At 65.8% G+C, this 57,671-nt stretch carries 45 protein-coding genes and 1 tRNA gene; 20 read left to right on the plus strand and 26 right to left on the minus strand.

The window, feature by feature from the left end; genetic code table 11:
- Nucleotides 1-88: 88 nt before the first annotated feature.
- Both ACERNI_RS15575 and ACERNI_RS15580 read left to right on the plus strand, forming a co-directional pair.
- Entirely contained in the window at nucleotides 89-904 is an 816-nt protein-coding gene (locus tag ACERNI_RS15575; protein ID WP_448834172.1) for an outer membrane protein, read from the plus strand.
- A 338-nt stretch (nucleotides 905-1,242) separates the two neighbouring features.
- A complete protein-coding gene (locus ACERNI_RS15580) occupies nucleotides 1,243-2,061 on the plus strand; it encodes an outer membrane protein (RefSeq protein WP_448834173.1) in 819 nt (272 codons plus the stop codon).
- Between the two features lie 75 nt (nucleotides 2,062-2,136).
- On the opposite strand, the gene uvrB is transcribed toward ACERNI_RS15580, so the two are convergent.
- Both uvrB and ACERNI_RS15590 read right to left on the minus strand, forming a co-directional pair.
- On the minus strand, nucleotides 2,137-4,959 hold the full coding sequence (uvrB, locus tag ACERNI_RS15585; protein ID WP_448834174.1) for an excinuclease ABC subunit UvrB: 2,823 nt from the start codon (nucleotides 4,957-4,959) through the stop codon (nucleotides 2,137-2,139).
- Between the two features lie 200 nt (nucleotides 4,960-5,159).
- Nucleotides 5,160-5,777, minus strand: a complete 618-nt coding sequence (locus tag ACERNI_RS15590; RefSeq protein ID WP_448834175.1) for a hypothetical protein — start codon at nucleotides 5,775-5,777, stop codon at nucleotides 5,160-5,162.
- A 245-nt stretch (nucleotides 5,778-6,022) separates the two neighbouring features.
- On the opposite strand from ACERNI_RS15590, the gene ACERNI_RS15595 reads away from it, so the two are divergent.
- The gene (locus ACERNI_RS15595) at nucleotides 6,023-6,736 is read left to right on the plus strand and encodes a class I SAM-dependent methyltransferase (RefSeq protein ID WP_448834176.1); all 714 of its coding nucleotides are present in this window, start codon (nucleotides 6,023-6,025) and stop codon (nucleotides 6,734-6,736) included.
- 135 nt (nucleotides 6,737-6,871) lie between these two features.
- Here ACERNI_RS15595 and ACERNI_RS15600 read toward each other — a convergent pair whose 3' ends face one another.
- Both ACERNI_RS15600 and ACERNI_RS15605 read right to left on the minus strand, forming a co-directional pair.
- Entirely contained in the window at nucleotides 6,872-7,123 is a 252-nt protein-coding gene (locus ACERNI_RS15600; protein ID WP_448834177.1) for a hypothetical protein, read from the minus strand.
- A 202-nt stretch (nucleotides 7,124-7,325) separates the two neighbouring features.
- Complete coding sequence (locus ACERNI_RS15605) at nucleotides 7,326-7,538, minus strand: hypothetical protein (RefSeq protein ID WP_448834178.1); 213 nt, start codon at nucleotides 7,536-7,538, stop codon at nucleotides 7,326-7,328.
- Nucleotides 7,539-7,643: 105 nt separating this feature from the next.
- On the opposite strand from ACERNI_RS15605, the gene ACERNI_RS15610 reads away from it, so the two are divergent.
- A complete protein-coding gene (locus tag ACERNI_RS15610) occupies nucleotides 7,644-8,846 on the plus strand; it encodes a pyridoxal phosphate-dependent aminotransferase (protein WP_448834179.1) in 1,203 nt (400 codons plus the stop codon).
- Between the two features lie 221 nt (nucleotides 8,847-9,067).
- Nucleotides 9,068-10,762: an AMP-binding protein gene (locus ACERNI_RS15615; protein ID WP_448834180.1), complete on the plus strand. Its 1,695-nt coding sequence runs from the start codon at nucleotides 9,068-9,070 to the stop codon at nucleotides 10,760-10,762.
- A gap of 243 nt (nucleotides 10,763-11,005) precedes the next feature.
- Here ACERNI_RS15615 and ACERNI_RS15620 read toward each other — a convergent pair whose 3' ends face one another.
- From ACERNI_RS15620 to carB, 9 genes are all read right to left on the minus strand, one after another.
- Nucleotides 11,006-11,374: a hypothetical protein gene (locus ACERNI_RS15620; RefSeq protein ID WP_448834181.1), complete on the minus strand. Its 369-nt coding sequence runs from the start codon at nucleotides 11,372-11,374 to the stop codon at nucleotides 11,006-11,008.
- Nucleotides 11,375-11,542: 168 nt separating this feature from the next.
- Nucleotides 11,543-11,776, minus strand: coding sequence for a hypothetical protein (locus ACERNI_RS15625; protein WP_448834182.1), 234 nt, complete (start codon nucleotides 11,774-11,776; stop codon nucleotides 11,543-11,545).
- Between the two features lie 210 nt (nucleotides 11,777-11,986).
- Nucleotides 11,987-12,271 (minus strand): hypothetical protein, encoded by a 285-nt coding sequence (locus ACERNI_RS15630; RefSeq protein ID WP_448834183.1) that lies wholly within the window; start codon nucleotides 12,269-12,271, stop codon nucleotides 11,987-11,989.
- Nucleotides 12,272-12,507: 236 nt separating this feature from the next.
- Nucleotides 12,508-13,398 (minus strand): LysR family transcriptional regulator, encoded by an 891-nt coding sequence (locus ACERNI_RS15635; protein WP_448834184.1) that lies wholly within the window; start codon nucleotides 13,396-13,398, stop codon nucleotides 12,508-12,510.
- A 139-nt stretch (nucleotides 13,399-13,537) separates the two neighbouring features.
- Complete coding sequence (gene trxB, locus ACERNI_RS15640; protein WP_448834185.1) at nucleotides 13,538-14,503, minus strand: thioredoxin-disulfide reductase; 966 nt, start codon at nucleotides 14,501-14,503, stop codon at nucleotides 13,538-13,540.
- Nucleotides 14,504-14,526: 23 nt separating this feature from the next.
- The gene (locus ACERNI_RS15645) at nucleotides 14,527-15,597 is read right to left on the minus strand and encodes a mitochondrial fission ELM1 family protein (RefSeq protein WP_448834186.1); all 1,071 of its coding nucleotides are present in this window, start codon (nucleotides 15,595-15,597) and stop codon (nucleotides 14,527-14,529) included.
- A 179-nt stretch (nucleotides 15,598-15,776) separates the two neighbouring features.
- Nucleotides 15,777-16,319, minus strand: coding sequence for a hypothetical protein (locus ACERNI_RS15650; protein ID WP_448834187.1), 543 nt, complete (start codon nucleotides 16,317-16,319; stop codon nucleotides 15,777-15,779).
- Between the two features lie 215 nt (nucleotides 16,320-16,534).
- Nucleotides 16,535-17,008 carry a transcription elongation factor GreA gene (gene greA, locus ACERNI_RS15655; protein ID WP_448834188.1) on the minus strand — a complete coding sequence of 158 codons (474 nt, stop codon included), beginning with the start codon at nucleotides 17,006-17,008 and terminating at the stop codon, nucleotides 16,535-16,537.
- 499 nt (nucleotides 17,009-17,507) lie between these two features.
- The gene (gene carB / locus ACERNI_RS15660; protein WP_448834189.1) at nucleotides 17,508-20,831 is read right to left on the minus strand and encodes a carbamoyl-phosphate synthase large subunit; all 3,324 of its coding nucleotides are present in this window, start codon (nucleotides 20,829-20,831) and stop codon (nucleotides 17,508-17,510) included.
- 555 nt (nucleotides 20,832-21,386) lie between these two features.
- Here carB and ACERNI_RS15665 point away from each other — a divergent pair.
- The gene (locus tag ACERNI_RS15665) at nucleotides 21,387-21,992 is read left to right on the plus strand and encodes an HdeD family acid-resistance protein (RefSeq protein ID WP_448834190.1); all 606 of its coding nucleotides are present in this window, start codon (nucleotides 21,387-21,389) and stop codon (nucleotides 21,990-21,992) included.
- A gap of 120 nt (nucleotides 21,993-22,112) precedes the next feature.
- Here ACERNI_RS15665 and carA read toward each other — a convergent pair whose 3' ends face one another.
- Nucleotides 22,113-23,306 (minus strand): glutamine-hydrolyzing carbamoyl-phosphate synthase small subunit, encoded by a 1,194-nt coding sequence (gene carA / locus ACERNI_RS15670; protein WP_448834250.1) that lies wholly within the window; start codon nucleotides 23,304-23,306, stop codon nucleotides 22,113-22,115.
- Nucleotides 23,307-23,509: 203 nt separating this feature from the next.
- Between carA and ACERNI_RS15675 the strand changes: the two genes are divergently transcribed.
- The 4 genes from ACERNI_RS15675 (at nucleotide 23,510) to ACERNI_RS15690 (ending at nucleotide 30,406) form a co-directional block, all read left to right on the plus strand.
- Nucleotides 23,510-23,965, plus strand: coding sequence for a GatB/YqeY domain-containing protein (locus tag ACERNI_RS15675; RefSeq protein ID WP_448834191.1), 456 nt, complete (start codon nucleotides 23,510-23,512; stop codon nucleotides 23,963-23,965).
- Between the two features lie 193 nt (nucleotides 23,966-24,158).
- Nucleotides 24,159-26,135, plus strand: a complete 1,977-nt coding sequence (gene dnaG / locus ACERNI_RS15680) for a DNA primase (protein WP_448834192.1) — start codon at nucleotides 24,159-24,161, stop codon at nucleotides 26,133-26,135.
- A gap of 1,094 nt (nucleotides 26,136-27,229) precedes the next feature.
- Complete coding sequence (gene rpoD, locus ACERNI_RS15685; RefSeq protein WP_448834193.1) at nucleotides 27,230-29,209, plus strand: RNA polymerase sigma factor RpoD; 1,980 nt, start codon at nucleotides 27,230-27,232, stop codon at nucleotides 29,207-29,209.
- Nucleotides 29,210-29,491: 282 nt separating this feature from the next.
- Complete coding sequence (locus tag ACERNI_RS15690) at nucleotides 29,492-30,406, plus strand: aldose 1-epimerase family protein (protein ID WP_448834194.1); 915 nt, start codon at nucleotides 29,492-29,494, stop codon at nucleotides 30,404-30,406.
- A 58-nt stretch (nucleotides 30,407-30,464) separates the two neighbouring features.
- Here the strand turns inward: ACERNI_RS15690 and ACERNI_RS15695 are convergent, their stop codons facing one another.
- Nucleotides 30,465-31,085: a TIGR02466 family protein gene (locus ACERNI_RS15695; RefSeq protein WP_448834195.1), complete on the minus strand. Its 621-nt coding sequence runs from the start codon at nucleotides 31,083-31,085 to the stop codon at nucleotides 30,465-30,467.
- A 149-nt stretch (nucleotides 31,086-31,234) separates the two neighbouring features.
- Entirely contained in the window at nucleotides 31,235-32,332 is a 1,098-nt protein-coding gene (locus tag ACERNI_RS15700; protein ID WP_448834196.1) for a linear amide C-N hydrolase, read from the minus strand.
- Nucleotides 32,333-32,648: 316 nt separating this feature from the next.
- Here ACERNI_RS15700 and ACERNI_RS15705 point away from each other — a divergent pair, with 316 nt between their 5' ends.
- The 3 genes from ACERNI_RS15705 to ACERNI_RS15715 all read left to right on the plus strand — a co-directional run bounded on the left by ACERNI_RS15705 (nucleotide 32,649) and on the right by ACERNI_RS15715 (nucleotide 35,191).
- A complete protein-coding gene (locus tag ACERNI_RS15705) occupies nucleotides 32,649-32,855 on the plus strand; it encodes a hypothetical protein (RefSeq protein ID WP_448834197.1) in 207 nt (68 codons plus the stop codon).
- 327 nt (nucleotides 32,856-33,182) lie between these two features.
- Complete coding sequence (locus ACERNI_RS15710; protein ID WP_448834198.1) at nucleotides 33,183-33,509, plus strand: hypothetical protein; 327 nt, start codon at nucleotides 33,183-33,185, stop codon at nucleotides 33,507-33,509.
- A 473-nt stretch (nucleotides 33,510-33,982) separates the two neighbouring features.
- Nucleotides 33,983-35,191 carry an ABC transporter substrate-binding protein gene (locus ACERNI_RS15715; RefSeq protein WP_448834199.1) on the plus strand — a complete coding sequence of 403 codons (1,209 nt, stop codon included), beginning with the start codon at nucleotides 33,983-33,985 and terminating at the stop codon, nucleotides 35,189-35,191.
- Nucleotides 35,192-35,429: 238 nt separating this feature from the next.
- Here ACERNI_RS15715 and ACERNI_RS15720 read toward each other — a convergent pair whose 3' ends face one another.
- The 5 genes from ACERNI_RS15720 to ACERNI_RS15740 form a co-directional block, all read right to left on the minus strand.
- Complete coding sequence (locus ACERNI_RS15720) at nucleotides 35,430-38,969, minus strand: autotransporter outer membrane beta-barrel domain-containing protein (RefSeq protein WP_448834200.1); 3,540 nt, start codon at nucleotides 38,967-38,969, stop codon at nucleotides 35,430-35,432.
- A gap of 1,231 nt (nucleotides 38,970-40,200) precedes the next feature.
- A tRNA-Ile gene (locus ACERNI_RS15725) sits at nucleotides 40,201-40,276 on the minus strand.
- A gap of 231 nt (nucleotides 40,277-40,507) precedes the next feature.
- Entirely contained in the window at nucleotides 40,508-40,780 is a 273-nt protein-coding gene (locus tag ACERNI_RS15730; protein ID WP_448834201.1) for a hypothetical protein, read from the minus strand.
- Between the two features lie 29 nt (nucleotides 40,781-40,809).
- Nucleotides 40,810-42,036, minus strand: a complete 1,227-nt coding sequence (locus ACERNI_RS15735) for an adenylate/guanylate cyclase domain-containing protein (RefSeq protein ID WP_448834202.1) — start codon at nucleotides 42,034-42,036, stop codon at nucleotides 40,810-40,812.
- Nucleotides 42,037-42,237: 201 nt separating this feature from the next.
- Complete coding sequence (locus ACERNI_RS15740) at nucleotides 42,238-43,467, minus strand: MFS transporter (RefSeq protein ID WP_448834203.1); 1,230 nt, start codon at nucleotides 43,465-43,467, stop codon at nucleotides 42,238-42,240.
- Between the two features lie 307 nt (nucleotides 43,468-43,774).
- On the opposite strand from ACERNI_RS15740, the gene ACERNI_RS15745 reads away from it, so the two are divergent.
- The 6 genes from ACERNI_RS15745 (at nucleotide 43,775) to msrA (ending at nucleotide 48,873) form a co-directional block, all read left to right on the plus strand.
- Nucleotides 43,775-44,026 carry a hypothetical protein gene (locus tag ACERNI_RS15745; protein ID WP_448834204.1) on the plus strand — a complete coding sequence of 84 codons (252 nt, stop codon included), beginning with the start codon at nucleotides 43,775-43,777 and terminating at the stop codon, nucleotides 44,024-44,026.
- Between the two features lie 63 nt (nucleotides 44,027-44,089).
- Nucleotides 44,090-44,893: an SDR family NAD(P)-dependent oxidoreductase gene (locus ACERNI_RS15750; RefSeq protein WP_448834205.1), complete on the plus strand. Its 804-nt coding sequence runs from the start codon at nucleotides 44,090-44,092 to the stop codon at nucleotides 44,891-44,893.
- A 217-nt stretch (nucleotides 44,894-45,110) separates the two neighbouring features.
- On the plus strand, nucleotides 45,111-45,419 hold the full coding sequence (locus ACERNI_RS15755; RefSeq protein ID WP_448834206.1) for an XRE family transcriptional regulator: 309 nt from the start codon (nucleotides 45,111-45,113) through the stop codon (nucleotides 45,417-45,419).
- A 488-nt stretch (nucleotides 45,420-45,907) separates the two neighbouring features.
- Complete coding sequence (locus ACERNI_RS15760; protein WP_448834207.1) at nucleotides 45,908-46,516, plus strand: hypothetical protein; 609 nt, start codon at nucleotides 45,908-45,910, stop codon at nucleotides 46,514-46,516.
- A gap of 490 nt (nucleotides 46,517-47,006) precedes the next feature.
- Nucleotides 47,007-47,921 carry a hypothetical protein gene (locus ACERNI_RS15765; protein ID WP_448834208.1) on the plus strand — a complete coding sequence of 305 codons (915 nt, stop codon included), beginning with the start codon at nucleotides 47,007-47,009 and terminating at the stop codon, nucleotides 47,919-47,921.
- A gap of 298 nt (nucleotides 47,922-48,219) precedes the next feature.
- A complete protein-coding gene (gene msrA / locus ACERNI_RS15770; RefSeq protein ID WP_448834209.1) occupies nucleotides 48,220-48,873 on the plus strand; it encodes a peptide-methionine (S)-S-oxide reductase MsrA in 654 nt (217 codons plus the stop codon).
- Nucleotides 48,874-48,983: 110 nt separating this feature from the next.
- Here msrA and mepA read toward each other — a convergent pair whose 3' ends face one another.
- On the minus strand, nucleotides 48,984-49,901 hold the full coding sequence (gene mepA, locus ACERNI_RS15775) for a penicillin-insensitive murein endopeptidase (RefSeq protein ID WP_448834210.1): 918 nt from the start codon (nucleotides 49,899-49,901) through the stop codon (nucleotides 48,984-48,986).
- Nucleotides 49,902-50,175: 274 nt separating this feature from the next.
- On the opposite strand from mepA, the gene ACERNI_RS15780 reads away from it, so the two are divergent.
- Nucleotides 50,176-50,529, plus strand: coding sequence for a DMT family protein (locus tag ACERNI_RS15780; protein ID WP_448834211.1), 354 nt, complete (start codon nucleotides 50,176-50,178; stop codon nucleotides 50,527-50,529).
- 109 nt (nucleotides 50,530-50,638) lie between these two features.
- Here ACERNI_RS15780 and ACERNI_RS15785 read toward each other — a convergent pair whose 3' ends face one another.
- The 4 genes from ACERNI_RS15785 to ACERNI_RS15800 all read right to left on the minus strand — a co-directional run bounded on the left by ACERNI_RS15785 (nucleotide 50,639) and on the right by ACERNI_RS15800 (nucleotide 57,616).
- Complete coding sequence (locus tag ACERNI_RS15785) at nucleotides 50,639-51,607, minus strand: magnesium and cobalt transport protein CorA (protein WP_448834212.1); 969 nt, start codon at nucleotides 51,605-51,607, stop codon at nucleotides 50,639-50,641.
- Between the two features lie 231 nt (nucleotides 51,608-51,838).
- Nucleotides 51,839-53,677, minus strand: coding sequence for a response regulator (locus ACERNI_RS15790; protein WP_448834213.1), 1,839 nt, complete (start codon nucleotides 53,675-53,677; stop codon nucleotides 51,839-51,841).
- On the minus strand, nucleotides 53,667-54,530 hold the full coding sequence (locus tag ACERNI_RS15795) for a CheR family methyltransferase (protein WP_448834214.1): 864 nt from the start codon (nucleotides 54,528-54,530) through the stop codon (nucleotides 53,667-53,669). Before ACERNI_RS15795 ends, ACERNI_RS15790 begins: the two co-directional genes overlap by 11 nt.
- Nucleotides 54,527-57,616: a response regulator gene (locus tag ACERNI_RS15800; RefSeq protein WP_448834215.1), complete on the minus strand. Its 3,090-nt coding sequence runs from the start codon at nucleotides 57,614-57,616 to the stop codon at nucleotides 54,527-54,529. Before ACERNI_RS15800 ends, ACERNI_RS15795 begins: the two co-directional genes overlap by 4 nt.
- Nucleotides 57,617-57,671 lie beyond the last annotated feature (55 nt).

Genomic DNA, 57,671 nt, shown 5'->3' on the forward strand with positions numbered 1-57,671 from the left:
TTATATAGTCCCAAAATGGCATTATCCTGAGACGATGCGTTTTTCTATCCAGCGCTCCCGCACATGACGTGCACATGGAGTTCTGGTTATGAAGTTGTTTCTGGCGTCCGTCGCCGCTGCTACGCTTGCCGTGTCGTCGGCCGTCGCCGCCGATCTGCCCACCCGCAAGGTTGCGCCGGTCGCCCCGATGATCGCTCCCGTGTTCACCTGGACGGGTTTCTATGCCGGCGTGAACGGCGGCTACGGCTTCGGCGCATCGAAGCTGAAGAACGTGACCGTTTCGCGCGACGCCTACAACGGTCTTCCTGCCTGGTCGACCAAGGAAGATTCGTTCGCCAAATGGACCGACAAGCGTTCGGATTCCTTCGTCGGCGGCGCCCAGATTGGCTACAATTACCAGATGGGCTCGGTGGTTCTGGGCATCGAAGCTGACATCAACTACGCGAACCTGGCCGCGAAGCGCTCGGGCGTGAACGCCGAGCGGGAGTTCCTGCCGGGCTGGCGTTCGGGCAACTCCCTCATGGCCAAAAGCACGCTGAACTGGTTCGGCACGGTGCGCCCGCGCATCGGCTTCGTGGCGACCGAACGCATGATGGTGTTCGCCACCGCCGGTCTGGCCTATGGCAATGTGCGGAGCGCCGCGCAGTACGCCGACACCCTGAACGGCGCGGTCGACGACAACTGGGTCGGCAAGCCGAACAAGATCCGCGCTGGCTGGACCGTCGGCGCTGGCGCTGAATACGCCCTGACTGACAACGTCGTCCTGAAGGGCGAGTACAGCTACATCGATCTCGGTTCCTCCACGATCAAGACCTACGTGGGCGACAAGAAGGTCCTGTACGTCACGGGCAAGGACGACCTGGGCTTCCATGTTGTTCGCGCCGGTCTGAACTACAAGTTCTGATCAGCTTCTGACGATTTTCACTCCGTTTTTGACTTTAGCCCGGCTTCGGCCGGGCTTTTTTTATCCAGCATGCGGAGGGATTAAGAATTCAGGCGGTGGACAGATGGTAAAATGAGGCGTTGTATGGTTGCAACATTATATGTCTGAATATTGATTTAAGAAATGCTGCCATTTACTTCGGGGGCGGTTAGTGGGAATGTCCGTCATCGGATCGGGTGGCGGCGCGTTTTGGTGATATTATCTCACGAATAACGCTTCGTTTCTTCAAGTAGACGCATTTTCTTTAAGGAAAGTGGCGTTCATCTTTCCGGAAAATGCTCCAGCCAATGGGGACATTAATGTACAGGTCGCTCGGCCTTGCCATCGCAATCGTATCATCCATGGCCGCCGGGGCCGTTGCGGCGGATCTTCCATCGCGGAAGTATGCGCCTGTCGCGCCCATCATTGTGGCTCCAGCTTTTACATGGACCGGGTTTTATGTCGGCCTGAATGCCGGTTACGGTTTCAGCGATTCACAGGTCGGGAGGGTTGCGCTGCGTAACGACGCGGGCCCGGGCTACGCCGCCTGGGCAACCGACGATCGTTCGTTTTCGCAGTGGAGCAACAAACGCAACGGCTCATTCGTAGGTGGGGGGCAGATCGGTTATAACTACCAGTTCGACGCCATGGTGATCGGCCTGGAGGCCGACATCAACTATGCGGACATTTCTTCGGAGCGCTCCGGCTTCAATCATGGGCGGGGCAATTACGACAGTGAAAGCATTGTGGCGAAGAGTTCCGTCAACTGGTTCGGCACGGTGAGGCCTCGCATTGGCGCGCTGGTCAGCGATCGTCTGCTGATTTTTGCCACCGGTGGTCTGGCGTTCGGCGGCGTGGAGGCCTCTGGCCGTTATATTTACGGGAATGGCTGGGCCGATCGCGGGATTGGCGGCAAGCGCTCGTCAACCCGTACGGGATGGACCCTTGGGGCTGGTCTGGAGTACGCGATTACCGACAACCTGACGCTGAAGGGTGAATACGCTTACGTTGACCTCGGCTCAAAAACATACCGTTTCTCGGAAAACTATCAGAACCGCACCAATGTTTACTACACGAGCGCGCGCGATGAAGCGCACTTCCATGTCATTCGCGCCGGGTTGAATTACCGCTTCTGGTAACTTCCGGTTGCACGCCTCCTCACTCTGTCAACTTGACGCCCGGCTTTTGCCGGGCGTTCCTTTTTGGCGCGCCATTCATGACCGGCGCTTGCGGCCGCGGGGGCTTTTTTGCCGTGCGGCGGGGTCTGGCCGCTGCGGCGCCACATAGTCGTCAGCTCCCAGGGGCAACTCGCGGTTGTGGGGCCCCATCTCGTCCAGGGTCGGTTTGCGCGCCCGTGACTTCGGCGGCTCATTGGCCGCCCTGCCGTAACGTCGTTCGCCGGCATAGCCGCCGGCTTTCTCCTCCACGGCCGCCTGCCGCGCCAGCGGGTCATCGGCAATGGCGAGCTCGGTCGCCTGCAGCCGTTTGACCTCGTCGCGCAGGCGCGCGGCGGTTTCGAAGTCCAGGTCTGCGGCGGCGGCGCGCATGCGCTTTTCGAGGTCGGAAATCACCGCCTGCATGTTGTGGCCAACCGGGGCGGCCTCAGCGGAGAGGCCGGCGTCGACGGTGACGCGATCCCGTTCGTAAACGCTGTCAAGAATATCCGCGATGTTCTTGCGCACGCTTTGCGGGGTGATGCCGTTGGCTTCGTTCCAGGCGACCTGCTTGTCGCGGCGCCGCCGCGTCTCGTCCAGCGCCCGCTCCATCGATCCGGTGACCTGGTCGGCGTAAAGGATCACCCGCCCGTCGACGTTACGGGCGGCGCGGCCGATGGTCTGGATCAGCGAGGTCTCCGAGCGCAGGAAGCCCTCCTTGTCGGCATCGAGAATCGCCACCAGGCCGCATTCGGGAATGTCGAGGCCTTCACGCAGCAGGTTGATGCCCACCAGCACGTCGAAGGCGCCGAGGCGCAGGTCGCGAATGATCTCGATGCGCTCCAGCGTGTCGATGTCCGAATGCATGTAACGCACCCGCACGCCGTTCTCGTGCAGATATTCGGTCAGGTCCTCGGCCATGCGCTTGGTCAGCACCGTCAGCAGCGAGCGATAGCCCTGGGCCGCCGTGGCGCGGATTTCGCCGAGCACGTCGTCAACCTGGGCGCGCGCCGGGCGCACCTCCACCGGCGGGTCAACCAGGCCGGTGGGGCGGATGACCTGCTCAACGAACACGCCGCCGGTCTGCTCCATTTCCCACGCGCCAGGCGTTGCCGAGACATGCACGGTCTGCGGCCGCATCGCCTCCCATTCCTCGAAGCGCAGCGGCCGGTTATCGAGGCAGGACGGCAGGCGGAAGCCGTACTCGGCCAGCGTCGCCTTGCGACGGAAGTCGCCGCGATACATGGCGCCGATCTGCGGCACGGTGACATGGCTCTCGTCGACGAACACCAGGGCGTCGTCGGGCAGATATTCAAACAGCGTCGGCGGCGGTTCGCCGGGACGGCGGCCGGTGAGATAGCGCGAATAGTTCTCGATGCCGGCGCAGGCGCCAGTCGCCTCCATCATCTCCATGTCAAATGTGGTGCGCTGCTCCAGCCGTTGCGCCTCCAGATAGCGGCCGGCGCGGTTGAGCTGGTCGAGCCGCTGCTTCATCTCTTCCTTGATGCTCTTGACCGCCTGTCCCAGCGTTGGTTTGGGCGTGACATAGTGCGAATTGGCGTAAACCTTGACGAAGGACAGATCCGCTGTCTTGTGGCCGGTGAGGGGATCGAACTCGGCGATGCTGTCGATTTCGTCGCCAAACAGGCTGATGCGCCAGGCGCGGTCTTCCATGTGGGCCGGAAACAGCTCCACCACGTCGCCGCGCACCCGGAATGTGCCGCGGGCAAAATCGGCCTGGATGCGTTTGTATTGCAGGGCCACCAGATCAGCCAGCAACTGCCGCTGCTCGATGCGCTCGCCCACCTTCAGCGAGAAGGTCATGGCGGTGTAGGTTTCGACCGAGCCGATACCGTAGATGCAGGACACCGAGGCGACGATGATGACGTCGTCGCGCTCCAGCAGGGCGCGGGTGGCCGAGTGGCGCATCCGGTCGATCTGTTCGTTGACCGAGCTTTCCTTCTCGATATAGGTGTCCGAGCGCGGCACATAGGCTTCGGGCTGATAATAATCGTAGTACGATACGAAGTATTCGACCGCGTTATCCGGGAAAAATGATCGGAACTCGCCGTAAAGCTGCGCCGCCAGCGTCTTGTTGTGCGCCAGGATCAGCGCCGGGCGCTGGGTCTGCTGGATCACCTGCGCCATGGTGAAGGTTTTGCCGGAGCCGGTGACGCCAAGCAGCACCTGGTCGCGCTCCCGGGCGTCGACGCCGGCGGTGAGGGCGGCGATGGCCTGGGGCTGGTCGCCGGCCGGCGCGAAGTCGGAGGCCAGCCGGAACGGGACGCCGCCTTCGGACTTCTCCGGCCGCGGCGGGCGGTGCGGCGTCCACGGCTTGGCGTCGAGGCGAGGATCGCCGCTCGCCAGCAATTGCTCCAGAGCGGTGCGGGTTGCCTCGGCGCCGGGCGTCGCGGCGGGGTCATCGTCGTCCGGCATGGCGGCGACATTGCCTTCGCGCACGCGCCTGGGCGCGGCCTTCAGCAGGTCGTCGCGGGTGAGCGCGCCGTCAGCCTCACCCCATTTGCGGGCGCGCTTGCCAGTCGCGTCCGGGGCGACGGCCTCATCCGGCGGCGGGTTGGCGCCGGATCTGGCGTCATAGCCGGCCTGTGGGGCCTCTTCGAATCCATCGGGGACGCGCGGCGTCGTTCTGGCGCGGTTTTTCGCCCGCAGGTCGGCGTGGTCGCTGGCGGCGCTTCCCGGTCCGGCGCGGCCCTTGTTCAACGCCGGATTGAGCAGTTCAGCCAGATGGACGTCGAGCGGAACCAGCTCGGGGCGGGTGGCGCGCGATCGCGGCGTCGCAACCTTCGCGGCGCGCTTGCGCGGCGCGGCGGCGGAATCAGCCGTGGCGTCGGCGGCGTCCGGATTTTGGGGCTTCTTCGGCATGGCCTCCAATATGGGGGCAACCGCCGCCAGCGCCAATCGTCGTCACAACATTTTCGCCAGGCGCGCACCGGCTTCCGTAAAGAAAAGGCGCCGCTCCGCATGCCTCGCGCCGACCCCACGCGCGCCGCGGTCCTGCGCCCCCCGGTCATGCTTCCGGGAGGTGATGCGGTGCGGGGCCATCCGGGTGGGCTAACGCAAGGTCAAGTCCCGAGCAGCCGCACGGTTTCCAGGCTGACGCGGCACAGCCAGGCGATGCGCCGGGTCAACGCGTCCTTGTCGATGGCCGCATCCTGGCCGCCCGCCGTCGCTTTGGCGCGCCAGGCGGCGAATTCCAGCTCCATCACCGCATCCTCGCCCACCGCGTGCTCCCAGATTGCCGGCGGCACGTTGCACAAGGTGGTGAGGGCGTCGACGCGGATGGTCCCGAACGCCTTCTGCGGCCGCAACAACAGACGCGGCGCGCCACGCATGCCGGCGCCGGCGGCGTCCATATCGACGCGCAGCACCGGCCAGGGGGGCATGGCGCCGCCGTGCAGCTCCAGCAGCCGCGCCCCGGTTTCCCGCGCGCCATCGGCCCGATGGACGATGGCCGCGTGCAAGTCGGCGGCGGAGCCGAGGCCGTCGAGCACGGCTGCCAGGCGATGCAGCGCCCCGTAGGCGGCGGCCAGATCGACCTGATCGCCAGCGGCGGCGCGCACGGCGCGTGCGATGGCGGCTGGCCGCTCTTCCGGTTGCAGGCCGGCGCCGGCGAATGCGGTCAGGGCTTCGCGCGCCAGCCGGGCCGGCGCGATTCCGGCGGAGGTCGCCAGCGTCGTCATGATGCGGCGCCCGGTTGCCGGTCGAGGGCATACGTTGTGGACCTGTGCTTCAGGGGGCTGCGCGTCATGGACCTGTTTTCTCCCGTCTGGCCGGCCGCGCTTGCCAGACGCCGCCGCTCTCCTTTACCTGCACACCATGATTATCCGCCCAGGCCGGCGCCCGCCAGCCTGGCGGGCCGGCGCCGCCCCGGAGCGCGGACATGCAGGGCGCGAAAATACAGGGCGCGGAAATACGGAGCGCGGACATGATGACGGACACAACCCGGCTGCGCTGCAATATCTGCGGCGGCGAAAATTTCGTGGACATGCCGGAGCGCCCCAAAGTGCGCTGCGCCAGTTGCGGCTCGCTGGAGCGCACGCGCGTCTGCGCCCTGCGCCTGCAGGGCGATCTGGCGCCGCGGCCCGGCGCCAATGTGCTGCACTTCGCGCCGGAGCGCGGGCTGTCGCAATTCTTGAGGACCCTGTCGCAGGGCAATTATCGCGCCGTGGATATCGCGCCGGAGAACTATCCTGGGCTTGGCGCGGAGCGCTTCGACCTGTGCCGCGATGTCTTTTCCTTGCCGGAATCGACATACGACATCATCGTCATGAACCATGTGCTGGAGCACATTGAGTGCAATTATTCGGCGGTGTTGCTGCGCCTCGCCCGGGCGCTCACCGACGACGGCGTGCTGATGTTCTCCGTTCCCGTGGACGGGGAGGAGTTCCGCGACAACATCGCGCTGGGAACCGACGCGGAGAAAGCCGCGCGCTTTGGCGCCTTCCGGCATTACCGCAATTTCGGCCGGGCATCCATTGGCCAGACACTCGGCATGCTGTTCGACATGCCGTCAGACTATGATCTGACCCGCCATGTCACCGAGGCGCAGTTGCGGGAGGCGGCTATCCGGCCGCACCACTGGCGCAAGGTCACTGGCGCCAGTGTTTTCGTCGTCCGGCGCCGTGACGTAAGGGTGTGAGCGCATCCCCAAGGTTCTGCGCGCCCAAGGTTATGCGCGGGGACCCTGTCCATGGCGGCGGAGCGGCCTGGCGCGGCTGTGCCTGATGCGACCTCCGCCGCGTTGCCACAGTGGACAGGACCCAGAAGCGCCATCTCAGCGCACCACCGTGTAGCTCAGGTCGCCGGCGTCATCATTGTGGGCGATCTGCGGTCCGTCCGTCCGGGCGGAGCCCAGCGGCAGGGTGGCCGCCGCCGCGATGGTGCCCACCACCAGCGTCAGCACCAGCGCCAGTGAAAAGCGGAACTGGCGACCGGCTTCGGCGCGGCTGACGCCGCCCACGCTGAATGCGCTGCGGGCAGCGTTGCGGGTGAACTCTTCAATGCGAATCGGGTCATTGGCTTGCATGTCGCTGACTCCGTCAATCCCGGCCATTGCCCGGCAGGCCGTTCCGCCGTCGTCCTTCTGGCGATGACAATGCGTCAGGTCGTCCAGGGCGGCGGTGGGCCGGCGCACGGCGCACAATGGCGCGAATTACCCATACGCTCCCATCCGGGACGATCCCCGTCCCGCTTTGGCAGCATGCGTTAAAATCAAGGATGAAGCGCGTTCACGGTTTCATGTGGCGCGCATTCACTTCAGGTGCGTTACCTTGCGCCGCAAGGTGGCCAAGATCCGGGCATTCACGACGCGGCGTTCGTAAACCTTGATGAAACATGAACGTCTGACGCGATGTCAGGTTCCCGTTTTTTCGCGCTTGCTGGCAATAAATGTCGCAGGCGGCCGATTTTTGCGCAGGATCGATGAAATTCGCCACTTGCATGGCGCATCTTCGTATCCGGCGCTTGCGCGCGCCAGCCGGCGGGCTTACATCAACCCGCCCCCGCAGGAGGGGGACAATTCACCTGACTGTTTAAGGAGATCAGTCGTGGCTTTCCTTTCCGACGCTCTCGGCCGCATGAAGCCTTCCGCCACGATCGTGGTGACGCAAAAAGCGCGCGACCTGAAAGCGCAGGGTCGCGATGTGATCTCGCTCTCGGTTGGCGAGCCGGATTTCGATACGCCGGAGAACATCAAGCGCGCCGGCATTGCCGCCATCGAACGTGGCGAAACCCGCTATCCGCCCGTGTCCGGCATCCAGCCGCTGCGCGAGGCGATCGCCCGCAAGTTCAAGCGCGAGAACGGTCTGGACTACAAGCCGTCGCAGACCATCGTCGGCACCGGCGGCAAGCAGATCCTGTTCAACGCCCTGATGGCCACCATCAACACGGGCGATGAGGTGGTGATTCCGGCCCCGTACTGGGTCAGCTACCCGGAGATGGTTGCCCTGTGCGGCGGTACGCCGGTGTTCGCCGAAACCCGCATCGAGGACAATTTCAAGCTCCAGGCGGCCGAACTTGACCGGGTCATCACCCCGAAGACCAAATGGGTGATCCTCAACTCGCCGTCGAACCCGTCGGGCGCGGCCTACAGCCACGACGAGATGAAGGCGCTCACCGACGTTCTGCTGCGTCATCCGCACGTCTGGGTGCTGACCGACGACATGTATGAGCATCTGGTCTATGGCGATTTCAAATTCGTCACCCCGGCCCAGGTCGAGCCGAAGCTGTATGACCGCACGCTGACCATGAATGGCGTCTCCAAGTCCTACGCCATGACTGGCTGGCGCATTGGCTATGCGGCGGGTCCGGAGCAGCTGATCAAGGCCATGGACACCCTCCAGGGCCAGCAGACCTCCGGCGCCTGCACCATTGCCCAGTGGGCCTCCGTGGAGGCGCTTGACGGCCCGCAGGATCACCTGAATGTGTTCCGCAAGGCCTTTGAGGAGCGCCGCGATCTGGTGGTGTCGATGCTCAACCAGGCCCAGCACCTGAAATGCCCGACGCCGGAAGGCGCGTTCTACGTCTATCCGTCTTGCGCCGGCGCCATTGGCCTGAAGACCCCCGAGGGCAAGGTCATCGGCAATGACGAGGATTTCGTCACGGCCCTGCTGGAGTCGGAGGGCGTTGCCGTGGTGCACGGCTCGGCGTTCGGTCTCGGCCCGAATTTCCGCGTGTCTTACGCTACGTCGACCGCGGTTCTTGAGGACGCCTGCACCCGCATCCAGCGCTTCTGCGCGTCGCTGCGCTGAGGCGTTTCCGGAGGCGTCTGCGGAAACTTCCGGGAGCCGCTTCCGGTCATCTGTCAGAAGGCCGCCCTCAGGGCGGCCTTTTTCTTTGGGCAGCCCGCGCGCTTGTCCTTTCGTCGTGTCGACCGCGGGGCCAGCAACAGCTAGTCTATGCAGATACTTACGCTCCGGCGCGAAAAGACGCCGGTTCACGCCGCGCGCATGCGCGACTTGCGGAGGGCAGGATGAACGAGGTTTCGGCAACGGTTGCGGCTGGGCAGGACCGGCCCTGGTTGCAGCATTACCCGCCGGGCGTTCCGGCGGATATCGATCCGGCGCGGGTGGGCACGCTTGTTGACCTGTTTCGCAACAGCGTCGCCGCTTACGCCGGCCGCCCCGCCTACGAAAGCTTCGGCGCCCGCCTGACCTTCGCCGACCTGAAGCGGGAGGCGGAGGCGTTCGCCTGCTGGCTGCAGGCCTCCGGCGTGAAAAAGGGTGACCGCGTCGCCATCATGATGCCCAACGTGCTGGCGTTTCCGGTCGCCATGTTCGGCGCGCTGATCGCTGGCTGCACCGTGGTCAACGTCAACCCGCTGTACACGCCGCGAGAGCTGGAGCACCAGCTCAACGATTCCGGCGCAAGGGTGATGGTGGTGCTGGAGAATTTCGCCGTCACCGTGCAGCACGCCCTGCCGCGTCTCAGCCTGGACCGGGTGCTGGTGGCGGCCCCTGGCGACCTGATGGGCCTGAAGGGCTTCATCGTCACGGCCGTCTCCCGCTACGTCAAAAAGGCGGTTCCGGCCTGGGACATTCCTGGCGCCATCCGCTTCACCGAGGCGCTGTCGCAGGGCCGGGGCAAATCCCTGGCGCCCGTGGCGGTGACCGGCGACGATCTTGCTTTCCTGCAATATACCGGCGGCACCACGGGCGTTTCCAAGGGCGCCATGCTGACCCACGCCAATGTCGCCAGCAATGTGTTGCAGGCCGATCTGTGGTTCAACGCTGGCGGCTCAGGCGAAGCGGACCCGGTGATGGTGACGGCGCTGCCGCTGTATCACATCTTCGCCCTGACGGCCTGCTGCCTGTTCATGCTGAAATCCGGCGGCTGCTCGCTGCTGATCGCCAACCCGCGCGACATCGATGGCTTCATCAAGATACTGAAGGGCGCGCGCTTCACCCGCATGTCAGGCGTCAACACCCTATACAACGCCCTGGGGCATCACCCGGAAATACGCAACGTCGACTTCTCGCACCTGGCCTTCTCCGTCGCCGGGGGCATGGCGACCCAGGCGCCCGTGGCGAAGCTGTGGAAGCAGATCACCGGCAAGCCGATCCTGGAGGGCTACGGCCTGTCCGAAACCTCGCCGGTGGTGACCACCAATCCGCCAACCCTGGAGGAGTTTTCGGGCACCATCGGCTATCCGATGCCATCAACCTTGGTGGTGATCCGCGATGAGTCCAATAACGATCTGCCCCCTGGCGAGCCGGGCGAACTGTGTGTGAAGGGCCCGCAGGTGATGCCAGGCTACTGGAACCGCCCGGATGAAACGGCGAAGGTGATGACGCCGGATGGCTATTTCCGCACCGGCGACGTGGCCGTGATGCAGCCGGACGGACAGTTCCGCATTGTCGACCGGGCCAAGGACATGATTCTGGTCTCGGGCTTCAATGTGTATCCCAATGAGGTCGAGGAGGTGCTGGCCAGCCATCCCGGCGTGCTGGAGGCCGCCGTGGTTGGCGCGCCGGACGACAGCAGCGGTGAGCGCGTCGTCGCCTATGTGGTGAAGCAGGATGAAAACCTGACCGAGGACATGGTGCGCGCCTTCGCCAAGGAGCATCTTGCAGCCTACAAGGCGCCGAAGCAGGTGATCTTCCGGACGGAACTGCCCAAGACCAATGTGGGCAAGGTCTTGCGGCGCGCCTTGCGCGATGGCGGCTGAGCCGATGCGGGCCAGCGGGGCGGGGCGGTAGTCCCGCGCAATACCGCCCTGTTGCGCCAGACCGCAGCTTGACTGTTGCGATCACGCGGTAGTGATATGCATTTCAGACAGAAAAAAAGGTCGGGTTCCACCAAGGGACCCGACCTGAGTTGTTCCGTGAACAACGGAACACTTCCAGAGGGGAACGGTGAAAACTGGACTCAACGCCGGGAGGCGGTGCGGAGAACTGTTTTCAACCGTGTGTCATTTTGCCGGCGGTGCGGGAATTGGCAAGTTGCGGGGCGTCATGACTGCCATGCGCGCCAGGCATGTAGTCACAGAGTTGCGAGGCTGGCCGCCGCCGGGGGGCTGCGCCTGAAGCAGGCATGCTGCTGTCGGGGCCCGAACAGCGGCTTTCGGCCGAAAGCTCTCCATGCAGGCGTCGAAATCAGGGTCGTAGCATTTCCAGAATTGACGGGTCAGGTCCGAAAAACGCCCGCACTTCCTGCTCGCCTGGGCGTCGCATATGTCAAATGGCGCTGAACTGATCGCGTTGCCGGCGGCGGCGTGCGCCGTGATGAGGGCCGTCAGCGTTGCGGCCGTCGCGGCAAATATCCATTTCATGTCTGTCATGGCTCTCCGACGCCTCATTGCGGCCCGGCCGGATGTGTCAGGGCGAGGGCCGACAGGATTGCACGCTGGCATGCAACCCGTTGACGATGAGCCGGAACTTGTCCGTTCAGGCGCGCCGCGCGCGCCCGGCGCCATGCCAGCTCCGGTGAGCCTGGCGCATGAAAGCTGTCAGTTGCCTGGCTTGTCGCGTCGCGCCATGCACGAGTCAACGACGAGCTGATGGCAGTTGCTGAAATTGATGGGGTTCACAAAGCGCTTGCAGTTGCTGGTCGCGGCGGCGTTGCACGAGACCAACTCGCCGTATCGGGGCGCCGTTTGACCAGCCTGGGCTGACGTGATGGCGGCGCCCGCCGCCAGCGCAACGATCAACGGAATGCGGGCAAGCAAACGTACATGCGTCATGTAAGCTGTCCTCTCGTGTGAGTTGGCGTCATATGCTGGCCAAGTGGGCAGGCGGCGTGGAGCTCCAAAGGCATGCGCGTGGAGGCCCCGTGGGCCCGTCGACGACGACCTGTGTGTGCGCCCACGTGGGCGCGCTGCTGGATGGCTCCTCTGGACAGCTCCCTTTGACGTGTCCCCTGGCGCGCCCTCTCGGGATGCGCTGCCTGGGGGTCAGGGACGCTGCGCGGCGTCGCTGGCGGCGCACGCCTGGAGCACCCGGGCGAAGCAGCGTTCGTAGGAGTTGAGGGCGTTGGCCTGGGGGAACTGGAAAGCCGAGCCGACCACGCACTGGTTTTCCACGGCGGCGGCGGCGCAGTTCTGGGGCGTCTGCAACCCGGCGGCCTGCGCGGCGTCCAGCATCTGGACGATGCCGGCCCCCCCGGCAGCGCCGGTGAAGATCACCACGACCAGGGGGGTAATGGCGTACTGGCGGCAGAAGGACAGTATGGATGTCATCGCGATGGCCCGGATCGACAGGAGGGCTTTGCTTATCGCCGTTCCTGGGCGTCCGGGGCATTCCCATTTGGGGAGGGGCGCAAATGGGGAGCGCCGGCCGGTGGCGCGTGCGGCGTCGCCGTCGGGGCGATGCCTGCTTTACGCCAAAAGCCAACGTCCGGCGCGGGCGCGCCGGACGTCTCTTCTGCAGGAGATGGAAGGGCAGGAGATGGCGGGTTCTCCGGCTGGCCTGGGCGTCAGTGGGACCAGCGCTGCGCCTTGCTGATGAGGAAGTCGCGGAACACCTGTACGCGGGCGACGGCCTTCATCTCTTCCGGATAGACCAGATAGGAATCGAGCGCTGGCAATTCATTGGCCGGCAGCACCTGAACAAGGCCGGAAGTCGGCTCGACCAGGTAGTCCGGCAGGACGGCGATGCCGATACCCACGTCGACGGCGCGCTTTAGCGCCGAGATGTTGTTGACGATCATCTGGTAGGCGCGTGGGTCCTTGGGATCGCGGCCGGCGGTCGCCAGCCACTGCGCCGTGGCCAGGAAGGGCGGCACGGTGCCGCCGTAGCTCATGATGCGGTGCCGGTCGATTTCCTCCAGGGTTTCCGGAAGCCCGTGCCGCTTGGCGTAGTCCTGCGAGGCGTAGACGTGGAAATGCACCGCGAACAGCCGGCGCTGGATCAGGTCGCCCTGCACCGGCTGGCGCAGCCGCAGGGCGATGTCCGCCTCGCGCATCGACAGGTCCAGCTCCTCGTCGGTGAGGATCAGGTCGATTTTCACGTCCGGGTACAGATCGAGAAATTCGCCGAGGCGCGGCGTCAGCCAGGCGGCGCCCAGCCCCAGGGTGGTGGTGACGCGCAACTCGCCGGAGGGCCGCTCGCGTGAATCCGTCAGGCGGGCCCGGGTGGCGTCCAGCCGCATGGTCATTTCACGCGCGGTGCGGAACAGCAGTTCGCCCTGCTCGGTCAGGATCAGGCCACGGGCGTGGCGGTGAAACAGGGGCGCCTTCAGCTCCCGCTCCAGGGCGCTGACCTGGCGGCTCACCGCCGACTGGCTAAGACCCAGGTCATCGCCCGCGCGCGTGAAGCTCCCGGCTTCGGCGACCGTATAAAATATCCTGATCTTGTCCCAATCCATGACATCCCGTTCCCTCTGTCCGCCGGCGCGCTCTGGTTGATTCCGCCTTGCTGGCTGCGCGTTCCGGTTTCAATCAATGCTGACGCGCCGCGGCCGGAGCCTCCCTCCGGTGGTCGCGACGCATCCGTGCAAAAGCGGCCTATTCAGCCGCCTTCGCGGTTTCCGTTTCATTGGCGGCCAGCCAGCGTTCAGCTTCCAGCGCCGCCATGCAACCCATGCCGGCCGCGGTCACCGCCTGACGGAAAACGTCGTCGGTGACGTCGCCGGCGGCGAACACGCCCGGAACGCTGGTCGCGGTCGAGTCGCCCGCCGTCCAGATATAGCCGCCGGCCTTCATCTTCAGGCTGTCAGCGAACAGTTCGCTGGACGGCTTGTGACCAATGGCGACAAACACGCCGTCCGTCTCCACGGTCCGGGTATCCTGGGTGCGCACATTGCGCAGGTTGACGTGCGTGACGCCGGGCGGGTTCTGGCCGCCGCAAATTTCTTCCACCACGCTGTCCCACACCACCTCGACCTTCGGGTGACGGAACAGGCGATCCTGCAGGATGCGCTCGGCGCGCAGGCTGTCGCGCCGGTGCACCAGGGTCACCTTCGCCGCGAGGCCGGCGAGATACAGCGCTTCCTCGACCGCGGTGTTGCCGCCGCCGACCACCACCACATTCCTGTTGCGGAAGAAGAAGCCGTCGCAGGTGGCGCAGGCCGAGACGCCAAAGCCCTGGAACGCCTGCTCGGAGGGCAGGCCCAGCCATTGCGCCTGGGCGCCGGTGGCGATCACCAGGGCGTCGCAAGTGTAAACATCGCCGCTGTCGCAGGTCACGGTAAATGGGCGGGCGCTGATATCGACGGCGGTGACGTAGTCGGAAACGAGTCGGGCGCCAACATGCTCCGCCTGGGCGCGCATCTGCTCCATCAGCCATGGCCCCTGGATCGCCTCGGCGAAACCCGGGTAGTTTTCCACATCGGTGGTGATGGTGAGCTGCCCGCCAGCCTGGTAGCCGGAAATCAGCACCGGCTCCATCATTGCGCGGGCTGCGTAGATTGCCGCGGTGTAGCCCGCCGGGCCGGAGCCGATAATCAGGAGTTTGGTGTGCTTGCTGGCCATTGTGTCGCCTGAAATGCTCTTGGTCAGTTGTGGGGCGACGCCAAAGTCGCGCAGGGCGTGTGCGCCTGCGCGTACGCCCTCATGATTGCATCAGCGATGATTGGCGTCGAGTTTATGGGGGGGTATGCGTCTCCTGCAAGCGTTCCTGTGAATTCGTGCACAACTGCGCGCGCTTTCAGGCCGTCCAGCAGGAAGCGGGTTTTGCGGTCGTCGGGGCCGGGCGAGAAGGTCAGCACCGGCCGCCCGGTGGCGGCGGCCTCGCCAATCATGTTGGTGGAGTCGGTGGTCACGACAACCGCGTCCGCCAGCGCCATCATGGCGGGGTAGGGATTTTCGCCGGCGCCGTCCCAGAAATAGCCGCCGCGGCTGGCGACGAGGTCGCGCACCGCCGCCGCCAGCGCCGGCGGCGTCCGTCGCGAGGTGGTGACCATCAGGAATGCGCCGCTGGCGACCAGGCCGGCGAGCCGGGCGCAGAAATCGGCAATGCTGGCGGCGGTGAAGCGGTGACGGCGGCTGTCGCCGCCCACCAGCACGGCGACGCGCGGGCGGCCGTCATCAGGCAGGGCTTCCGCCAGCGCCGGCGGCGGCGCGGCCCGGGCTGCTGCGAGGCGTTCTGGCGACAGCCGGTGTGGGCTGGTGAGGGTGGCCAGCACATTGGGGCCGCGCAACGAATCATGCTCCGGAACCCAGATGAAGTCGGCGACGCCGGGGGCGAGGCGCGGGTCCTTCAGGATGACCGTGAACGTGCGCCCGCCGGAGAGCCGGCGCACGGCCCGCGCATAGGGAATGGCGCGGCGGCCGGAGGCGACCAGCAGATCAGGAAACGCGCCGCCAATCGGGCTGCCTGGCCGTTCCCGCGCCCCGGCGGGATCGACGGGGCCGCGCGGCGCCAGCCAGGCCCAGGGGCGGCGGGGGGCGACCCTGCGGATATCCGGCGTCAGGCCCAGCGCTTCAATCACCGCGGCGCATTGCAATTCGTCGCCCGCCTTGCCGTCGCTCAACGCCCAGGCCGTCGCCGGAACGCCAGCCCCAGCCGGCCCGGGCCGGGCCGCCCCGTCGTTCCGGCTCCCCTGAGGCTCCGCGTCCCTGGTCATGCTGCCCTCCGCCTTCCAGTGGCTGCGCCCTGTATAGGACGCTTCCTGGCGCCAGGAATACCGCCGGATACCGCAATACCGCTGACGCCAGCAATTTCGCCGGTCCAGGGCGCTGGTCCAGGGCTCCCGGCCGGCAGGGCGGACGGCGACGCGGGTGTGGGAAGCGTCGCGGGCAACTGTCACGGGTTGCCTGCGTAACGCGCGCTCCAGCTTGCGAATGATTTCACCAGGTCGCGAAGTCGGCGGAAGTCGGCCTCAACGCCATTCTCACCCTGCGCCGTTGATGACGGCGCGGAGACCGTCACCGGATAGCGGTGGAGGACCTTGCCATCCGGGGCCAGCACCAGGGTTTCGCCATCCATGCGATCGGTGGTCTGCAGGCTGGCGCCGCCGGACTGGTTGTCGAGGCCAAAATTGGCCGGAATGACGATTTCCGTGACGCGGACCACCAGACGCGGCTTTGTGGCGTCGCCGGTAATTTTGAATCGACGTTTCATTTCCGTCTGCATCATGGCGCGCAGGCGCTCGCCCGTCGGGCCATAGAGTGAGGCCCCGAGCGGCGCGGTGTCGACGGTGACGGAGGCATATTCAGTCGCAGCGCGGGCCGCCGCGCGGTCCGCGCCGCTCAGGGCCGGGGCAAGGACGAAGCCACCAGCGACGGTGAGGCCAAGCGCCAGGGCCAACAACAGGCGGCGTGCGAGAGTGGAAACAGAAGAGGGCATGGGACAGGCATCGCAGTGTTGCGTCCGCGGCGACAGGGCCGGCTGCGCGGATCAGGTCAATGCCGAGATAAGAAGTCGGGAGCAATGGCCATGTGCGACAGCGCACATGTCGTCGACCAGCATCCGGAAATGCGGGTGTCCGCGCGTAATCGTGAATGTCGCGGCCCGCCAGATGCTGGCGCTGGCGGGCCATTTGCCTGTTTCAGGCCGTCAGGTCACCGGAAGGCGATATTGACGATTTCGTATGATTTGCCGCCGCCGGGGGCATTCACTTCGACGGAGTCGCCGACACTCTTGCCAATCATGGCGCGGGCGATTGGAGACTTGATCGATACCTTGCCCTGGCTGACGTCGGCCTCGGGTTCGCCGACGAACTGGTAGATCTTCTCTTCCTCGGTGTCCTCGTCGACGAGGGTGACCGTGGCGCCGAATTTCACCGTGGTTCCGCTCATGCGCGAGGTGTCGAACACCTCGGCGCGCGAGATCAGGCCTTCCAGCTCAAGGATGCGGCCTTCGTTCAGGCTCTGGGCTTCCTTGGCGGCGTGATACTCCGCGTTCTCCGACAGGTCGCCCAGCGCGCGCGCCTCGGCGATCGCCGTGATGATCCGCGGACGCTCAACCTGCTGGCGGCGCTTCAGCTCTGCTTCCAGCGCGGCGTAGCCAGAGGTCGTGATCGGAACTTTTTCCATACATACACCCGTATCTGTATATCGGACCCGCTCCAGGGCTGGTTCCAATGAACGCAACATGCCCTGGCGGGTCCGGACGGAGCATTTTCAGGCAAAACGGACATCGCGTCGCCCGCGGGCAAACGCGTGAACCGCGTACGAAGGCCGGTGCGCGGGCAAAGCCTGACGCACCTGGCCATGAAGAAGTCCGGGCCAGACAATATGCAAACGCCCCGCCCGTCGCCGGTCGGGAGCGCACCATGATTCCCGGACTGTATTTCTGCGCACAGCTTGCCCCGGACTGGCGCGCGCATCAAGCCTGCGCGGCAAGGCTGGGGAAGCGTTTGCGGACAGACCAGTCTGGCCGCAAACGCCCTGTTGCTTTGGCCTGACACATTTCCTGGCGAAAAGCGGGCGCGCTTTTCAGGAATGCCTCAGGCATGCCCCCAGGGGCTTGCGCGGCCGCCAGCGGCGGCCGCGATCAGGAGCCCGGAGCCTCCTGCTCTCAGAAGTCCTGGTCTCAGAAGTACTCTTGCAGGGCGCGCACCTGCAATTCGCCGCTGCGATAGGCCTTGATGCCCTCGCCGGCGGCGATGGCGCCGGCCAGCGTGGTGTAATAGGGCACCTTGTGCAGCAGCGCCGCGCGGCGCAGCGAACGGGAGTCCTGCAGCGCCTGGGCGCCTTCCGTGGTGTTGATCACCAGCTGGATGCCGCCATTCTTGATGGCGTCGACCACATGCGGGCGCCCTTCGAGCACCTTGTTGATGCGGTCGCAGGGGATGCCGTTCTCGGTCAGGAAACGCTGGGTGCCCGAGGTCGCCTTCAGGGCGAAGCCCATGTCAACCAGCGAGCGCATGGTCGGCAGGATGCGCGCCTTGTCGCCGTCGCGCACCGACACGAACACCGCCCCGGCGGTCGGCACAGCCGTGCCGCTGCCGAGCTGGCTCTTGGCGAAGGCCACGCCGAAATTGGTGTCGAGGCCCATCACTTCGCCGGTGGAGCGCATTTCCGGGCCGAGCACGATGTCGACGCCGGGGAACCGCGCGAACGGGAACACCGATTCCTTGACGCCGATGTGGTCCAGCTCACGCTTCTCGAGGCCAAACGACGCCAGCTTCTCGCCGGCCATCACCCGGGCGGCGATCTTGGCGATCGGCGAGCCAATGACCTTGGCGACGAACGGCACCGTGCGCGAGGCGCGCGGGTTGACCTCGAGCAGATAGATCACCCCGTCCTTGATGGCGTACTGCACGTTCATCAGGCCGCCAACCTGCAGCGACTTCGCCAGCTGCGTGGTCTGGCGCTCCAGTTCGGCGATGATCTCCGGCGTCAGCGAGCGCGGCGGCAGCGAGCAGGCGCTGTCGCCCGAGTGGATGCCCGCTTCCTCGATGTGCTCCATGATGCCGCAGACGAAGACCTCGTCGCCGTCGGCCAGCGCGTCCACGTCAACCTCGACCGCGTCGGAGAGGTAGCCGTCGAACAGCAGGGCGTTCTTGCCGAGCAGGGTGTTGATCTGTCCCGTCTTGTCGTTGGGATAGCGGATCTTGATGTCCTGCGGCACCAGCGCCGGCAGGGTCTCGAAGATGTAGTCGTTGAGCTGGGTTTCATCGCGCAGGATGGCCATGGCCCGGCCGCCCAGCACGTAGGACGGGCGCACCACCAGCGGGAAGCCGAGTTCGCCCGCCACCAGACGCGCCTGCTCCACGGAATAAGCGATGCCGTTGTTCGGCTGCTTCAGACCCAGCTTGTCCAGCAGGCGCTTGAAGCGGTCGCGGTCTTCCGCAAGGTCAATCATGTCCGGCGAGGTGCCGAGGATCGGGATGCCGGCTTCTTCCAGCGCGTTGGCCAGCTTCAGCGGCGTCTGGCCGCCGAACTGCACGATGACGCCGTGCAACTGGCCGCGGCTGCGCTCCAGGTCGAGGATCTCGATGACGTCCTCGGCGGTCAGCGGCTCGAAATACAGCCGGTCCGAGGTGTCGTAGTCGGTCGAAACCGTCTCGGGGTTGCAGTTGACCATGATGGTCTCGTAGCCCGCGTCCTCAAGGGCGAAGGCGGCGTGACAGCAGCAATAGTCGAACTCGATGCCCTGGCCGATGCGGTTGGGGCCGCCGCCGAGGATCGCCACTTTCTTGCGGTCGCTCGGTTCGGCCTCGTTCACCGGACCTGCTCCGCCGAACGGCGCGGCGTAGGTCGAGTACATGTAAGCGGTCGGCGAGGCGAACTCGGCGGCGCAGGTGTCGATGCGCTTGAACACCGGGCGCACGTCGAGGGCGCGGCGGCGCTTCGTCACCTCGGCTTCGCTGAGGCCGGCGAGGGTAGCGAGACGGGCGTCGGAGAAGCCCATGGCCTTCAGGCGGCGGAAGGCGACCGGCGTTTCCGGCAGGCCGTGGGCGCGGACCTTGGCCTCGGTGTCGGTGATGCCCTTGATCTGGGCGATGAACCACGGGTCGATCTTGCAGGACTCGTGGATCTGCTGGGCGTCGACGCCGAGACGCAGCGCCTGGGCCACGGCCAGCAAACGCTCTGGCGTCGGCGTGCCGAGCGCGGCGCGGATGGCGTTCTTGTCGTCGCCCTGGCCAAGGCCGGGGATCTCGATCTCGTTGAGGCCGTTCAGGCCGGTTTCGAGCGAGCGCAGCGCCTTCTGCAGGCTTTCCTGGAAGGTGCGGCCGATGGCCATGGCCTCGCCCACCGACTTCATGGCGGTGGTCAGGGTGGAGTCGGCGCCCGGGAACTTCTCGAAGGCGAAGCGCGGAATCTTGGTGACGACGTAGTCGATCGTCGGCTCGAAGGCCGCCGGGGTGGCGCCGCCGGTGATGTCGTTGTCGATCTCGTCCAGCGTGTAGCCGACTGCGAGACGGGCGGCGACCTTGGCGATCGGGAAGCCGGTGGCCTTGGAGGCCAGCGCCGAGGAGCGCGACACGCGCGGGTTCATCTCGATGACGATCATGCGGCCGTTGGCCGGATCGACGGCGAACTGCACGTTGGAGCCGCCGGTCTCGACGCCGATCTCGCGCAGCACCGCCAGCGAGGCGTCGCGCATGATCTGGTATTCCTTGTCGGTCAGCGTCAGCGCCGGCGCGACGGTGATGGAATCGCCGGTGTGGACGCCCATCGGATCAATGTTCTCGATCGAGCAGACGATGATGCAGTTGTCCGCCCTGTCGCGGACAACCTCCATCTCGTACTCCTTCCAGCCCAGCACGCTTTCCTCCACCAGAACCTCGCTGGTGGGGGAGGCGTCGATGCCGCGCTCGACGATGTCGATGAACTCGGCCTTGTTGTAGGCGATGCCGCCGCCGGTGCCGCCAAGGGTGAACGACGGCCGGATGATCGCCGGCAGGCCGATGTCGTCCAGCGCGTCCAGCGCTCCGGCCAGCGTCTTCACATGGTGCGACTTTGGCGTGTCGAGGCCAATCTTGGTCATGGCCTCGCGGAAGCGCTCGCGGTCCTCCGCCTTGTCGATGGCGTCGGCGGTGGCGCCGATCATCTCGACGTTGAACTTCTCCAGCACGCCCATGCGCTCCAGCGACAGGGCGCAGTTCAGCGCCGTCTGGCCGCCCATGGTCGGCAGCAGGGCGAAGCCGCCGGGAATGACGTTCCGCTCCTTCTCGATGATCTTCGCCACCACTTCCGGCGTGATCGGCTCGATGTAGGTGGCGTGCGCCAGATCCGGATCGGTCATGATCGTCGCCGGATTGGAGTTGACCAGAACGATGCGATAGCCCTCGTCCTTCAGCGCCTTGCACGCCTGGGTTCCCGAATAGTCGAACTCGCAGGCCTGACCGATGACGATGGGGCCGGCGCCGATAATCAGGATCGTGGAGATGTCAGTGCGTTTGGGCATCGGGTCCGCTTTGTCAGCCAGGCGCGTCTCACGCCGCCTTCCGCAAGGGAAGGCAACGGAACGCCGTTATAGGGCGATCACCGTGACCTGCAGGCAAGGCGCGGCGCCCGGCGGTGCAAGCGTATGATCCTGTGCGTGATCCTGGACCGTCGCGCATAAAAAAAGGCCGCGACGCGGGCAGTGCGCCGCGCTGCGTCCTTCGGACTGGCGTGGGGTCGGAGGCAGCCGGATATGGCGCGCCAGGCCCGGGATCGACGTCGTTTAAACGATATCAGCGCCCGAGGGAAGGCCTGAAGCGCGATCCATGCCGGCGTTTGTGCGTGTTTATGATCCGCGTCTTAACCATCCGGCGGGTTTTTCGCGGTTTCCGGGCTTTCGCGGGCTGGAAAGCGGACAAATTGTGGCGACCGCTATTTACTTTCCGGCCGGGCGTGGTCCGCTGCGTCAGAAGGCGCATACATGCCAGCGGCGGCAATGGGCGCCAGGGCGTAACCCAGGCCTCGCTGCCTGGAGCGGCTCCGCATGGGCCGTTGCCTGACGAAGTGGAGACGCATCATGACAGACACATCCAATTCCACCCCGCGTGGTCCGGCGCCAGGCGCGCCTGGCCTGACGCCGGGCTTCGGCGGGCTGCGCAAACGTCTGCGCGACAAATGGGGCTGGCTGCTGGCGCTCGGCCTGCTGATGTCGGCGCTGGGCATCATCGGCTTCGTCATGTTGCCGTGGCTGACCCTTGTCACCGTGTGGTGGATCGGCGCCCTGCTGCTGGTGGGCGGCGGCGCCCAGGTCGTTGACGCCTTCAGCGAGAAGAACTGGGGCCCCTTCGCGCTGCACCTGCTGATCGCCGTGCTCTACATGGTTGCGGGCGCCATCGTCATCTGGAACCCGGTGCTGGGCGCCCTGACGCTGACCCTGATGGTGGCCATCGCGCTGTTGGTGATCGGCGTGTTGCGCTGCATCATGGCTTTCCAGGTGCGGCCGGCCGGCAACTGGTGGCTGCTGCTGCTCAGCGGCCTGCTGTCGATCGTGCTTGGCGTCATGATTTATCAGCAGTTGCCGACGTCAGGCATCTGGGTGCTTGGCCTGTTTTTCGCCATCGAGCTTTTGTCGGAAGGCATCGCCTTCATCGCCCTCGCCCTGGCGGCGCGCAAGGCCGCCTGATTCCAGGCCAACGGGGCCAGAGCAACAAAAAACGCCGGCGGTCATCCGCCGGCGTTTTGTTTTCTGGCTCGCGCTGCTGCAGGCGCGCCCAGGTGCGTCAGTGCGCCGGCGTGGCCTGGGTCAGGCGGCGCTAGCTTTTTCGGCGTCGATCAGCTCAAGGAAGCGGTCGAACAGGTAGTGGCTGTCGCGCGGCCCCGGCGAGGCTTCCGGGTGATGCTGCACCGAGAACGCCGGCCTGTCCGTCAGGGCGATGCCGCAATTGCTGCCGTCGAACAGCGAGACGTGCGTCTCCTTGACGTTGGCCGGCAGCGACTCGCGATCCACGGCGAAGCCATGGTTCATCGACACCACCTCGACCTTCTTCGTGTCGAGATCCTGCACCGGATGGTTGGCGCCATGGTGGCCCTGGCGCATCTTCACCGTCTTCGCGCCGACGGCCAGCGCCAGCATCTGGTGGCCGAGGCAGATGCCGAAGGTCGGCACGCGCCGCTCCACCAGCTCCGAGATCAGCGGCAGCGACCACTGGCCGGTGGCGGCTGGATCGCCAGGGCCATTGGAGAGGAACACGCCGTCAGGCTTCAGGGCGAGGATCTCCTCAACCGAAGAGTTGCCAGGCGCCACCGTCACCTTGCAGTCCCGCCCGGCGAACAGGCGCAGGATGTTGCGCTTCACGCCGAAATCGAGGGCGACGATGTGGTACTTCGGCGCGCCGGAGACGCCATAGCCGCTATCGAGGCTCCAGGTCGCCTCGGTCCAGTCGATGCGCTGGGTGGTGCTGACGCCAGGGGTCAGGTCAAGGCCGACCATGGAGGGCAGGGCCGCCGCGTCGCGCTTCAGCGCCTCCACGTCGAACTTGCCGTCAGGCGCGTGAGCGACGACGGCGTTCTGCATGCCCCTGTCGCGGATCAGCGCGGTGAGGGCGCGGGTATCGACGCCGGTGATGCCGACGATGCCGCGCGCCTTCAGCCAGGCGTCCAGGTGGCGGTTGGCGCGCCAGTTGGCCGGTCCGGTGACGTCGGCGTGCAGCACGACGCCGGTGGCGCCGTTGGTCGAAGCGGCGTTGACGGACTCGATGTCCTCGTCATTGACGCCGACATTGCCGATGTGCGGGAACGTGAAAGTGATGATCTGGCCGGCGTAGGAGGGATCGGTCATGATCTCCTCATAGCCGGTCATGGCGGTGTTGAAGCAGACCTCGCCGGCGCGCTGGCCTTCGGCGCCGATGCCGTAGCCTTCGATGACGGTTCCGTCTGCGAGAACCAGCAGGGCGGTGGCTGTCGGTTCGCTCCAGCCGGTGGTGCTGTCTTGAAGCATGGTCGCCATTGTCCTAAGTCCGGGGTTCCGGTCGCGGCGCGCGCCCTGACCGCCGTTCGTCGCCCCGAACGTGGATCCGTTCGTGGATCCGTTCCTGGCGACGCCGGCGATCATGCATGCCCGACTTCATCTGATTTGAGCGGACACTTAGGGTGAGCGTCCGCAGCCGTCAACGACAAGAGCTCAAATAGCGGAGATTTATCATGCTGCGCGAGGCTTTCGCCACTGCCCAGAAAGACGCCCTGCGCTCCGGTGACAAGGCGCGGCTTGCCGCCGTCCGCCTCGTTTCCGCAAAGCTGAAGGATGAGGACATCGCCGCGCGCGGCGATGGTCGCGAGCCCCTTTCCGACGCCGAGATCCTGGCGTTGCTGCAAAAAATGGTGAAGCAGCGCCGTGAGGCGGCTGACATTTACGCCAAGGCTGGCCGCCAGGAACTCGCCGACCAGGAGCTTGGCGAAATCGGCGTTCTGGAAAGCTTCATGCCGGCCCAGATGGACGCTGCCGCCATCGCCGCCGCGGTTCGCGAGGCGATCGCCGAAACCGGCGCCGCCTCCATGAAAGACATGGGCAAGGTGGTCGCGGCCCTCAAGGCGAAATACACTGGCCAGATGAATTTCGCCGAGGCCAGCGCGGCGGTGAAGGCGGCGCTGTCGGCCTGATTTTGGCGGCGCGACGTTTTGCCTGACGGCGGACGCGGCGCCAGCTCTGCCCCAGCGCGCCGTTCCAGGGGCTGCGTTACCTGACCAGAAATGAAAGTAGAGCGGCGACGCTTTGCCGGTGTGGTAGGGTTCCAGGCCCGTTTTTCAGGCGGAGGCGACTGTCGTCTCCGCCGTCAATTTTTGTGACAGGCTGATGCGTTTTCCACCGTCCATTCTGGATGAAATCAAGGCGCGGCTGCCGGTTTCGGCGGTTGTCGGCCGGCGCGTGCGGCTGATGAAGGCCGGGCGCGAATGGAAGGGGCTGTCGCCGTTCAACGCCGAAAAGACCGCGTCGTTCTTCGTCAATGACGACAAGCAGCGCTATTTCGATTTTTCCTCCGGCCGCAACGGCGACATCTTCAATTTCGTCATGGAAACCGAGGGGCTGAGCTTTGGCGAGGCGGTGGAGCGCCTCGCCGCCGAGGCTGGCGTCAGCCTGCCGCGCGAGACGCCGGAAGAGGCGCAGCGCGAGGCGAAGCGCCAGGGTCTGCACGAGATCGTGGAACTGGCGACGCGCTGGTTCGAATATGAGTTGACCAGCGAGCGCGGCGGCCGGGCGCGGGACTATCTCGACCGGCGCGGCCTGGGGCCCGACGTGCGCCGTCGCTTCCGTCTTGGCTACGCGCCCGCCGGCCGCCACGAGATGCAGAACGCGCTGGCGGCGAAGGGGGTCCCTGTCGAGGCAATGATCGACGCCGGCCTGCTGATCGCTGGCCAGGACATTCCCACGCCCTATGACCGCTTCCGCGACCGGGTGATTTTCCCGATCTGCGACGCGCGCGGCCGGCCCGTGGCCTTCGGCGGTCGCGCCATGGCGGCGGACGTACAGCCCAAGTATCTGAACTCGCCGGAAACGCCGCTGTTTCACAAGGGCGCGCTGCTCTACAATTTTCACAACGCCCGCAAGGCCGCGCACGCGGGCGGCGACGCCTACGCGGCGTTCCCCCTGATCGTGGCGGAAGGCTATGTCGACGTCATCGCCCTCGATATGGCCGGCGCGCCCCAATCCGTGGCCACCCTTGGCACGGCGATGACGCCGGACCACCTCGCGTTGCTGTGGCGCTCTGTCGATGCGCCGGTGTTGTGTTTCGATGGAGACAGGGCCGGCCGGCGCGCCGCCTTCCGCGCCCTGGACGTGGCGCTGCCGTTGCTGGCGCCAGGAAAATCAGTGAATTTCGTTCTGCTGCCTGAAGGGCAGGACCCGGACGACCTGCTGCGCGCCGGCGGCTCCGAGGCGGTGATGGCGGCCCTGCGGGTTCAGGTTCCGCTCATCGACATGCTGTGGACGCGGGAGACCGAAGCTGGCGCCCTCGACACGCCCGACCAGCGCGCGGCGCTGGAACACCGGCTGCGCGACGTGGCCTCCCGCATCCAGGACGAGACGGTGCGCCGCCACTACCGCGCGGAAATCGACATGCGCATCGCAACCCTGATGCCCGGCGCCCAGGGGCGCGATGAGCGTGGGTTCGGTGGTCGCAATGGTAGCTGGCAGGGGAGGCCGCAGGGCTCCCGGTCAAACGACTCCTGGTCGCAGGGGAGCGGCGGCGGCCGGTTCCAGGCTGGCGGCCGGGGCGGCTTCGGCAGCCGCGGCGGCGGCCAGATCAGTCCGGGCGCGCCGCTGGCAACGCATCCGGGCTTTGCCGCATCCGCTGAATATCCGCGCGAGATGATGATCATCGCCCTGCTGATCGCCCATCCCGATTTGCTGGCTGACCATGGCGAAGAGCTGGCGGCGCTGGAGTTCCGCGGCCCGGAGGTGCGTCGCGCCGCCGCCGGGCTGCTTGACTGCATCGCCGCCCACGGCGCCGATCAGGATTACGGCGCGGCGTTGCGGCGCGCGGTTCAGGACGCCGGCCTGCCGGCGCGGCTCGACGGTCTGCGCAAACGCATGGCGGCGGGGGCCGCCTGGGCGCTGGCCCCTGAGGCCGATCGCATGGCCGTGGAGGGCATGTTGCGTCAGGCCATGACCTTGCAAAGCCGCTCCGGCGCTCTACATAGCGAACTGGCGGCTGCAGAGCGCGCCTTTGCAGAGGAGGAGTCTGAAGCGAATTTCAGCTGGCTGTGCGACGTAAAGGCCCGGCTGACCACTCTGGAAGGGGCTGAAGCCCAGGCTGATGAAGGCCGCTGGTGAGGCGGCAGCGCTCGCATGACTGTCCGGCGCAAATGATTCGCGTCATATCAGCGCAAGCGCCCGGCTCCGCCGCCCCGCAGCGGGCGCGCCTGTGGGCGCATCGCGGCCCAGTGGTGAAATGACCGCGACAGCGGCTGGCGCAACGATTTGTAAGGGACCTCAAGGCAAGCTGGCGGTTATGGTAAAGGCGCGCCGCAGGCGCTCCGCAGCCATGCGGAGGGGCGGTCCGCAGATGGTCATTGTGCTGAATCCGCGCCTGTCTGGTAAAATTGGGAGACAGCCGCACATTCAACTGATTCGACTTTTGCCGTCGCCCGGCGCATGACCATCAGCCGCCGGCAGCGGACACGGTCGGCCGTGGAGCGTAAAAAGCCGGAATGGCGCGGCGGTCCGGTCAGTTTCTGGCCGGAGCGCTTTGGCATTTGCCGGTTCAGCCGTCACGACGCGGCGCGGCGGATGCGGTTGGTCAAAACCTGTTCGCCGATTGTGTCGGCAACGTGATGCGTTGTCACGTGGTGGTGGACAGGGCGTGGCGGCGGGTGCGGGGCTTACCCCTGAAGCATTTCCCCTCGGGCCGGGAGCCCGAGGGGAAATGCCTCGGCGGGCTGACGGGATCAGGACGGGATCAGGGTGACTCACCTGACGTCATTCACCTGACGTCATGGCGACTTCCGGGGCGTGGGTGTGGCGCGCCAGGGCAAGTCTCCAGAGGGGGAAAGTCTCCAGAGGGTGAAGGCTCCGGGGTAATCTCCAGGGCCGTCAGATCAGGACGCCAGGTCGGGAGCCGTGGGCGGCGCCGTTATGCTGGCCCGAGCATGCGCGCGGCCGCGACTGAAGGCGCCGGCAACGGACGGAGCCCCTCACGGGGTTGGAACATTCAGACGGTTTCCCCCGCAAGGGGAAATCTGGTTATGCGCTAGAGCGCGAGCCCCGTTGACGAAACCGCCGGACGGTTCCGTTAACGGGAGGATCGCCCTCTGAGATGTTGGATAGAGGCGGGTTTGCCGCTCATCCCGGGTCGCGCCAGCGATCCGGGATGAGCGGGACCGGCTCGGGGCCGCCGCGCCTGGCGGCTGACAGTGGAGCTTGAGCGAATGGCGACCAAAGCGACGGAACGGGAAGACGCGCCGGAAGCAGCCGAAACCCAGACCGACGGTCCTCTCCTCGACCTGACCGACGCCGGCGTGCGCCGGATGATCAAGCTCGCCAAAAAGCGGGGCTATGTCACTTACGACGAACTGAATGAAGTGCTGCCGCCGGAGGAGTTCAGCTCCGAGCAGATCGAGGACGTGCTGTCCCAGCTCTCCGAGATGGGCATCAACGTCGTCGAGGCCGACGAGAACGACGACAACCAGGAAGGCGAGGCCGAGGAAGAGGAAGCCGAGGGCGGCGAACTCGTCGAGGCGGCGCCGCGCGCCGTCGTCGCGCCCACGCCCACGACCCGCGAGCCTTCCGAACGCACCGACGACCCGGTCCGCATGTACCTGCGCGAAATGGGTTCGGTCGAGCTGCTGTCGCGCGAGGGCGAAATCGCCATCGCCAAGCGTATCGAGGCCGGCCGCGAGGCGATGATCGCCGGCCTGTGCGAGAGCCCGCTGACCTTCCAGGCCATCATCATCTGGCGCGATGAGCTGGTCGAGGGCAGGGTGCTGCTGCGCGACATCATCGATCTGGAGGCGACCTACGCCGGGCCGGACGCCAAGAATGGCGCCGCCGCCGCGGCCGAGAACGCCGAGGGCGAGGAAGAGGCTGAAGGCGAGGGCGACGAAGCCGCCGGCGACATGGACGAAGAGGACATGGAGAACAATATCTCCCTGTCCGCCATGGAGGCCGAGATCAAGCCGAAGGTGCTCGAAACCTTCGACAGCATCGCCGACAATTACAAGCGTCTGCGCCGCCTGCAGGACCAGGACATCGAGAACCGCCTGCAGAGCCTGCGCCTGTCGCCGGCCCAGGAGCGCAAGTACAAGAAGCTGAAGGACGAGATCGTCGCTGACGTGAAGTCCCTCTCGCTCAACGCCAACCGCATCGAGGCGCTGGTCGAGCAGCTCTATGACATCAACAAGCGCCTGATTGGCATGGAAAGCCGCCTGCTGCGTCTTGGCGAAAGCCATGGCGTCGGCCGCGAGGACTTCCTGCGCCAGTACCAGGGGGCGGAGCTTGATCCGAAGTGGATCCTGCGCGTCTCCAAGCTTGGCACCAGGGGCTGGAAGAATTTCGTCGCGGCGGAGAAGGACCAGATCCGCTCCATGCGTCAGGACATCCAGACCCTGGCGGCGGAAACCGGCCTTGAGATCGGCGAGTTCCGCAAGATCGTGCTGATGGTGCAGAAGGGCGAGCGCGAGGCCCGGCAGGCGAAGAAGGAAATGATCGAGGCCAATCTGCGCCTCGTGATCTCCATCGCCAAGAAATACACCAACCGCGGCCTGCAGTTCCTCGACCTGATCCAGGAAGGCAACATCGGCCTGATGAAGGCGGTCGACAAGTTCGAGTACCGCCGGGGCTACAAGTTCTCCACTTACGCCACGTGGTGGATCCGCCAGGCGATCACCCGTTCGATCGCCGACCAGGCCCGCACCATCCGCATCCCGGTGCACATGATCGAGACGATCAACAAGATCGTCCGCACCTCGCGCCAGATGCTGCATGAGATCGGCCGTGAGCCGACGCCGGAGGAACTGGCCGAAAAGCTGGCCATGCCGCTGGAGAAGGTCCGCAAGGTCCTGAAGATCGCCAAGGAGCCGATTTCGCTCGAAACGCCGATTGGCGATGAGGAAGACAGCCACCTCGGCGACTTCATCGAGGACAAGAACGCCATCCTGCCGATTGACGCGGCGATCCAGTCCAACCTGCGCGAAACCACCACGCGGGTGCTGGCCTCGCTGACGCCGCGCGAGGAGCGCGTGCTGCGCATGCGCTTCGGCATCGGCATGAACACCGACCATACGCTGGAAGAAGTCGGCCAGCAGTTTTCGGTGACCCGCGAGCGCATCCGCCAGATTGAGGCCAAGGCCCTGCGCAAGCTCAAGCACCCGAGCCGCTCGCGCAAGCTGCGCAGCTTCCTCGACAATTGAGCCAGCGGCGCTTCACGTCATCCTGGAGGCCGGCGACCCATTCGCCGGCCTTTTTTCGTTGGGTCGCGCAGCGGCCGCAGACTGCGCCAGCGCCAGACCTGCGCCCATCCCCCGTCAGCGGTTTGTGAAGCGGCGTCGCATGCTTGCGCGGGAGAACTCCGTCCCTGGCCCGAGGACGGCCTTGTGGCGGCGCCGGGCAGATGAAATGCTTGCAACCGGGATGATATGCCCGATTCCGGCGCACGCGGCGGTGGGTCAGGCGCAACGGCGTTGCGGGGTAACATGCGGGCGGCCAATGATGATCGCATTCACATCAGCGCGGCCGGCGTCGCGGCGGATATAGATCCCTTCGGCGCGGAACTGTGCGTGCTGCGCGATGGCGAGGGCCGCGACCTGCTGTATGACGGCGATCCACGCTGGTGGACCGGGCGGGCGCCGTTGCTGTTCCCCATCGTTGGCGCGCTCGCTGGCGGCGCCTACCGCCTTGGCCGGGAGGCATGGCGGCTGCCGCAGCATGGCTTCGCCCGCCACAGCCTTTTCACTGTGGAGGCGCGGGAGCCGGATTCGGTCAGCTTCCGCCTGCGTGAGAACGAGGAGAGCCGCGGCGTCTACCCGTTTCCGTTCCAGCTCGATGTGACCTATGCCGTGGCCGGCGCGGCGCTGTCAGTCCAGGCGCTGGTCACCAATCGCGGCCGCCGGCCGATGCCGATGGCGCTGGGGTTCCATCCCGCCTTTCGCTGGCCGCTGCCCTATGGCGGCGCCCGGGAGGAGCACGAGCTGGAATTCGAGGTTCCCGAGCGCGGCCAGGTGTTCAGGCCCGATGGCGATGGCCTGCTGACCGGCCCCCGGCGCACGCCGGTGCGTGCCGATGGCCGGCTGCCCCTCAATGATGATCTGCTGGCTGACGGCGCCATCGTCTTCAAGGAACTGGCCAGCCAGCGGGTGATCTATGGCGTCAGGGGGCGGCGCCGCATCGCCGTGGATTTCGCCGGCATGCCGAGCCTCGGCGTCTGGAGCAAACCCCGCGCCGATGCGCCGTTCCTGTGCGTGGAGCCCTGGCAGGGTTATGCGGACGACGCGCCGCTGCCGGGTGATCCGGCGAAACCCCATGACCTGTTCGACAAGCCGGGCATGATCGAGCTGGCTCCCGGCCAGAGCCATGTCTTCGGCATGCGGGTGTCGCTGCTGGAGGCCTGAATGTGGGACCGGATCCGGGCGCGACCTGCGATTTCCTGCCGCTACCCGGCCAGTAGGGTTATTTCCAGGCGTAGTTGAAGCTGATGCTGATGCGCTCGTCCTCGGACTCGTTCATCGGCACCTCATGGCGCAGCCAGCTTTCCCACAGCAGCACCTCGCCAGGCTCCGGCGTCACCCTGACGAAGGGCCGGTTGGCGGCGCTGCGCCGGGTCGGCGCGGCCATCATGAAGGCGAGGCGCGGATCCTCGAAACGGATCGCCGCCGAACCTTCCGGCAACGCCACATAGAATGTGCCGCTGATGACCGAATGCGGATGCAGGTGCGAAGAGTGCATGCCGCCGGTCGGCAGCACGTTCACCCACAGCGAGTCGCATTCCAGCCTGCCCCCCTTCAGGTCGAAATCCAGGGTTTCAGCGAAGCTGGCCACATGCCGGTCGAGCTGTTCGACCAGCTGGCCAAACACCGGAAACCGCCACGGCAAATCATCCAGCGAGGCGTAGGAGGTGTAGCCGGGGTAGCCATTGGCTTCGCACCAGTCGAGGCCCGCGTCGTCGTCCTCGGCGAGGCTGCGGCAGGCGCCATCCAGCTCCTGGACAAGCGGGGAGGTCGCCGGCGCCAGAGCGGCGCGATAGATCGGCGTGGCGAAGTGCAGCGAGACGGTGGGGGCTTGTGCGCTCATCAGGCTTCCATAGAGCATGTCGCGGCGGCGCGGAACCGGCTTTCCGTCCGCGCCGCCGCGAAGGGCGTCGCGGACGTGGCCACGCTCTCCCGTATTCGCGCCGCGCGCCCTTGCGAGCGCTGCTGCGGGAACACAGGGGCCGGCGCCTCTCACTCGCCGGTGAGGAAAATGAACGGCGGCGCCTTGACGAACTGGCCGGAGACTTCGCCGGCATAGACCTCGCCCTTGTCCAGGCTGAGTTTGAGGCTTGGTGCGCCCGGCTTCAGATTGAGCTTCTTCAGATCGACCCAGAACGTGTTTGGCCGGGTGGCGGAGTCAAAGAAGTAGATCAGATTGGTCTGGTCCGAGGCGGTGCGCCAGATGGTCGAGGAGATATTGGGCTGGTCGGGAGTGGTGATGCCCAGCGGCACAGACACCGCCCGCATCAGGCTGAGCACCTGGGCGCGCGCCTGGTTGGCGAAGCTCTGGCCCGGAATGCCGGCCAGATATTGCGGCGCGGGCGCCTTGGGCAGCGATTCCAGCAGGAACGAGGCGCGGGCGAAGCGGTCGGCGGCGCGGTTTGTACCCGGCAGGAAGGTCAGGCCGCCAATTTCCTTCCAGTAAGCGTTGAGGGCCAGTTGCTTGTCGTAGGTCGGTGAGTTGGTCATCACCGTGTACTGGCGGCCATGGTGGATAACCAGTTTGCCGCCGATGTACTCGAAGATGGCGGAATCGCCGCTGGCGTCCGAGACGGACAGGTGCAGCATCGCCTTCGCGCCATTGGGCGCGTCGGGCGTCAGCAACGAGAAGTCCTCGCGCGCCAGCGCCTGGACGGTTTCATCAACCGTGGCGAAATTGTCGAGCACATATTGCGCCCAGGCGGCGATCGTCAGTTTTTTCCGGCCAGCTTGCACCGGGCCATATTCGGATTCGGCCAGATACAGCAGATTGGCGGCGAGGCCCTTTTCATTGAGGCCGTCCGTCGTGCCGATGTCGTAACCGGCGGCGATGACGTTTCCATAGCGGGACGTCCAGGTCAGGGCGTCGGCGGCGTTGGCGCCGCGACGCTCCATGCCGGCCGGGAACACATGCAGGTTGGTGTGCATGTCCTCCTTCCAGTCCATGTTGCGGCCGGTGATGACGGTTTTGTCATCGCCGACATACAGGGCGCGCGTGCAGGCCCGGGCGTCGCCCGGCAACAGGCTGGCCGAGCCGCCGAGAACAATGCCGACGGACACAGCGGCGAAAAGGCGAGAAAAACGCGGCATCGGTTACCTCCGTACAGATTGCCCGGCCCGGCTGACCAGCGCGGCAGCATAGCCAGGCCCCCGCCTGCCGCAAACCTTTGGGGGGGCTTGGTCTGGTCTCTTCGCCGGCGACGCGCAGCCAGGCAACGGGAGTGGATGGAGGCGTGAAGGGCCGGGGGGCTGCAAGCTGAGGCCAGGAGACCGGGAGGGCGCCGGCAAGGAGGGCTGGAGCCGCCCCCATTGCCGGCGCCCAGGCGGGGCAGGCGGGGCCGTCAGGCTTGAATCATCGCTCCGATGGGCACATCTTGAGCGTATTGGCCTCACAGGAGGAACGCCAATGACTTCCAATGTCGCAGAACGTGGACTGTACAAAACCAGCGATGGCTGGGTGCAGGTAGTCGCGGGCGAGCAGCTTCGCCGTATCCGGGCTCAGGCCTACATTGCCAGCGGGGCGCAGCCGCCGCTTGAGCTTTTGCCTTTGCGTAATCCTGAGCAGCAGGAACATCCGGACGGGGCTGTGGAGCGTCGCGAATACACCCACTGACGTCATGGAATCGAGCGGATGGTTGGGCGTGCGCCGGCTGCAGCCGGGGCGTGTGCTCGCGTGGGCGCGCGCTCCCGATAGCCGCTCGCGAAAGTTGCTCGCGAAAGTTGTTCCTGGAAACGATGTCGCCGCCTGCGTGACAGTGCGGGCTGGCGCGGGTTGCTGGCCGTCCGACCGGGCTGCCCCGGGCGAACGGCACGCCGGTTTTGAAGGCTCGCCCGCAAGGGAGCGGCGAGGCCAGGAGCGTCCGGGCCGTTTCAACGCCCCCGGGAGGCGGCTGGACGGGCGGCCGGTTTCCTGGCTGCGGGTTTCTTGGCTGCGGGTTTTTTGGCGATAGCCGTCCGGGTTGTGGTTGCGCGCGCCGCTGGTTTGCGGGCAGGCGCTTTCGCCGCCGTTGCTTTTGGCTTGGCCGCCGCCCTGGGCGCCGTCGTTTTCGCCGCCGTGGCCTTGCGCGCTGGCGCTTTCACCGCTGTCGCCCGCGCCGTTGTGGTTTTGACGGCGGCGGGTTTTTTGGCCGCCGCGCGGGCAGCCGTCGTCGTGCGACTGGCTGGTTTGGCGGCGGGCGTCTTCGTCGTGGCGCGGGTGGCGGATTTTCGCGCCGCCGCGGCCGCCTTCTGCGGCTTCAGAAGAAAAACCATGTACTGTCTCCTGTAATATTCGTGCGCGTCGCGATGCGGCACAACGGAAATATTGTCGGAAGTCATGAATAATAAGTAAAAATTGATCAGGCCGCCGCAGTTATGCTGGTGTGTCTGTGAATTTAATCTGTATAAAACTACATAATTCTAAAAGATCTGCCGTTGTTATTTCTTGTCGCGCATCGAAGTTTGGCTCTGTAACTGTGGTGTGTGCGCCAGGCAGAGCCCGGCAAACGCTGGGATGTGGGCGCAAATATGCCGCGACGCCTGGCGAGAATTGCGCGCGACAGTACTCTGGCCGGTTTGAATATTGCTGTGATCGCTCCGCCCGCCTTCGAAGAAGGGGGGGCGGTTCAGGTATATTTTTATGGCGCGTCTTTCATTCCGGCCTAAGCTGCCTGTGCGCGGCGGGCCAACCCCGCGCATGACATGTAAAGTCGTTGATAAAACCTGGTGCGCAGACATCAGGGACAACAGGAAGGAAACGACATGACGTGGGCGACAAGAGGCGCTCTGGCGGCCGCAGTGTTGTGCGTGCTGCATGCTGGCTCCGCCATGGCTGAGAAGGCGTACAGCCCCGGCGCGACGGATACGTCGGTGAAGTTGGGACAGACCATGCCCTACAGTGGGCCGGCGTCCGCCTATGGCACGCAGGGACGGGCGGAAGTTGCCTATTTCAACATGTTGAACGCGGCGGGCGGCGTTAACGGTCGCAAGGTGGAGCTGCTGTCGCTCGACGACGCCTACAGCCCGCCGAAAACCGTGGAGCAAACCCGCAAGCTGGTCGAGTCCGAGCAGGTGCTGGCGCTGGTGAATTCCATCGGCACGGCGACGAACGCGGCCGTGCAGCGTTACCTCAATACGAAACAGGTGCCGCAGCTGCTGGTTTCCACCGGCGCCACGCGATGGAATGATCCCGCCAAATTCCCGTGGACCACGCCGGGTTTCGCCTCATACTCGTTCGAGGGCAAGGTCTATGGCCGGCACATCGCCGCCACCACGCCGAACGCGAAAATCGCCATTCTCTGGCAGAATGACGATGCAGGACGCGACTATGTCAGCGGCTTCAAGGAGGGCCTTGGCGAGGCTGTCCGCAATGTGGTGAAGGAGGCCAGCTACGAGGTCACCGACCCCACGGTCGATTCGCAGGTGATCCAGCTGAAAAGCTCCGGCGCCGATACGCTGTTCATGATGGCGACGCCCAAATTCGGCGCCCAGGCCATTCGCAAGATCGCCGAGATCGGCTGGAAACCGGCCTTCTATGTCGCCTCGGTCGCCTCGTCGCGCGTCCAGACCCTGCAGCCGGCAGGTCTGGAGAACGCCAAAGGCATCGTGACCGCAACGGCGCTGAAGGATCCCAGCGACCCCGAGTGGGCCAATGACCCGGCGGTGCTGGCCTACCGGAAGTTCATGCAGGACTGGTACAAGGAAGGCGATCCGCTCAATAGCGGCAATGTCTTCGGCTATACCGTGGCGCAGACCGTGGAGCACATCCTGCGTAACGCCGGCGACAATCTCACGCGCGAGAACGTGCTGAAGCAGGCCACCACCATCAAGAACCTGGCGCTGCCCATGTATCTGCCAGGCGTGATGATGAATGTATCGCCCACCAATTACACCACCGTGAACGCCCTGAGGCTGCAACGCTTCGATGGCGATCGCTGGGTGGTGTTTGGCGAGCCGATTGCCGTTGAGTGAGCCGGCGCACCAGGCGCGCGGGGTCTGCCAGAACCCCATGAGCAGATCCGTTGGGCTCCGGTGAAGCCGGGAGGCGCGCGGCGCGTCCTGCAAGCGCGTGCGACGTGGATGTGAGTTTTCCGGATCACGCAGGCGCCGTCAACGCTGCACCGGGGATGTCGCGCCACGATATCCAGCAAAAAAGGCCCCGCAATGCTGCGGGGCCTTGTTCGTTTTCACAGACCGGCGACCGGCATGCTCACCAGTTGACGCGCACGCCGACCTTGCCGTCCCAGGAGCGGCGGTCGCCGCCATGGCCGATGTTGTAGCTGGCGTCGGCATAGAGGGCGACGTTGCCATTGAGCTGGGCGGTGACGCCGCCGCCAAGCTGGGTCCATGCGCCCTTCATGTCGGAGCGGAACGGCACGAACCCGTCAGCGCTGGAGAACCAGGTCTTCGGATTGCCAAGGAACTCGTTCCACAGATTGGCCCGGGCCCAGACATTGATCTGTTTTGGACCGTTTTCGGCGTCCAGCGTCCAGGTGCGCGACAGCCGCGCGCCGATGCGGCCGGCCAGCGACTGCGCGTCGCTGAAGCGGACCTGGGCCGCGCCGTCGTAGCGGGAATCAAGCGAGATGCTCTGGTAGATCAGCTGGGCCTGCGGCTCGACAATCCAGCCGCCGCCGAGTTGCACCGGATAGCCGGCTTCCAGCGACAGGCCGACGCCAAAGCCGTCAGGCGACAGTTGCATGAGCCGCGTCGAACTGGCCTTGGCGTTGTACCAGGTGCCCTGGGCCACCGCGTCCACATACCAGCCTGTGGCGCCGAAGTGGGTCCAGTAGGCGCCAATGGTCTGGGCGTCAAAGCGGTTCTGGCCGGCGCGCGCGCCCGTGAAATGCTTCACGCTGCCTTCAGACTGACCGACGACGAAGTAGACGCCGGCGTGATCGCGGCTGCCATCCGCATGTTGGCGGCGATAGAGGTCGAGGCCGAGCTGGAACGCGGCGACGTCCTGGTCATAGGCCGGGCCGCGGCCGTAGATGCCGCCGGCCGACGTGGACTGGCTGACATGCTGGCCAATGATGCGGCCCCACACGCCGTTGACGAACGACGGGCCATTGGCGCTCTGGCGGCCGCGCAGCAGTTCCTGCTCGCCGACGCGCTCATGCAGCGTGCCGAGAATCGACTGGCCGTAGCCGAGCGCCATCGACGGCAGGGCCGCATAAAGGGAAGTTTCCTGCCGGTAATTGGGAAGCCCCGGCGTCGGCGCTGGCCCCGGCGTCGGCGTGGGGCCCGGTTCAGGCATGGGGGCCGGTTCAGGTGTCGGCGGAACTGGCGGCAGATCGGTGCGCAGATACCAGGACTGGCGGTCGCTGGAATCGCGCGCGCCGCGATACAGCGTGTATTCGTAAGGGCCCGCAACCGCCGGGCGCGCCAGGGTGAAGGCGCCGGCCGACGTCGTCGCGCCATTTTGCGCGCTCACCACCTGGATGCCGTTGCCCCATGTGATGGCGCCGAGACCACCGGCATTGGTGACCACGATGGCTGATCCGCCGGTGGCGGAGCCGCCGTTGATCACCAGGCGGTCGGACGGGGAATTGTCGCCGCCAAGCACGGTGTTGACGCCGATCACGCCATTCTGGCCAACCCAGGAGCCAACAACCAGGTTGTTGCCAACCGCGCCGCCGCCGATCTGGGCGTGGCCGGCGTTGGTCACCACGCCGCCAATGGTGAAATTGCCGCCTGGCCCGCCAGTGAAGCCGGGGAAAGCGTCCGCGACGGCGATCGTTCCGTTATTGACGACATTGCCGGCGACAGAGCCGTAGCCGCCGAACGTCGCGCCGGCCGCCACATTGACCGGGCCGCCGCCGGAGAGCGCTGCGCCGGGATGAGCCGCGTTGCCAACCGCAAGCCCGCCGCGCTCGACCGAGGTCACGCCAGCATAGGTGTTGTTGGCGGTGAGGATGGTCGTTCCGGCGCCGATCTGCCGGACATTGCCAGATCCCGAGATGGTTCCAGGGAATGTGACGGTATCGGCGCGGTTGAAGATGAGGGCGCCGTTGTTGGCGACGTCGCCGACGATGGAGCCTGTCGTTCCGCCGTTGCCAAGTTGCAGTGCGCCTGCGGCGATGGTGGTGCCGCCGGTATAGGTGTTGTTGGCGGTGAGAATGGTCGTTCCGGCGCCGACCTGCTGGACATTGCCAGATCCCGAGATGGTTCCCGGGAATGTGACGGTATCGGCGCGGTTGAAGATGAGGGCGCCGTTGTTGACGACGTCGCCGACGATGGATCCGGTCGTTCCGCCGTTGCCGAGTTGCAGCGCGCCCGCGGCGATGGTGGTGCCGCCGGTATAGGTGTTGTTGGCGGTGAGAATGGTCGTTCCGGCGCCGACCTGCTGGACATTGCCGGAGCCGGAAATGGTTCCCGGGAATGTGACGGCATCGGCGCGGTTGAAGATGAGGGCGCCGTTGTTGACGACGTCGCCGACGATGGATCCGGTCGTTCCGCCGTTGCCGAGTTGCAGTGCGCCCGCGGCGATGGTGGTGCCGCCGGTATAGGTGTTGTTGGCGGTGAGAATGGTCGTTCCGGCGCCGACCTGCTGGACATTGCCGGAGCCGGAAATGGTTCCCGGGAATGTGACGGCATCGGCGCGGTTGAAGATGAGGGCGCCGTTGTTGGCGACGTCGCCGACGATGGATCCGGTCGTTCCGCCGTTGCCGAGTTGCAGCGCGCCCGCGGCGATGGTGGTGCCGCCGCCATAGGTATTGGCGCCGGTGAGCACGACCGCGCCATCGCCGCTCTTGGTGATGGCGCCAGGGCCGGTAATGCCCTGGGTTACCGTGCCGGTGACGCCGGCGCCCGCATACAGGCCGCCATTGTTGCTGGTAACGGTGACAGGACGTCCGGCTCCAAGGGTAAAGCTGGACGCGAAGCCGAAGGCGCCGCCGTCGAGGGTGATCCCGCCCGCAGGCGCGCCGATGGCGCTGTCGGCGTTGGCCGCCAGCACGCCTCCCTTGATGACGGTTCCGCCAGAATAGGTGTTGCCCGCCGGTGCGACCGGGGCCAGCGTGACCATGCCGCCGCCGGTTTTCTCGACAGCGCCGGTTCCCACGATCTGGCCGATATAGGGCGCGTCATCGCCCGCCGGTTGCGTGAAGCGCAGCAGGCCATTGTTCTGGATATTGTTGAGATTGTCGGCCGGATTGGTCTTGACCGGGAGACTCTGGGCGCGCGCTTCCAGTATGCCAGTCGGGTTGACAATGGCGCTGCCGGTGTAACCGGCGTTGTTGCCGGTCAGGGTCAGCGTGCCATCCCTCACCGTTACGATGGTGAAGCCCGTCAGGCTGCCAGACATGGTCCACTGGCCTGGCCCATCCTTCGTCAGGGTGGTGAAGTTGGTCACGTGTCCGGGCAGCGTGTCATGTGAGCCAGCCGCGCCCTGCAATGTCAGGTTATTGGTTCCGCCGCCGCCATTGATGGTCCCGGTGACTTTGGAGCCCGGCTCGAAATAGAGGTCATCATTGCCGTTGGCGAAGCTCAGACCGCCGATGACGGTGGCATTGGTGCGGTTATAGAAATTGATGCCGTTGTTGCCGCTGGCGCCGATAACACTGCCCGTTCCGCCAACGCGTTCGATTGTTCCGTAATTGTCGACCGTGTTTTTCGAGCCGGTTGCCGCGTCCTGAAACCAGATGGCGGCGCTGCTGGTCGCCTGGATCAGGCCGTAGTTAAGAACGGTATTGCCGTAACCCATGACATTGACGGCTTCAGCCTGAGCGCTGGTGCCTGTCTCAATCACGCGGCCGCCCGCCAGAACCGTCAGGACGCCATTGCTGTTGAACTCGATCGTGTTGGGGCCGGTCCCAGGATAGAAGCCGCCCCCGCCTGGCGTCGTGGCATTGGTGACAAGCGCATTGTTGTTGACTGTAATTTGCGCGCCATCATGCAGGCTGATCGCGCTTGTGTTGCCAACACTGATGTCCGCGCCGCTCTGTACGTTGACGGTGACGTTGTCATTGCCAGAAGCGGGGCCAGACCCGACGGAGGAATTCGTTGTTCCCGTGCATGTGACGACTGCGCCGTTACTGACCGCTGGCGCACAGGCCGCCCATGCCGGCGCGGCAAACAACAGCGGACTGCCTGCAGCCATAAGTACAGGAGCGAGGCGCAGGGCGGTTGATGCGTTTAGACGGCTTTTGATGCGGATCATATGCGGCAATCGTCCAAAAAAAGCGTGATTTGCCCACATATTAACCAAATTGGATTGCTATTGTCACGATTGCGTGATTATTGTCAATTTTACATTATCGTTGTCGAAATAGTTTAAATATTTATTTTATTTTGAAAATAATTACATAATTATGCCGCTGTTTATTTTGCATAATTTATTGTTGGCAACGATAATTGCTAGCTTTAGCTTGTCTGTAGTTGCTGGATTATTATGTGTCGTTGCATAAAGGCGACACCGGTCGGGACCCGGCGCCGGCTCCAGATTTTGCCAGACTGATGTGCGAGTCTGATGGTTGCAAAGGGAATTGCAGGGGGGGCGGCGCGCCCGTCTGGTTTGGCGCGCGCGCGCCGATGGCGCCCCGACGGCGCCGCGGGGCGCGGCGAGCGGACGAGCCAGTAAAGAGAAATCCATCCAGTATAAAGAAAGCCCATCAGCCGTTGGCAGGTATCGCGGCGAAATGACTACAATGATTCCGGGTCGCATTGCTCCGCATGGCCGGAGCAGCGCCAGATCTGCATCGGCGTGACTCTCCACCGCATGCGTGGCTGGCGGGGACCGGCCTCGCCGGCCAACCATTCCGGCGCGAATGGAGCGCTGGTCAGACACAGGTCAACTTCCCCGCCGCCGCATTTCGGGCGCCGTCGATTGCACGACCACGGTGCGGTCATGTTCGATCCATTTGAGAGCGCACAATGAATATACAGGCGGGAGGGCAGGGAGTTTAAACCCCTCGTGCGCCTGCAATCTGGGGGATGAAAACAGCGCAAGAATAAAATGCGCTTGAAATATTGAAGTGATGTGGTGGGCCCGGCAGGACTCGAACCTGCAACCAGACCGTTATGAGCGGTCGGCTCTAACCATTGAGCTACAGGCCCGATCCGCGCCAGCTGGCGTGGAAGGGTAGCGAGCGAGCGCTACTGGCGCGGGTAATGCCATGGCGGCGGCATGGCATCAAGCGTTTTGGGAGGTCGTTGCCTGGCGGACGCCCATCGGCGGCGGAGCGCCATGGGGCGTGGCCGTTGCGGGCTGGCCGGCATTTTGCCAGCTGCGGCGGCCTGCCAAATCTCCCGGCGCCGGGTTTGCGTCATTTGGCAGGCCGCCAGCTTTCATGGACGAAAGCCCTTTCTGTGCATGCACAGGCGGTAGAGGTGGGAGCGGCGGCGCTCGGCGCCGGGCTCATGAATGCGTGGAACCTGCCGCGCCACTTCCTGTTGGCAGGCGATCTGCGCCCTGACCTGGGGCGTCGCCGGAATCTTGCGTTGCTGGGCTTCCGCCGCACCCGCAAGGAAGACGGCGCCCAAAGCGGCGCCAAGTACGGCGCCAAGTACGGCGCAGACGCCAGCCGTCCGGATCGGGGTGTGCTTCATCGCCAGTTTCATTGAAAACTCCTGTAGCCCAGACGCGCCGGTCACGGGCGATAGACCTTGATTTCATCGGGTATGCCCTTCAACGCGAAGGCGCCTACCAGTTCATACATGCCCCAGAGCTGCTCGGTCAGGGCCGCGGACATGATGAGCGGTTCGCCCAGCGCCTTGTTGAGGCCCGCGAGTCTGCTGGCGACATTGACGTCGCGCCCGATGATCGTGAAGTCGAGACGCGCCCCGGAGCCGACATTGCCATACGCCGCCTCGCCGTGATGCAGGGCGATGCCGGTGGCGATCGCCTGGTCGGGATGGGAGGCATTCCACGCCTCCAGCCGCGCCAGCGCCGTCCGGGCGGCGTCGAGCGCTGCCTGGGCGGCGCTGCCGGCGTCGTCGCCGCGATCCCTGAAAATCGCAAGCAGGCCATCGCCAAGATACTTTAGCACCTCGCCGCCTTCGGCCTCGATGGGCGGCACGATGCAGTCGAAATAGGCGTTGAGCAGGTCGACGGTCTGCTCCGGCGACAGTGATGACGAACGCTGCGTGTAATCGCGCATGTCGGCGAACAGGATGGCGGAGCGGATGCGCGTGACATGGCCGCGCCGCACGTCGCCATCCAGCACCAGCCGGTGCGGCTCATCGCCGATATAGGTGCGGAGCAACTGGTGCACGGCTTCGTAGCCGGCATAGATTTCCAGCACCGCCTCGATGGTTGGGGTGAGGGCGCGCAGCAGGGTGAGGTCGCTGTTGCTGAAACCGCCAGGCGCGCGGGTGGCGAAGCTGATGCCGTTCTGGTGACCGTTGGCGAACAGCAGCGGCGCGCAAAAGTAGTGCGTGTAACCCTGGGCGCGCAGATCTGGCACGATGCCGAAGCGGTCATCCGGGGTTTCAGAAACGCGGAAGTTGATGGCGGCGTGGTTGCGGTGCGCCGCCGCGAACGGGCTCGCCTCGTAGACCTTTTCCGAGAAATCGCTGTAGGCGATGGCCTCTGCCTCCAGGCCCTCGGCGCGCTTCCACTCCATGGCCATCGCGGCCTGCTCGGCGTGCAGCGTCTGCAACACCAGCATGGCCCGGTCCACCGGGATGTCGGCCTCCGCAAGCCGCTCGCACAATCCGGCGACAATCAGTTTGAGATCGGACGCGGTGCGCCCGTCGGTGAGCAGCCAGTCGCGGATGGCGAGGCCCCGGGCGAGCGTGACGTCGTCGAGTTCGAGCCACGAGGTCCCGGTGACGCCTGGCTGCATGGCGGGGGCGGACGGGGAGTCAGCGCTCATGACGGCTTCCGGCCCTCCAGGCCAATGCTGGCGCAGGCCTGGCCGGGCTGTGCGCCGGCCTGATCCTGTCACTTTCCGTCATGAGCCCGTGATGGCCATGGTGACGGGGCATGACCGGGCCGAGCACGATACAACCTCGCGGCGCCGCGTCAAACCTGCGGCCGCGCGGCGCGTGCGCCGCCCCGGAGCCAGGCTCGGGCATCAGGCCCTGGCGAATGCCTGGCGCTCGCCGCCGCGCTGGCGCATCAGCAGGAACAGCACAATGGCTCCGTTGAGAATATTGAACAGAAGGCCATTCAGGAAGGCGAGCTGGTATGAGCCCGTCATGTCGAAGATCCGGCCAGACATCCAGCCGCCAAGCGCCATGCCGATGACGGTGGCGAGAATCAGCAGGCCGACCCGGCCGCCGGCTTCCTTCACCGGGAAGTATTCGCGCACAATGATGGCGTAGCTGGGCACGAGGCCGCCCTGGAACAGGCCAAACAGCGCCGAGATGACATACAGCGACGGCAGGCTGTCGAACATCAGATACAGCGCCAGCGCCGCGCCCTGGGCAATGGAGCTGAAAAACAGGGCGCCGAGGCCGCCGATCCGGTCGGCGATGTAACCGCAGCCAATGCGGCTGATGATGCCGCAAGCCAGCATCAGCGACAGCATTTCCGCGCCACGGGCCACGCCGTAACCCAGATCGCCGCAATAGGCGACAATGTGCACCTGGGGCATGGCCATGGCCACGCAACAGCCAACGCCGGCCACCGCAAGCAGGGCTTGCAGCCGTCCTGGCGATACGCCCAGCGCCTGCTGCGGCGCGGCGTAGGTCTGGGTGGCCGCGCCCGTCGCGGTCGCGGCGGCGTCCGCCGGCGCGCGCCGCCGCAGCAGCAGCGTCAGCGGCAACATGGTCGCCACACAGAAAATGGCGATGCCAATGTGCGTGGCGCGCCAGCCCCACAGGTTGATGGCGCGCTCAACCACCGGCGGCCAGAAGGCGCCCGCCAGATAGTTGCCGGAGGCGCAGATGGCGACGGCGAGGCCGCGCCGCTTGAAAAACCAGCAGGAAATATCCGCCACCAGGGGGCCAAAGCAGGCGGACGAGCCAATCCCGATCATGGCTCCAAAAACAATGGCGAAACTGACGATGCCGGGGGTTAGCGTGGTGAGCACATAACCCAGGGCCATAATGACGGCGCCCAGCGCCATGGGCAGCATGATGCCGACGCGATCGGCCAGCCGGCCAAACGCCACGCCGCCAACGCCAAAGCCCAGCATGGCCATGGTGAACGGCAGGGACGCCGCCGCGCGATCGACGCCAAACTCCGCCTGAACCGACGGCAGGGCAACCACGACGGACCACATGCCGACGCCGCCAACCATGCTCAGCAGAACAGCCGCAAAAAGGCGTCGCCACGCAACGCCGCTGTCTATTTCGCTCATGCCCCTGCGCGTTCCCAACTCGCGCGCTTCTGCCTGTCGGGGCGTTCAGGCGCCCGCTGGCGGGCGCGCTTCCCCCAAACGAAAAAATATTCTACCAGGCTGGCCGTTCTGGCGCCATTGCTTTCGGCGCATGCCACAGGATCCGCTGCGATCTGTCCCGCATGTCGGCGCGGGATTTGTCTTCCGGGAGGCTTCCTTGCGGGCGGGGGGAGCTTCCGCAACGCCTTCGCCTGTGATCCAGTTGTGTGATCGGGCGGCGCGGCCGTCATGGATGTCTGGCGGCAGGCCGGAGGAGCAGGAGCAACGCATGCTGCGCATGTGGGTTATCTGGGTTGTCGCCAGCGCGGTGATTGGCGTGGCCATCGGCTTTCGCGCCGGGGCGCGGGTCGCGGTGATCGCCGGTCTCGCCATCGGCGCGTGCGCTTTCACCATCAATGCGCTGCAGGGCGATGCGCTGGTATCCGCCTTCTGGTCAATGATGGCGGCGGGCGGCGGTCTTGTCGCCGGCGGTTTGCTGGGCGCCGCCGTCATCGCCGTGCTGGGCGGGCGCGACGCCTGACCCGCGCCTGGACAACGATGGCGATGGGCTCCGGAAATCCGGAGCGCAACAAGGGATGGAAACATGCAGACGGATCAGGGACGCGTCATCATTGTTACGGGCGCGGGCTCCGGGATCGGCGCGGCAACGGCGGCGCGCTTCATCGCCGCCGGCGATCGGGTGGCGTTGCTGGACCGGGACGAGGCGGCGCTGGGGCGTCAGCTCGGGCGTCATGCGGACGCGGCGGAGCGCATGATGGCCCATCGCGTCGACATGGCGGTTTCCGCCGATGTCGACGCCGCCATTGATGCGGCGGTCGCCCGGTTCGGCGGGGTTGATGTGCTGGTTAACAACGCCGGCATTGGCGGCTTCGGCCATGTCGACCGTCTGCCTGATGAGAAATGGCGCCAGGTGTTCGCCGTCAATGTGGACGGCGTGTTCTACGCCAGTCGCCGCGCCCTGCCGCATATCATCGCCCGGCGCGGCAACATCGTGAACGTCGCCTCCATTTCCGGCACCGGCGGCGACCACGGTTTCGCCGCTTACAATGCTTCGAAAGCGGCGGTCATCAACCTGACGCGGGCCATGGCGCTGGATCATGGCGGCGAAGGCGTGCGCGTCAACGCCGTATGCCCGGGGCTGGTGCAGACGCCGCTGTCGCAGCAGTTGTGCGAAACGCCCGAGGTGGCTGCGCGTTACATGGAGGCGATCGCCCTGGGGCGCCTGGCGCAGCCGGAGGAAATCGCTGAAACCATCTTCTTCCTGGCTTCCCCCGCGGCGTCTTACGTTACGGGCGCGGCGCTTGTCGTCGATGGCGGCCTCACGTCCGCGACCGGCCAGCCCAATTTCACGCGTCTGCTGACCGGCGAGGTCCGCACCGGAACATGACCCGGCGGCGCGGATCCCACCGCTCATACGCCTGCTTCGGGCCCGGGCGGGCCAAACTGGCGGCTCTGGCTGCCAGTGGCCAGAGCGCTTTCCGATCGGCCGGAACCGGCTGATCGATCAGAATTCGCTCAGAACAAGGGAAACTGGAGCAGTTTGCGATCCAGATTGATCGGGAACTGCTCTATGCTGGCCATATCTGACAAGAGGGAGGATGTCCGTGGATGAAACCATCACAGGCGGGCAATGCGCCGCCGCGCGGGCGCTGACCCAGATCTCGGTTGCGACGCTGGCCGGCCGCAGCGGCCTGGACGCCGATCTCATCAGGAAATTTGAAGCCGGATCGACGCCGCCGGATGTGCCGGGGCTGCTGGCGCTCCAGGCCGCGCTGGAAAGCTTCGGCGCCCATTTCATACCGGAAGATGACATGGGCGTTGGCGTGCGGCTGCGGTTTACCCGCAGCCTGTCGCGCAAGGTCGCCGGCTGGGAGAATGAGGGCGGCTCGGTTGGCGATGACGATGTGCCCTGACCCGTCAGCTCTCCTGCCGGGACAATCGCGCCTCGCGCCGTGGATCGCCAGTTATGTGGCGGCGCGGCGCGTGGGGGCGGCTGGTCGCGCCCTTGCGGAGAATGTTGATGCGGGCAGGCTGCCGGATGCTTGCGCTCACCGGCGCTGGCCGTTGGTTCCCGGCGCGGGTTGACAAATCATCGACGTGAACAAATAACGAACATGCGACCGCTCCGGTCGGGAGCATCCGCCCGGAGATGGCCATGGAGACGCTCTTGGGAGGCCTGCCCCTGGGAGATGCATTCCTGAACGCCGATGATGCAGGCGCGGGCGCGCGACGGCGCCCCGCTGCTGGCCGGGCCGCTGCGATTCGGGGCGCAACAGGCGCGACGGCCGTCCGGAAACCTCACATCCCGCCGGGTTTGTCCGGACAATCCGGCCGCGCGGCCGTTGCATGGCGCGACGGGCCGCGCCCATGGCTGTTCGGGGTTCCAGAACTGGACAATGTGGTGGCCGATGGCGGGCTTGCTCCGGGCGCGGCGCATGTGGTGGAGGCGGCCAGCGGCGGATCAGTGGAGCAGGCCGCCGGGCATGCGGCGGCGGCGGCCGCGTTCGCCGCCGGCTTTGGCCTCCGGTCCCGGGGCGGCGCCTGCTGGCTGGGGCCGCCCGCTGATCTTCTGGGCCATGGCGTCCTGCCGTTGGGGGAGGCCGGCGGCCTGCCTATCATTGAAACCTGTTGGGATGGCCGGCCTCGCATCAACCTCGCGGCGACGCCGGCGCAGGTGCTGGTGCTGGATGTCTTGCGGGCGCACCGGTTGTCGCTGCCAGTCCGCCTTGCCCAGGCCGCCCTGAAGCAGGGGCGGACCGTCGTCTTCCTGATGCTGGACGCCGCCCGGGTCGCTGCGCCGCCGGATGTTTCGCCAACCCGCTGGCGTATCGGCCATGCTGGCGGCGACGTTCCTGGGGGGCAGAGCCTCTGGCAGGTGGAGCTGACGCGCGGCGAGTCCGTGCGGCGGATTCTGGTGAGCGCCTGCGACGCGGAGGGCCGGATGAGGGCGGCGCCCCGTTCGTCCGCCAATGGCGGCAAGGAAATGATGCGCCGGTTCGTCCGGACCTGAGCCACGCCTGACAAGCCAGACACGCCGCTGACGGTCGCGAACCCGGCGCTGGCCATGCCGACGGATGACGTTGCGTTCAGCGCCCGTTGCGCCGGCCTGCGGCGGCGAAGCCAGAGCCATCTGGGGCCATGCGATTGTTGCCCGCGATCGCTTCGATCATCATGTCTCTCCAGGCATGGGGCATGGCCATGCGTCGCAGATCCTGAAGTTCATGCATGGCGCCAGGGGGCGCCGCAGGCTGGCCTGGCCGGCGGCGTTGCCTGGCGCCGGGCGGACAGCGCGCGCCCATGGCGTCGGCCTGATGCTGGAAAAAGGAAATATGCAATTGCAAATCGTTTGCAATTGCATATGATCCGCACCGCGGCGGTTGCCGTCGCGCCATAAGTGGAGGGAGCGCCGGAAGATGTGGCCAACGGGTATGGACCCCAGGAAGCTGAGATCGGGGGGAGGGCGGTTCGGGCGGATCATTCTGACCGGCGGGGCGCTGGCGATGACGCCTGCGACCCAGATTGGCGCTGTCCAGGCGGAAGAGGTCGTCCGGAGCCGGTCGTCGCCCGAATTGATCGCCGCGAACGGCGGGGCAAAGGCGAAAGGTGAGGTCGCCCGAAGCGGCGATGAACCGCTGGACACGGAACATCTGTTCGGCTTCGCGGAGGGCTCGGATATCGGTCAGCCCGGCGAGCTTGAACTGGAAACGGAGGCAACAGGGCGTTTTGGCAAGCGCCATGGCAGCTTCTCCGCCATTGACGCCGCCATTTCGCTGAAAGCGCCGGTTACGCGCAGCTTCCGCCTGTCGCCGGGGTTCATCGTGTCGCGTTACGACATTCATGGCATGCCGGATCAGGTCGACCGTCACCGCACGGCGCTGGACGGCGCCTTTCTCGACATGCGGTTCCGCGTGCTGGACCGCGCCGTCGCGCCGGTTGGCCTGACGCTGGGCGTGACGCCGGGGTTCGGCGGCGTCGAGCCGGGCACGGGTCTGCGCTCGCGTGAATACGGCGCCAGTTTCAAGGTGTTGATCGACCGGGAAATCATTCCAGGTCAGCTCATCGCCGCCCTCAACCTCGACTACGACATGGGCGTTTCAAGGCCGCACGCCAGCGGCGTTGGCCACGGGTCCGGCGTTGGCGTCACCGCCGCCCTGTCCTGGCGTCTGCGGCCGGATGTGTTTGTCGGCGCCGAAGCGCATTACGCAAGGGCCTATGAAGGGCTTGGGCTCGACCGCTATGCCGGACAGGCGCTGTTCGTCGGGCCAACCCTCTATGTGGCGTTTGGCTCGCATCTGTGGGCGTCGGTGGCCTGGCGCGCCCAACTCGCCGGCGATGCCCGCCACCATGCCGGGCATTTCGATCTGGACCAGTTTGAACGTCACCAGGTGCGCCTGCGCGTCGGCGGCCATTTTTAGAGTGCTTCCCGATCAGACGGAACCGTCTGACCGACCAGGGTTTACTCCGAATAAAGGACGCTGGGGCCTTGGCCGATCCAGTTCCATCGCAAAAGGCTTCAGGCCGCCGGCGGGCTGACAGCCTGGCGGGTGCGGTCGGGCGAATGCGCGGGGCCGGCGCCCTGATGCAGCTATTCTCTCATCAGGCTGACGCGCGGCGGATCGTTTCCCATATAGTGGGACATGTCGTGAGGCATGGGGTCTCGCCGCCGCCGGGCGCGCGCCGGGATCCCCGACAGATTTTCAGGAGGTTGACGCCATGTTGTTCGGGCGAAAGCAAACCAGCCTGCCGGGGCCGGGCGAAGCCCTGCCTGGCCGCCAGACGCCGCTTGTCACCAGCCAGCGCCATTTCGTCAGCGATGCGCCGCTGCATGGTCCGTGGCCCGGCCTGGCGCAGATCCAGCTTGGCCTTGGCTGTTTTTGGGGCGCCGAGCGGCTGTTCTGGAACCTTCCGGGCGTGGCCGTCACCGCTGTTGGCTATGCTGGCGGCGCGACGCCCAACCCCACCTATGAGGAGGTATGCTCCGGCATGACCGGCCACACCGAGGTGGTGCTGGTCGTCTATGACGGGACAAGGCTGCCTGTGGCGGAGCTGCTGGCGACGTTCTTCGAGAACCATGATCCAACCCAGGGCATGCGCCAGGGCAATGACATCGGAACCCAGTACCGCTCGGCCATCTACGCAACGACGCCGGAGCAACTGGTGGCCGCCCGCGCCGTGCGCGACCAGTATCAGGGCTCCCTGAGCGCCGCCGGGTTCGGGCCGATCACCACGGAAATTCGAGAGGCGCCGCCGTTTTACTACGCCGAGGACTATCACCAGCAGTATCTGGCCAAGAACCCTGGCGGATATTGCGGCATCGGCGGCGTGGGCGTCGCCTGCCAGCGCGGCGTCGGCGTGGCGGCAGGCTGAACCCGGCCGCATCTGCCCTTCGGGGTCCGTGAGATTGACCCCGTGAGCCTGGATGTCATGCGACTGGACGGTTGATGTCACATGCGCGCCGCGGGTGCTTCAGGCGTCCGTCACGGCGCCTCAAGCACCGCCTGACAGGCCGGCGGCAGGTCGGCCATGGTCAGCGCGCGCGGGGGCTTGCCAGGCGGGCGTGGCTTGGGATGCAGCACTTCCGGCCTGAACCACCAGTCCAGTTCCTTGCCGCAGCCATCGCCAGGCGGCGGCGGCGGCTGGTTACGGCAGGCGTCGCCGCTGTTGCAGCTGAGGCGCACGTGGAAGTGGTAGTTGTGGCCCCACGTCGGCCGGACCTTGCGGAGCCAGGCCCGGTCGGCGCCAGCATCGCGGCACAATGCTTTCTTGATCGCCGGATTGACGAATACGCGCGCCACCAGCGGGCTGGAGGCGGCGAGTTTCAGCAGTTGCACATGGCTGGCGCTGTAGGTGCGCGGGTCGATGTCCAGTCTGTCCTTGCGCACCAGGTCGGTGGAGGAGATTTCCTCGCGCTCGGCGGCGGAATAGACGCGATCTGTCATCGGCCGCAGCCAGATATCCGCCTCGATGCCCAACTGGTGCGAGGCGTGCCCCGTCAGCATCGGCCCGCCGCGCGGCTGCGCCATGTCGCCGATCAGGATGCCCTGCCACCCGGTGACGTTCGCGGCGTCGGCGGAAAACTTCTGAAGGAAACGCACCAGGCGCGGCGTGCCCCAACTGCGGTTGCGCGAGAGGCGCATCACCTGCCAGGTCTCGCCGGTGTTCGTCATCTGGACGCCGCCGGAATAACAGCCGCGCGAATAAAACCCGATGGCATGCCCGGCGCCAGGCGCTGGCGTCGTTACCTGTCCGAACAGCCGCCGCGCGGCTTCCGGCGGCAGGGTTTTCAGGGCCTGGGCGCGCCGGGCGGCTTCCTGGCGCGCATTCTCCTGGGCCGTCGCGGGGCTGGCAATCAGGGCCGCTCCGGCAATGGCAAGGCAAATCAGTTGCTTCCACATGCGGAAAGGGTCTCACAGTGATGCGGCGCGGACAACCGGGCCCCTTGGCGTTCTCCGGAAAAGGGAAATCTGATTCGCCTTAAGAAAGTATGCCGGATCAAATGGATGGAGCGCGGGCAAGGCCCGCTTCTGGCGATCTGGCCGGGGGACCCGCTCCCGATCGCCCGGTTCAGGCAAGGCATGTCCTGGCACATTTCGTCCGCCTGGATGTTGCGCATTTGCGGGCCGGTGGTAACGGGATGGGGCGCATATCCAATTGAGGCTTGAGGCCCGCATGAGCCTGCTGTCGCCCGCCGTCCTGCCCATCCTGCTGCTGCTGGCCTCGAACGTCTTCATGACGACGGCCTGGTATGGCCATCTGAAGTTCCCAGGCGCGGCTCTGCCGACGGTGGTGCTGATTTCCTGGGGCATCGCCCTGCTGGAATATTGCCTGGCCGTGCCCGCCAACCGCATTGGCCACGCCGTCTACAGCGCCGCGGAACTCAAGACCATTCAGGAGGTGATTTCCCTGGTGGTCTTCGCCGGCTTTTCGGTGGCGGTGCTCGGCGAACGCCTGACGCTCAACCACGCCGTGGGTTTTGTGCTGATCGCGCTCGGCGCCCTGTTCATTTTCAAGGGCCCGCTGTAGGCCGCCAGAGAGGTTGCCAGGCGGGACCCGCTTCGCCGGACAATGCCCTGGACCTATACTTTGAACGAATTCTGCCCGATCAGACGATTCCGCCTGATCGGAAAGCGCCCTAAAGCCAGCCCGCCCGCCTGAAGCGCAGGTACAGCAGGCTGCACAGGCCCAGAATGATGGAGATCACCACGAAGTAACCGTACTCGGTCTGCAACTCCGGCATGTTCTTGAAGTTCATGCCATAGATGCCGGCGATCGCCGTCGGCACGGCAAGAATGGCCGCCCAGGCGGCCAGCTGGCGGGTGATCTCGCTCTGGCGCTGCTGTTCGAGCAGATTGCTGGCCTCAAAGACCGAAGTCAGGATTTCCCGCAGGCTGGCGACGCGACTTTCCACCCGCGTTACATGGTCATGCACATCGCGGAAGTAGGGCCGGGCCTGTGGGTCAATCGACGGCAGGTCCAGATGCGCCAGCTTGCTGCACACCTCCGACATGGGGCCGAGAATGCGCTGGAAGCGGATCAGTTCGCGGCGCAGCGTGAACAGGCGGCTGACCTCGTTGCGGCCGATGAACGAGTCGAGCATGCGCAGCTCCATCGCCAGCACTTCTTCCTCAATGTTCTCGACGATCGGCAGGTAGCCGTCGACGATGAAGTCGAGGATGGCGTGGAGCACATAGTCCACGCCCTGCTGCAGCAGCCCCGGTGCCGCTTCCAGCTGATGGCGCAATTCGGTGTGGGCGCGGGCCGAACCATGACGCACGCTGATCAGGTGATCGCGGCTGACGAACACAGCCGTTTCGCCATAGGCGATATGGTCGCCGTCGAGATGCGCGGTGCGGGCCACGACGAAAAGCTGGTTGCCGAACACCTCGACCTTGGGAAGCTGGTGCGCCTTCAGCGCGTCTTCGACGGCGAGGGGGTGCAGGTCGTAGTTCTCCTGCAACAGGCGCAATTCATCTTCATTTGGCTCGTGCAGACCGATCCAGACAAACTCCGACCGGTCGCTGGCGCACATGGCCGGCTGGTCGAGGGGCACCGGGGTGACCGGGTGGCCATGACGGTAAAGGTAAGCGGCGACAACAGTCATGCGGTTTCATCCAGAGGCGCACCGGCGGGCTGGGCCCCGGTCTTCGATAACGCCGCGCGAAGCTCCCAGACGTCAGGGGTCAGGCTTCCGGGCTTTCAGACTCCCAAGTGACCGGAAGACCCGTTGTGTATTGGTTAAAGCATCGGGACGCCGACGCGACCACGCCGAAGCCCGGCGCACGCTTCCCTTGCGTCAAGGCGGCTCCGGGTCGGGATGGACAGGTCGCCGGCCCTATACGGTCTCGGGCCGGCGGTTCGCCGGCGCGCCATTGCGCAGGGAGCGCAGGACCGAAAACAGGACTTCCGGACGGAACGGCTTTTCAACCACCGGCGTGTCAGGAAAATCCTGCGGCAGGTGGGCGCGTCCGTAGCCCGACACAAAGCAGAACGGGATGTTGCGCCCCGACAGCACGATGGCGACCGGATCGACCGGCTTGCCGCCGAGATTGCCATCCAGAACGGCGAGATCAATGGCCGCGGTTTCCGCGACGGCAAGCGCATCGCTGACCGTAGCAGCGATGGCGACAATCTCCGCGCCCGCCTCTTCCAGTTCGCTGCTGAGGTCGAAGGCAATAAGCGGCTCATCCTCGACAACGAGAATACGGCAGCCGCCAAAGTCGCCATCGTCCGGCTGCGGCGCAGCCGGGACGCGCGCCAGCGGCGGCGCCACGGCCACATGGGTGACGCCGTCCGACAGGCGGATGGTCCAGAGGACTCCGGATGGCCGCCACTCCACAGAAATGGCGTCGGGGTCCGCGCCCGCGCCCGAGCGGATCAGCGTGGAGCCGAAACCGGCGCGCCGGGGCGGCGTGACGGGTGGTCCGCCGCGCTCTTCCCATTGCAGCTCCAGGCCATCGCCCAGCCGGCGCCAGCTGATCAGCACCTCGCCGGCGGGCGTCGAGAGCGCTCCGTATTTGGCGGCGTTGGTGCCCAGCTCGTGCAGGCTCAGCGCCATGCGCAGGGTATTCTCGGGCGACAGCTCCACCTTGGGGCCATGCAGACGCACGCGGTCCGGGTCCAGCGTTCCCGCCTGGAACTGGTCCTGGACCAGCTGGTCGAGCAGGGTGCTGGACCAGGTGGCGTCCGACAGGATGGCGTGGGCGCGCGACAGCGCCTGCAGCCGGCCGCCAAAGCTCTGCTCGAAAGCGGCCAGGCTGTCGCTTTGCCGCAGCGTCTGCCGGGCGATGGCCTGCACATTGGCCAGGGTATTCTTGATGCGGTGGTGGAGCTCCCCAGTCAGCAGGGCCCGCACCTTCTCGGACCGGTGGCGTTCGCTGACGTCAAGGATCTGCAGCGACAGCGACAGCCTGCCGGTGATGGGATCGCGCAGGACCGAGCCGTAGATCTCGCAATGAATGTTGGCGCCGTCCGGTCCCAGGGCGTTGGCCTCGGCGGCGTAACGCGGCGGCACGTCCGCCTCCGGGCGCAACCATCCGCGCAGCACGTCCAGGCCATCGGCGGCCAGCCAGGCGACGTCGCTGGCGCAGCGGCCAGCGACGGCTTCCGCGCTGCGGCCGAACATTCGCTCCGCGCCCGCCGACCAGGCCAGAATGGTCAGGGCGCTGTCGACTTCCACATAGGCCAGCGGCGAGTTGTCGGCGTGGGCTTTCAGGCGGGCGATCGCCAGGTCGCGGTGGCTGGCGATGGCGCGCAGCTCGTCGCGCTGCTGCTCCAGATCGCGCGCCTGCTGGCCGATCCGGAAGAAAACCTCAGCCTTTGATTTGAGCACCAGCGGATCGATGGGCTTGAAAATGTAATCCACCGCGCCGGCTTCATAGCCGCGGAAGCGGCGGGTGTCGTCCCGCTCCGCCGCAGTGACGAAAATGATCGGAATGCGCCGCGTGCGCTCGGCGCCGCGCATCAGCTCCGCCAGTTCATAGCCGTTGGTTTCCGGCATGTGCACGTCGAGAAACGCCAGCGCATAGTCGTGAACCAGCATCAGCTCCAGCGCCTCGGGCGCTGAGGAGGCATGATGGATCTCAAGCCCGTCCCGCCGCAGCAGGGCGTCCAGCGCCAGCAGGTTCTCTGCGACGTCATCGACGATCAGGAAGCAGATGGGGTCAGCGGGCATGGGTCACGTCCTCACTTGCCGTGCGACGCCAGATACGCTCGCGTTCATTGAATGGAGACCAGGCGGCGGATGACGCGGAAAAACGCAGTGTTTCATGGGCGCCGAGCCCAAGAAAACCGCCGCGCACCAGCGCGCCTGAGAACAGTCCCAGCGCCCGGTCCTGGAGCGCTGCGTTGAAATAAATCAGTACGTTACGGCAGGACACGAGATGCACCTCGGAAAAGACCTGGTCCGTGGCGAGATTGTGCTCGGAGAACACGGTGCGGCTTCTCAGGCTCCGGTCGAAGACGGCGTGACCATAGCCTGCCGTATAGTAATCGGAAAGGGAGGCCCGGCCGCCGGCCTGCTGGTAGTTGGCGGAGAAGCTGGAGATGCGGTCGATGTCGTAAATCCCCGCCGAAGCCTTGTTCAGGGCGCGGCGATTGATCTCCGTTGCGTAAAACAGGGTGCGTTCGAACAGTCCCTCCTCATGGAAGAGGATGGCGAGTGAATACAGCTCCTCGCCATTGGCGCAGCCGGCGACCCAGACTTTCAGCGAGGGAAAGGTCCGCAGGTGCGGGATCACCTCCTCGCGCAGCGCCAGGTAATAGGCGGGATCGCGGAACAGCTCGCTCACCTGCACCGTCATGGCGTCGAGCACCTGCGGCAATACCGTGGGCTCGTGCAGGACCCGCTTCTGCAGGTCGGAGATGGTGTCGCAACCCAGACGCTCCCGCGCCAGCTCCGCCCGTCGCTGCAGCGAGGCGCGGGAGTAGGAGCGGAAATCATAGTGGTAGCGGCGATAGAGCGCTTCCAGAAACAGTTCCAGCTCCACCGGCTCCACGGGCGGCGCTGTCATCGGGTCCGTGGTCATCGCGACATCCACACCCGGGTGAGCGACAGCAGCTTGTCGACGTCAATGGGCTTGGGGATGTAATCGTTGGCCCCCGCGGCGAGGCAGATGTTCTGGTCCTCGACCATCGCCTTGGCTGTCAGCATGATGATCGGCAGGTTGGTCCAGCGGTCGATCCTGCGGATCTCGCGGGTTGCCGTCAGGCCGTCCATTTCCGGCATCATCACGTCCATCAGCACCAGATCGACGCCCGGCGCACCGTCCACCACGCGCCCGAGCGCTTCCAGCGCCTCCCGGCCATTGCGGGCAACCTGAACGTCGACGCCATGCGGCTCGAAGATGCCGGTCAGGGCGTAGACGTTGCGGATGTCATCCTCGACCACCAGGATCCGGCGTCCTTCCAGTATGGAATCGCGGTTGAGGGATACCTTCAGCATTTCCCGCTGACGTTCCGGCAACCCGGCCACCACCTGGTGGAGGAACAACGTCACCTCGTCGATCAGACGCTCCGGCGACTTGGCCCCCTTGATGATGATGGAGCGCGAATAGCGGCGCAGTCGCAATTCTTCGGCTTCATTGAGGATGCGGGCCGTATAGACGATGACCGGCGGGAACGACGCCGCCTCATCGGCGTCAAGCTGTTCGAGCACGTCAAAGCCGGATGCATCGGGCAGCGTCATGTCCAGCACGATGCAGTCAAACGTGCCGGCCCGGCACGCGGCCATGGCCTCCGCAGCGGTCGCCGCGCCAATGGTTTCCACCTGGTCGCTGGCCAGCAGCGCCTTGAGGCCGGCCAGCTGCGCCGGGTCATCCTCGACGATCAGGACGCGGCGCATCCGTTGCTCCATCCGCCCTTCAAGACGCTGGATGGTCTGCGCCAGCTCGGTGCGGTCGACAGGCTTCAGCAGATAGCTCATCGCCCCCTGGGCCATGGCTTCGCGCATGTGGTCGCCCGCCGAGACGACGTGGATGGGAATGTGCCGCGTCTGGATATTGCGCTTCAGCCGGTCCAGCACCGAAAGCCCGGAATGGTCAGGCAGCCCCACATCGAGAACGATGGCCTGGGGCAGATAACGCTGCGCCGCGCTCACCGCGTCTTCGGCGCGATCAACCACGATGCAGCGGAATTCGAGATCCCGCGCCAGATCAAGCAGGATCCGCGCGAACGCCGGGTCGTCCTCGACCACCAGCATGACGCGATCACCGTCCTGGATGTGGGCGCGGTCATCCTCGACGCCGGCCATGCCGCCGATGCCGGCGCTCGGGTCTGGCGCGGTTTCCGGCAGTGGGGGGCGTGATGGCGGCGGCGCCTCGGCAACAGCCGCGCGCCGGCGCGCCGGGCTGCTTTCCGGGAAACGCCGGGGCAGGGTCAGGGTGAAGGTGCTGCCGGCGCCTGGCGTGCTTTCAAGCGTGATGCGTCCGCCAAGCAGACCGGCCAGTTCGCGCGAGATGGACAGGCCGAGCCCGGTGCCGCCATAGCGGCGCGATATGGCGCCATCCGCCTGGCGGAAGGCCTCGAACACGCCTTGCTGGTCGCCGTCCTTGATGCCGATGCCCGTATCGCGGACGGCGAATGCGACCCCGTCTTCGACAGCCGAGACCCGCAGCGACACGCTGCCCGTGTGGGTAAACTTGATGGCGTTGGAGAGGAAGTTGCGCAGGATCTGCTCAAGCCGCGCGGGATCCGTTTCAAGGGACCCGATCTCGCTGGCCACGTCGATTTCCAGAACCAGCCCCTTGTTCTTCGCCTGCATCTCGAAACCGCCAAGCAGCTTGCTGGCGACGTTGCCGGGAGAAACTGGCATGGGCGCGACATCCAGCTTTCCAGCCTCAATCTTGGCCAGATCGAGAATGTCGTTGATCAGCGTCAGCAGATCCTGCCCGGCGCCCGTGATGGTCTGGGCCCACTTCACCTGTTCGCTGGACAGGTTGCCGGTGCGATTTTCTTCAAGCAGCCGCGCCATGATGAGCAGGGCGTTCAATGGCGTTCGCAATTCGTGCGACATGTTGGCGACAAATTCAGACTTGTAGCGGCTCTCCTGGGTCAGCTGGTCAGCCTGATCCGCCAGCTGGCGCCGCGAGCGCACGAGGGCGTCGCGCTGCTCCTCCAGCTGCTGCGTCTGGGTTTCGAGCCGGGCGTTGCTTTCCTCGAGCTCGATCTGCTGTTGCTCAAGCTGATCGCGGTTTTGCTCCAGCAACTGGGTCTGTTCTTCAAGCTCTTCGTTGGAGGCCGCCAGCTCCTCGGTGTGGCTGCGCAGTTCCTCGGTCTGCCGGCGGGTTTCCTCAAGCAGCTCCTGAAGCTGCTTGCGGTAACGGGCGGAGCGCAGGGCCACGCCGATGCGCTCCGGCATGTTTTCAAGCAATTTCCGGACGCGTTTGCCTGGCTCCGCATCAAAGCCCAGCTCCATGACGCCATTGACCTGCGCGCCGTCGTGGGTCGGCGCCATGATGCTCCAGGCAGCGCGTCCGCTCATCAGCCCGGAGGTCCATGCGAGCTGCGCCTCATCATCGCCGTGAATGTCGACCAGCGCATTGCTGTCAATCGCCCGCCAGAGGTGACCGGCCCCAGGGGACACCTCAGCTGGAAGTCGCGCGGCGTCGGCCCCCCAACTGGCGACCTGCAGCAGTCCGGTGGCCGAACGCGCATAAAGCACGCCGGCCCGGGCCCGTGTGGACTGACACAGGGCGGCCAGGAATTTTTCACCGATCTGCTCGGCTGAAAGATCGCCCTGAAGCGCTTGCGCCGCCTTCACCTGACCGGTTTGCACCCAGGCCCAGGCGGCGGTGGCCTGACGGCCGCGGATCAGGAAGTAGCCGGTCACGCCCATGATCGTCATCATCAACGCGCCCATGGCGCGGTTGATGATGGCGACGTGAGGATCAACGCCAGCGTGAGCGATGAAATATCCGGCGACGATAGCGACAATGATCAGGGCGGTGAAAATTGGCGCAAGGATAGCCCGGGTCGCCATGAAAGTGAGCGCCAGCGGGAGCGCATACAGCGCCCAGATGGCAGTGCCGATGGGAAGCTCGATGTCCGCCAGCAACGTCGCGATGGTTATCGCAAGCGCCGCGATCGTGATTGTCAGGTTCTTCCGGTTGGTCAAGGCGCTCACTCACACACAGCTTCGGATGACGACCTTGCCTGATCGGGGGGGGCCT

It is taken from the genome of Camelimonas sp. ID_303_24, from assembly GCF_053543495.1.

Excerpts from the sequence above, each read along its gene's own strand:
- ACERNI_RS15630 (WP_448834183.1), bottom strand. The coding sequence starts at position 12,271 with ATGACATCCATACTGTCCTTCTGCCGCCAGTACGCCATTACCCCCCTG.
- ACERNI_RS15705 (WP_448834197.1), top strand. The coding sequence starts at position 32,649 with ATGACTTCCAATGTCGCAGAACGTGGACTGTACAAAACCAGCGATGGC.
- dnaG (WP_448834192.1), top strand. The coding sequence starts at position 24,159 with ATGCGTTTTCCACCGTCCATTCTGGATGAAATCAAGGCGCGGCTGCCG.
- msrA (WP_448834209.1), top strand. The coding sequence starts at position 48,220 with ATGTTGTTCGGGCGAAAGCAAACCAGCCTGCCGGGGCCGGGCGAAGCC.
- ACERNI_RS15580 (WP_448834173.1), top strand. The coding sequence starts at position 1,243 with ATGTACAGGTCGCTCGGCCTTGCCATCGCAATCGTATCATCCATGGCC.
- ACERNI_RS15790 (WP_448834213.1), bottom strand. The coding sequence starts at position 53,677 with ATGCCCGCTGACCCCATCTGCTTCCTGATCGTCGATGACGTCGCAGAG.
- ACERNI_RS15795 (WP_448834214.1), bottom strand. The coding sequence starts at position 54,530 with ATGACCACGGACCCGATGACAGCGCCGCCCGTGGAGCCGGTGGAGCTG.
- trxB (WP_448834185.1), bottom strand. The coding sequence starts at position 14,503 with ATGGCCAGCAAGCACACCAAACTCCTGATTATCGGCTCCGGCCCGGCG.
- ACERNI_RS15620 (WP_448834181.1), bottom strand. The coding sequence starts at position 11,374 with ATGACAGACATGAAATGGATATTTGCCGCGACGGCCGCAACGCTGACG.
- ACERNI_RS15750 (WP_448834205.1), top strand. The coding sequence starts at position 44,090 with ATGCAGACGGATCAGGGACGCGTCATCATTGTTACGGGCGCGGGCTCC.
- ACERNI_RS15765 (WP_448834208.1), top strand. The coding sequence starts at position 47,007 with ATGACGCCTGCGACCCAGATTGGCGCTGTCCAGGCGGAAGAGGTCGTC.
- ACERNI_RS15745 (WP_448834204.1), top strand. The coding sequence starts at position 43,775 with ATGCTGCGCATGTGGGTTATCTGGGTTGTCGCCAGCGCGGTGATTGGC.
- ACERNI_RS15650 (WP_448834187.1), bottom strand. The coding sequence starts at position 16,319 with ATGCCCTCTTCTGTTTCCACTCTCGCACGCCGCCTGTTGTTGGCCCTG.
- ACERNI_RS15635 (WP_448834184.1), bottom strand. The coding sequence starts at position 13,398 with ATGGATTGGGACAAGATCAGGATATTTTATACGGTCGCCGAAGCCGGG.
- ACERNI_RS15645 (WP_448834186.1), bottom strand. The coding sequence starts at position 15,597 with ATGACCAGGGACGCGGAGCCTCAGGGGAGCCGGAACGACGGGGCGGCC.
- ACERNI_RS15715 (WP_448834199.1), top strand. The coding sequence starts at position 33,983 with ATGACGTGGGCGACAAGAGGCGCTCTGGCGGCCGCAGTGTTGTGCGTG.
- ACERNI_RS15600 (WP_448834177.1), bottom strand. The coding sequence starts at position 7,123 with ATGCAAGCCAATGACCCGATTCGCATTGAAGAGTTCACCCGCAACGCT.
- carB (WP_448834189.1), bottom strand. The coding sequence starts at position 20,831 with ATGCCCAAACGCACTGACATCTCCACGATCCTGATTATCGGCGCCGGC.
- ACERNI_RS15690 (WP_448834194.1), top strand. The coding sequence starts at position 29,492 with ATGCGGGCGGCCAATGATGATCGCATTCACATCAGCGCGGCCGGCGTC.
- greA (WP_448834188.1), bottom strand. The coding sequence starts at position 17,008 with ATGGAAAAAGTTCCGATCACGACCTCTGGCTACGCCGCGCTGGAAGCA.
- ACERNI_RS15730 (WP_448834201.1), bottom strand. The coding sequence starts at position 40,780 with ATGAAACTGGCGATGAAGCACACCCCGATCCGGACGGCTGGCGTCTGC.
- ACERNI_RS15615 (WP_448834180.1), top strand. The coding sequence starts at position 9,068 with ATGAACGAGGTTTCGGCAACGGTTGCGGCTGGGCAGGACCGGCCCTGG.
- ACERNI_RS15575 (WP_448834172.1), top strand. The coding sequence starts at position 89 with ATGAAGTTGTTTCTGGCGTCCGTCGCCGCTGCTACGCTTGCCGTGTCG.
- carA (WP_448834250.1), bottom strand. The coding sequence starts at position 23,306 with ATGCTTCAAGACAGCACCACCGGCTGGAGCGAACCGACAGCCACCGCC.
- ACERNI_RS15665 (WP_448834190.1), top strand. The coding sequence starts at position 21,387 with ATGACAGACACATCCAATTCCACCCCGCGTGGTCCGGCGCCAGGCGCG.
- mepA (WP_448834210.1), bottom strand. The coding sequence starts at position 49,901 with ATGTGGAAGCAACTGATTTGCCTTGCCATTGCCGGAGCGGCCCTGATT.
- ACERNI_RS15605 (WP_448834178.1), bottom strand. The coding sequence starts at position 7,538 with ATGCAAGTGGCGAATTTCATCGATCCTGCGCAAAAATCGGCCGCCTGC.
- ACERNI_RS15595 (WP_448834176.1), top strand. The coding sequence starts at position 6,023 with ATGATGACGGACACAACCCGGCTGCGCTGCAATATCTGCGGCGGCGAA.
- ACERNI_RS15780 (WP_448834211.1), top strand. The coding sequence starts at position 50,176 with ATGAGCCTGCTGTCGCCCGCCGTCCTGCCCATCCTGCTGCTGCTGGCC.
- ACERNI_RS15625 (WP_448834182.1), bottom strand. The coding sequence starts at position 11,776 with ATGACGCATGTACGTTTGCTTGCCCGCATTCCGTTGATCGTTGCGCTG.
- ACERNI_RS15695 (WP_448834195.1), bottom strand. The coding sequence starts at position 31,085 with ATGAGCGCACAAGCCCCCACCGTCTCGCTGCACTTCGCCACGCCGATC.
- ACERNI_RS15675 (WP_448834191.1), top strand. The coding sequence starts at position 23,510 with ATGCTGCGCGAGGCTTTCGCCACTGCCCAGAAAGACGCCCTGCGCTCC.
- rpoD (WP_448834193.1), top strand. The coding sequence starts at position 27,230 with ATGGCGACCAAAGCGACGGAACGGGAAGACGCGCCGGAAGCAGCCGAA.
- ACERNI_RS15785 (WP_448834212.1), bottom strand. The coding sequence starts at position 51,607 with ATGACTGTTGTCGCCGCTTACCTTTACCGTCATGGCCACCCGGTCACC.
- ACERNI_RS15735 (WP_448834202.1), bottom strand. The coding sequence starts at position 42,036 with ATGAGCGCTGACTCCCCGTCCGCCCCCGCCATGCAGCCAGGCGTCACC.
- ACERNI_RS15700 (WP_448834196.1), bottom strand. The coding sequence starts at position 32,332 with ATGCCGCGTTTTTCTCGCCTTTTCGCCGCTGTGTCCGTCGGCATTGTT.
- ACERNI_RS15740 (WP_448834203.1), bottom strand. The coding sequence starts at position 43,467 with ATGAGCGAAATAGACAGCGGCGTTGCGTGGCGACGCCTTTTTGCGGCT.
- ACERNI_RS15590 (WP_448834175.1), bottom strand. The coding sequence starts at position 5,777 with ATGACGACGCTGGCGACCTCCGCCGGAATCGCGCCGGCCCGGCTGGCG.
- uvrB (WP_448834174.1), bottom strand. The coding sequence starts at position 4,959 with ATGCCGAAGAAGCCCCAAAATCCGGACGCCGCCGACGCCACGGCTGAT.